54 protein-coding genes (2 of these 54 cut by a window edge) are annotated in these 57671 nt (G+C 69.7%); 21 read left to right on the plus strand and 33 right to left on the minus strand.

Annotated elements, in window-relative coordinates:
- A protein-coding gene (locus MOQ72_RS13735) for an SCO1664 family protein (RefSeq protein ID WP_242183780.1) crosses the window boundary here: on the minus strand, positions 1-223 show its start. 572 nt of this gene lie to the left of the window's left edge; the window shows 223 of its 795 coding nt (coding positions 1-223); the start codon lies at positions 221-223; its stop codon lies off the left edge, out of view.
- 5 nt (positions 224-228) lie between these two features.
- Entirely contained in the window at positions 229-795 is a 567-nt protein-coding gene (locus MOQ72_RS13740) for a DUF3090 domain-containing protein (RefSeq protein WP_242183781.1), read from the minus strand.
- A 231-nt stretch (positions 796-1026) separates the two neighbouring features.
- On the opposite strand from MOQ72_RS13740, the gene MOQ72_RS13745 reads away from it, so the two are divergent.
- On the plus strand, positions 1027-1959 hold the full coding sequence (locus MOQ72_RS13745) for a S66 peptidase family protein (protein ID WP_242183782.1): 933 nt from the start codon (positions 1027-1029) through the stop codon (positions 1957-1959).
- Between the two features lie 266 nt (positions 1960-2225).
- Positions 2226-2864: a nucleoside/nucleotide kinase family protein gene (locus MOQ72_RS13750; RefSeq protein WP_242183783.1), complete on the plus strand. Its 639-nt coding sequence runs from the start codon at positions 2226-2228 to the stop codon at positions 2862-2864.
- Between the two features lie 4 nt (positions 2865-2868).
- On the opposite strand, the gene MOQ72_RS13755 is transcribed toward MOQ72_RS13750, so the two are convergent.
- From MOQ72_RS13755 to MOQ72_RS13785, 7 genes are all read right to left on the minus strand, one after another.
- Positions 2869-3192, minus strand: coding sequence for an antibiotic biosynthesis monooxygenase family protein (locus tag MOQ72_RS13755; RefSeq protein WP_242183784.1), 324 nt, complete (start codon positions 3190-3192; stop codon positions 2869-2871).
- Positions 3193-3298: 106 nt separating this feature from the next.
- On the minus strand, positions 3299-4882 hold the full coding sequence (locus tag MOQ72_RS13760) for a dipeptide ABC transporter ATP-binding protein (protein WP_242183785.1): 1584 nt from the start codon (positions 4880-4882) through the stop codon (positions 3299-3301).
- Positions 4879-5775, minus strand: coding sequence for an ABC transporter permease (locus MOQ72_RS13765; protein ID WP_242183786.1), 897 nt, complete (start codon positions 5773-5775; stop codon positions 4879-4881). Before MOQ72_RS13765 ends, MOQ72_RS13760 begins: the two co-directional genes overlap by 4 nt.
- The gene (locus tag MOQ72_RS13770) at positions 5772-6809 is read right to left on the minus strand and encodes an ABC transporter permease (RefSeq protein ID WP_372495359.1); all 1038 of its coding nucleotides are present in this window, start codon (positions 6807-6809) and stop codon (positions 5772-5774) included. The genes MOQ72_RS13765 and MOQ72_RS13770 overlap by 4 nt, the downstream gene beginning before the upstream one ends.
- 3 nt (positions 6810-6812) lie before the next feature.
- On the minus strand, positions 6813-8549 hold the full coding sequence (locus tag MOQ72_RS13775) for an ABC transporter substrate-binding protein (protein ID WP_277954046.1): 1737 nt from the start codon (positions 8547-8549) through the stop codon (positions 6813-6815).
- Between the two features lie 231 nt (positions 8550-8780).
- Positions 8781-9494: an Imm1 family immunity protein gene (locus tag MOQ72_RS13780; RefSeq protein WP_242183788.1), complete on the minus strand. Its 714-nt coding sequence runs from the start codon at positions 9492-9494 to the stop codon at positions 8781-8783.
- A 112-nt stretch (positions 9495-9606) separates the two neighbouring features.
- A complete protein-coding gene (locus MOQ72_RS13785; protein WP_242183789.1) occupies positions 9607-10233 on the minus strand; it encodes a TetR/AcrR family transcriptional regulator in 627 nt (208 codons plus the stop codon).
- A 153-nt stretch (positions 10234-10386) separates the two neighbouring features.
- Here MOQ72_RS13785 and MOQ72_RS13790 point away from each other — a divergent pair, with 153 nt between their 5' ends.
- Positions 10387-11121, plus strand: a complete 735-nt coding sequence (locus tag MOQ72_RS13790; RefSeq protein ID WP_242183791.1) for an SIS domain-containing protein — start codon at positions 10387-10389, stop codon at positions 11119-11121.
- A gap of 42 nt (positions 11122-11163) precedes the next feature.
- On the opposite strand, the gene MOQ72_RS13795 is transcribed toward MOQ72_RS13790, so the two are convergent.
- The 5 genes from MOQ72_RS13795 to MOQ72_RS13815 form a co-directional block, all read right to left on the minus strand.
- The gene (locus MOQ72_RS13795; RefSeq protein WP_242183793.1) at positions 11164-11973 is read right to left on the minus strand and encodes an enoyl-CoA hydratase/isomerase family protein; all 810 of its coding nucleotides are present in this window, start codon (positions 11971-11973) and stop codon (positions 11164-11166) included.
- Positions 11974-12050: 77 nt separating this feature from the next.
- Positions 12051-12260: a helix-turn-helix domain-containing protein gene (locus tag MOQ72_RS13800; RefSeq protein ID WP_010310662.1), complete on the minus strand. Its 210-nt coding sequence runs from the start codon at positions 12258-12260 to the stop codon at positions 12051-12053.
- 188 nt (positions 12261-12448) lie between these two features.
- Positions 12449-14077 (minus strand): ABC-F family ATP-binding cassette domain-containing protein, encoded by a 1629-nt coding sequence (locus tag MOQ72_RS13805; RefSeq protein ID WP_242183795.1) that lies wholly within the window; start codon positions 14075-14077, stop codon positions 12449-12451.
- Between the two features lie 195 nt (positions 14078-14272).
- A complete protein-coding gene (locus tag MOQ72_RS13810) occupies positions 14273-14953 on the minus strand; it encodes an acVLRF1 family peptidyl-tRNA hydrolase (RefSeq protein WP_242183797.1) in 681 nt (226 codons plus the stop codon).
- A complete protein-coding gene (locus MOQ72_RS13815; protein ID WP_242183798.1) occupies positions 14950-16521 on the minus strand; it encodes a deoxyguanosinetriphosphate triphosphohydrolase family protein in 1572 nt (523 codons plus the stop codon). Before MOQ72_RS13815 ends, MOQ72_RS13810 begins: the two co-directional genes overlap by 4 nt.
- A gap of 58 nt (positions 16522-16579) precedes the next feature.
- Between MOQ72_RS13815 and MOQ72_RS13820 the strand changes: the two genes are divergently transcribed.
- The 3 genes from MOQ72_RS13820 to MOQ72_RS13830 all read left to right on the plus strand — a co-directional run bounded on the left by MOQ72_RS13820 (position 16580) and on the right by MOQ72_RS13830 (position 22398).
- The gene (locus MOQ72_RS13820; protein WP_372495360.1) at positions 16580-17779 is read left to right on the plus strand and encodes a lycopene cyclase family protein; all 1200 of its coding nucleotides are present in this window, start codon (positions 16580-16582) and stop codon (positions 17777-17779) included.
- Positions 17780-18064: 285 nt separating this feature from the next.
- A complete protein-coding gene (locus MOQ72_RS13825) occupies positions 18065-19831 on the plus strand; it encodes a GGDEF domain-containing protein (RefSeq protein WP_242183800.1) in 1767 nt (588 codons plus the stop codon).
- Positions 19832-19995: 164 nt separating this feature from the next.
- Positions 19996-22398, plus strand: coding sequence for a GH92 family glycosyl hydrolase (locus MOQ72_RS13830; RefSeq protein WP_372495361.1), 2403 nt, complete (start codon positions 19996-19998; stop codon positions 22396-22398).
- Positions 22399-22410: 12 nt separating this feature from the next.
- Here the strand turns inward: MOQ72_RS13830 and MOQ72_RS13835 are convergent, their stop codons facing one another.
- From MOQ72_RS13835 to MOQ72_RS13875, 9 genes are all read right to left on the minus strand, one after another.
- Complete coding sequence (locus MOQ72_RS13835; RefSeq protein WP_242183801.1) at positions 22411-22887, minus strand: DUF6644 family protein; 477 nt, start codon at positions 22885-22887, stop codon at positions 22411-22413.
- A gap of 2 nt (positions 22888-22889) precedes the next feature.
- A complete protein-coding gene (locus MOQ72_RS13840) occupies positions 22890-23534 on the minus strand; it encodes a hypothetical protein (RefSeq protein WP_242183802.1) in 645 nt (214 codons plus the stop codon).
- Positions 23535-23822: 288 nt separating this feature from the next.
- Positions 23823-24230 carry a metal-sulfur cluster assembly factor gene (locus MOQ72_RS13845; protein WP_242183803.1) on the minus strand — a complete coding sequence of 136 codons (408 nt, stop codon included), beginning with the start codon at positions 24228-24230 and terminating at the stop codon, positions 23823-23825.
- 159 nt (positions 24231-24389) lie between these two features.
- Positions 24390-24848, minus strand: a complete 459-nt coding sequence (gene sufU, locus MOQ72_RS13850; protein WP_242183804.1) for a Fe-S cluster assembly sulfur transfer protein SufU — start codon at positions 24846-24848, stop codon at positions 24390-24392.
- 23 nt (positions 24849-24871) lie between these two features.
- The gene (locus MOQ72_RS13855) at positions 24872-26176 is read right to left on the minus strand and encodes a cysteine desulfurase (RefSeq protein ID WP_242183805.1); all 1305 of its coding nucleotides are present in this window, start codon (positions 26174-26176) and stop codon (positions 24872-24874) included.
- The gene (sufC, locus tag MOQ72_RS13860) at positions 26173-26949 is read right to left on the minus strand and encodes a Fe-S cluster assembly ATPase SufC (RefSeq protein WP_242183807.1); all 777 of its coding nucleotides are present in this window, start codon (positions 26947-26949) and stop codon (positions 26173-26175) included. The genes MOQ72_RS13855 and sufC overlap by 4 nt, the downstream gene beginning before the upstream one ends.
- 36 nt (positions 26950-26985) lie before the next feature.
- Positions 26986-28170, minus strand: coding sequence for a Fe-S cluster assembly protein SufD (gene sufD, locus MOQ72_RS13865; protein WP_242183809.1), 1185 nt, complete (start codon positions 28168-28170; stop codon positions 26986-26988).
- A gap of 1 nt (position 28171) precedes the next feature.
- On the minus strand, positions 28172-29635 hold the full coding sequence (gene sufB, locus MOQ72_RS13870) for a Fe-S cluster assembly protein SufB (protein ID WP_242183811.1): 1464 nt from the start codon (positions 29633-29635) through the stop codon (positions 28172-28174).
- On the minus strand, positions 29632-30474 hold the full coding sequence (locus MOQ72_RS13875; RefSeq protein ID WP_372495363.1) for a helix-turn-helix transcriptional regulator: 843 nt from the start codon (positions 30472-30474) through the stop codon (positions 29632-29634). Before MOQ72_RS13875 ends, sufB begins: the two co-directional genes overlap by 4 nt.
- Before the next feature lie 85 nt (positions 30475-30559).
- On the opposite strand from MOQ72_RS13875, the gene mptB reads away from it, so the two are divergent.
- From mptB to MOQ72_RS13900, 5 genes are all read left to right on the plus strand, one after another.
- Entirely contained in the window at positions 30560-32122 is a 1563-nt protein-coding gene (mptB, locus tag MOQ72_RS13880) for a polyprenol phosphomannose-dependent alpha 1,6 mannosyltransferase MptB (RefSeq protein ID WP_242183813.1), read from the plus strand.
- An 11-nt stretch (positions 32123-32133) separates the two neighbouring features.
- On the plus strand, positions 32134-33069 hold the full coding sequence (locus tag MOQ72_RS13885) for an ABC transporter ATP-binding protein (RefSeq protein WP_242183814.1): 936 nt from the start codon (positions 32134-32136) through the stop codon (positions 33067-33069).
- Between the two features lie 89 nt (positions 33070-33158).
- Positions 33159-33875 carry an ABC transporter permease gene (locus MOQ72_RS13890; RefSeq protein WP_242183901.1) on the plus strand — a complete coding sequence of 239 codons (717 nt, stop codon included), beginning with the start codon at positions 33159-33161 and terminating at the stop codon, positions 33873-33875.
- 79 nt (positions 33876-33954) lie between these two features.
- Complete coding sequence (locus tag MOQ72_RS13895) at positions 33955-34800, plus strand: SCO6745 family protein (protein ID WP_242183815.1); 846 nt, start codon at positions 33955-33957, stop codon at positions 34798-34800.
- Positions 34801-34869: 69 nt separating this feature from the next.
- Positions 34870-35832, plus strand: a complete 963-nt coding sequence (locus tag MOQ72_RS13900; protein WP_242183816.1) for a COX15/CtaA family protein — start codon at positions 34870-34872, stop codon at positions 35830-35832.
- A 124-nt stretch (positions 35833-35956) separates the two neighbouring features.
- Here the strand turns inward: MOQ72_RS13900 and MOQ72_RS13905 are convergent, their stop codons facing one another.
- The 3 genes from MOQ72_RS13905 to MOQ72_RS13915 form a co-directional block, all read right to left on the minus strand.
- Positions 35957-36451 (minus strand): GbsR/MarR family transcriptional regulator, encoded by a 495-nt coding sequence (locus tag MOQ72_RS13905; RefSeq protein ID WP_242183817.1) that lies wholly within the window; start codon positions 36449-36451, stop codon positions 35957-35959.
- A 322-nt stretch (positions 36452-36773) separates the two neighbouring features.
- On the minus strand, positions 36774-37655 hold the full coding sequence (locus tag MOQ72_RS13910) for an ATP-grasp domain-containing protein (RefSeq protein WP_242183818.1): 882 nt from the start codon (positions 37653-37655) through the stop codon (positions 36774-36776).
- Positions 37652-37969 carry a hypothetical protein gene (locus MOQ72_RS13915; protein WP_242183819.1) on the minus strand — a complete coding sequence of 106 codons (318 nt, stop codon included), beginning with the start codon at positions 37967-37969 and terminating at the stop codon, positions 37652-37654. Before MOQ72_RS13915 ends, MOQ72_RS13910 begins: the two co-directional genes overlap by 4 nt.
- A 356-nt stretch (positions 37970-38325) precedes the next feature.
- Between MOQ72_RS13915 and MOQ72_RS13920 the strand changes: the two genes are divergently transcribed.
- Complete coding sequence (locus MOQ72_RS13920; protein ID WP_242183820.1) at positions 38326-39294, plus strand: quinone oxidoreductase family protein; 969 nt, start codon at positions 38326-38328, stop codon at positions 39292-39294.
- 178 nt (positions 39295-39472) lie between these two features.
- Positions 39473-40807 carry an MFS transporter gene (locus MOQ72_RS13925; RefSeq protein ID WP_242183822.1) on the plus strand — a complete coding sequence of 445 codons (1335 nt, stop codon included), beginning with the start codon at positions 39473-39475 and terminating at the stop codon, positions 40805-40807.
- Here the strand turns inward: MOQ72_RS13925 and MOQ72_RS13930 are convergent.
- Positions 40804-41739 carry a heme o synthase gene (locus tag MOQ72_RS13930; RefSeq protein WP_242183823.1) on the minus strand — a complete coding sequence of 312 codons (936 nt, stop codon included), beginning with the start codon at positions 41737-41739 and terminating at the stop codon, positions 40804-40806. The genes MOQ72_RS13925 and MOQ72_RS13930 overlap by 4 nt on opposite strands.
- A 471-nt stretch (positions 41740-42210) precedes the next feature.
- Here MOQ72_RS13930 and tkt point away from each other — a divergent pair, with 471 nt between their 5' ends.
- The 7 genes from tkt to MOQ72_RS13965 all read left to right on the plus strand — a co-directional run bounded on the left by tkt (position 42211) and on the right by MOQ72_RS13965 (position 50852).
- Positions 42211-44307: a transketolase gene (gene tkt, locus MOQ72_RS13935; RefSeq protein WP_242183824.1), complete on the plus strand. Its 2097-nt coding sequence runs from the start codon at positions 42211-42213 to the stop codon at positions 44305-44307.
- A 14-nt stretch (positions 44308-44321) separates the two neighbouring features.
- Positions 44322-45428, plus strand: a complete 1107-nt coding sequence (gene tal / locus MOQ72_RS13940) for a transaldolase (protein ID WP_242183825.1) — start codon at positions 44322-44324, stop codon at positions 45426-45428.
- 193 nt (positions 45429-45621) lie between these two features.
- Complete coding sequence (locus MOQ72_RS13945) at positions 45622-47265, plus strand: phosphoglucose isomerase-related protein (protein WP_242183826.1); 1644 nt, start codon at positions 45622-45624, stop codon at positions 47263-47265.
- Entirely contained in the window at positions 47262-48797 is a 1536-nt protein-coding gene (zwf, locus tag MOQ72_RS13950; protein ID WP_242183827.1) for a glucose-6-phosphate dehydrogenase, read from the plus strand. Before MOQ72_RS13945 ends, zwf begins: the two co-directional genes overlap by 4 nt.
- Positions 48794-49750 carry a glucose-6-phosphate dehydrogenase assembly protein OpcA gene (opcA, locus tag MOQ72_RS13955; protein ID WP_242183828.1) on the plus strand — a complete coding sequence of 319 codons (957 nt, stop codon included), beginning with the start codon at positions 48794-48796 and terminating at the stop codon, positions 49748-49750. The genes zwf and opcA overlap by 4 nt, the downstream gene beginning before the upstream one ends.
- Positions 49747-50508, plus strand: coding sequence for a 6-phosphogluconolactonase (gene pgl / locus MOQ72_RS13960; protein ID WP_242183829.1), 762 nt, complete (start codon positions 49747-49749; stop codon positions 50506-50508). The genes opcA and pgl overlap by 4 nt, the downstream gene beginning before the upstream one ends.
- Before the next feature lie 128 nt (positions 50509-50636).
- Complete coding sequence (locus MOQ72_RS13965; protein ID WP_242183831.1) at positions 50637-50852, plus strand: hypothetical protein; 216 nt, start codon at positions 50637-50639, stop codon at positions 50850-50852.
- A 52-nt stretch (positions 50853-50904) separates the two neighbouring features.
- On the opposite strand, the gene MOQ72_RS13970 is transcribed toward MOQ72_RS13965, so the two are convergent.
- A complete protein-coding gene (locus tag MOQ72_RS13970; RefSeq protein ID WP_242183833.1) occupies positions 50905-51573 on the minus strand; it encodes a class F sortase in 669 nt (222 codons plus the stop codon).
- Between the two features lie 15 nt (positions 51574-51588).
- Complete coding sequence (locus tag MOQ72_RS13975) at positions 51589-52092, minus strand: GVDTG sorting domain-containing protein (RefSeq protein ID WP_242183835.1); 504 nt, start codon at positions 52090-52092, stop codon at positions 51589-51591.
- A gap of 343 nt (positions 52093-52435) precedes the next feature.
- On the opposite strand from MOQ72_RS13975, the gene MOQ72_RS13980 reads away from it, so the two are divergent.
- Positions 52436-53650 (plus strand): glycoside hydrolase family 10-like protein, encoded by a 1215-nt coding sequence (locus MOQ72_RS13980; RefSeq protein ID WP_242183836.1) that lies wholly within the window; start codon positions 52436-52438, stop codon positions 53648-53650.
- Positions 53651-53745: 95 nt separating this feature from the next.
- Here MOQ72_RS13980 and MOQ72_RS13985 read toward each other — a convergent pair whose 3' ends face one another.
- The 4 genes from MOQ72_RS13985 to MOQ72_RS14000 form a co-directional block, all read right to left on the minus strand.
- On the minus strand, positions 53746-54381 hold the full coding sequence (locus MOQ72_RS13985; RefSeq protein WP_242183837.1) for a GntR family transcriptional regulator: 636 nt from the start codon (positions 54379-54381) through the stop codon (positions 53746-53748).
- A gap of 95 nt (positions 54382-54476) precedes the next feature.
- Positions 54477-55949 carry an FAD-dependent tricarballylate dehydrogenase TcuA gene (tcuA, locus tag MOQ72_RS13990; RefSeq protein ID WP_242183838.1) on the minus strand — a complete coding sequence of 491 codons (1473 nt, stop codon included), beginning with the start codon at positions 55947-55949 and terminating at the stop codon, positions 54477-54479.
- Complete coding sequence (locus tag MOQ72_RS13995; protein ID WP_242183839.1) at positions 55946-56848, minus strand: NAD(P)-dependent oxidoreductase; 903 nt, start codon at positions 56846-56848, stop codon at positions 55946-55948. The genes tcuA and MOQ72_RS13995 overlap by 4 nt, the downstream gene beginning before the upstream one ends.
- 19 nt (positions 56849-56867) lie before the next feature.
- Positions 56868-57671 carry the 3' portion of an aldehyde dehydrogenase gene (locus MOQ72_RS14000; protein ID WP_242183840.1) on the minus strand. 666 nt of this gene lie beyond the right edge of the window, so 804 of the gene's 1470 nt are visible here — the last part of the coding sequence; its start codon lies beyond the right edge, outside the window; it ends in the stop codon at positions 56868-56870.

A 57671-nucleotide genomic window follows, 5' to 3' on the forward strand; every position in this document is an offset into this window, starting at 1 on the left:
CGGACAGCAGGTAGGCACCGACCTCGCGACCGGCCAGCGTGCCGTCCGGGAAGTCCCACAGCGGACGCTCCCCGCGCACCGGCTTGTAGACGCACTCGGCGGAAGCGCCGTTGACCTCGATCCCGCAGAACAGGGTCGCGTTGGACGCCTCCACCAGCCGCCCCTGCACATCCAACCGACCGTGCTGGAGCAGCTCGTGAACCGCGGGGTCACCGGCGCGCACGCCGGTCAGACCTCTTCCGAACGGCGGTAACCGTTCTGGCGCGGGCAGATGTGCCCGGCGGGATCCAGCGGTTCGGCGCACAGCGGGCACGGCTTGCGGCCCGCGTTGATGACGCGCTCGGCGCGCTCGGCGAACGCCCGCGCGTGCGCGGGGGTGAGGAACACCCGCAGCGCGTCGGGGCCTTCCTCGGTGTCGTCGAGCACCACCGACTCGTCGATCTCCTCGTCTGTGACCGCGAGCAGTTCGACGACCACCGCCTCGGTCTCGGCGTCCCAGCCCAGCCCCATGGTGCCGACCCGGAACTCCTCGTCGACCGGCACAGCCAGCGGGTCGGTGTCGACGAGATCGTCTGGCGCCTGACCGGGCAGCTCGGTTTTGAACCGGCGCTGCACTTCCTCCAGCAGCGCGCCAATGCGTTCGGCCAGCACCGACACCTGCTGCTTTTCGAGCTGCACGCTCACCGTGCGGACATCTTCGGACGCCTGCAGGTAGAAAGTTCGGTCGCCGGGTTCCCCGACCGTTCCGGCGACGAACCGGTCGGGTTGACGGAAGACGTGAATGACACGAGCCATGGCACCTCCGACACTAGGCCACCGGGCAACGGGCGTGCGCGGCTGGCCCCCGTTTTGTTCATCACCGTTTCGAACCGGCCCGGTTTCCGCCGGGTCACACGCCGGTTTACTCGCTGAGCAGGCGCCCGACCACCTGTTTCGCCGGTGTTCGCCGACGGCGAACTCCAGCGCGTTGCGCCGAGTGCGGATACCCTCACCGGCGGTGGTCAAGATCGCGGGATGGAGCACGCCATGAGCATGCGCGAACTACGTCGCCCGCACAGGCTGCACAGCGGGGACACCGTGGCGCTGGTCGCCCCCGCCGGGCCGGTGCCCGAAGACCTGCTCGACGCCGGGCTGGCGCAACTGCGCTCCTGGGGCCTGCACGCGCGGGTCGGCAAGCACGTCCGGGACAGCCATCCGCGCCTGGACTACCTCGCGGGCACCGACGCCGACCGCGCCGCCGACCTGCAGGACGCGTGGTGCGATCCGGACGTCGCAGCGGTGTTCTGCGTGCGCGGCGGTTACGGCAGCATGCGCATCCTCGACCACCTGGACTGGACCGAGATGGCCGCCGCAGGGCCGAAGATCTTCGCCGGTTCCAGCGACATCACCGCGCTGCACGACGCCTTCGCCACCCAGCTCGGCCTGGTCACGGTGTTCGGGCCGATGCTGGCCACGAAGGCGTTCGTCGAGGACGAGGCGGCACGCGAGCACCTGCGCCGCACCCTGTTCCAGCCCGAGTCGGTCACCATCCTGACGCGCTCCAACGCGGGCGCGCTGGTGCGCGGGCGGGCGCGGGGCATCACCTACGGCGGCAACCTGAGCATCGTCGCGGGCTCCCTCGGAGCGCCGGACGCGCCGACCCCGCCGGAGCGCGGCATCGCGATGCTCGAAGACGTCACGGAGGACCCGTACCGGCTGGACCGGTTCGTCACGCAGCTGCTGCGCGCGGGCTGGTTCGATCACGCGGCCGGAATCGCGCTCGGCTCCTGGACCGACTGCGGGCCGCTGGAAGCTGTTCACGCAGTGATGTCGGACCTGCTGGGCGGCCTGGGCGTGCCCATCATGTGGGAGCTCGGCTTCGGCCACTGCACGGCCCAGCGCACCATCCCGCTCGGGGTCGCCGCCGAACTCGACACCGACGCACAACGCCTGTCGATCCTCCAACCCGCACTCCTCTAGAGACTGTTTCAGAAGAGGTTTGCGCAGCGGTGCGGGTGGCGGAACCTCAGACGCCGCCTCGACTCCGGGATCCCCGACATCATGTACTTCCAATTCGCAGTTTCACTGCGCTGTCGGGGCTGTCCTCGCGAGGCGACGTCTGAGAACCCGCGGCGGTGCCAGTTGAGTCCCACACCGCAAGCGGCTACGCCGCTTACAGCACACACCCAGCCCCGGCGGCGCGGTTGGTAGCGTCGGCCGCGTACGCGTTCGGCGAGAGGTGTTGCATGCGTGTCCGACCCGTCACCCCCGAGCTGCTGGCGTCGGAGGTGGTCGACCGCATCGACGCGCTCCCTCGGCGCTGGGCGCGGGTGGCGGTGGACGGTGCGCCCGCCGCCGACACCGATGGCTTCGCCGCCAGCCTGGTCGAACCGCTGCGAACCCTCGGGCGCGAGGTGGTCCGGGTGCGGACCGCGGACTACCTGCGCCCGGCGTCACTGCGCCTGGAGCACGGGCACCACGACCCGGACTCGTTCTACGAGAGCTGGTTCGACCTCAAGGGACTGGCCCGCGAAGTGCTGAACCCGTTGTCCGACAGCGGAACCGGCCAGGTGCTACCAGCGCTCTGGGACGCCGCGGCGGATCGCTCGCCCCGCCTGCCGCGCGTCACCCTGCCGGACCGAGGTGTGGCCATTGTGGACGGACCATTGCTGCTCGGCTCGGGCCTGCCGTTCGACTTCGCGGTACACCTGTGGCTGCCCGCAGCCGCGCTCGAACGGCGAACCCCGGAACCTGACCGGTGGATGCTGCCCGCGTTCCACCGCTACGCCGACGAAGTCGGCCCGGAGAACGTCGCGGACGTCGCGGACGTCGTGGTCCGCGTCGACCGCCCAGGCCGCCCAGCCATCATCGACAGCCTGGACTAAACCCTCACGCGTGGTGGCTGGATGCCACGCGGTAGACGACCGGTTCGAACTCGGCCATCGCACCGGCGGCCCGCATGTGCTCCTGCGCGACCGGATCGGCGAGCATCGCCTTGAAGTCCTCCTCGCTGCGCCACTGGGCGTAGTTGGCGACGTGCGTGCCGTCGAGGCTGGCGTGGATGTTCGCCGACACGAACCCGGGGCGGTGCCGCATCACTTCCTCGGTGGCGTTGTCCAGCAAATCAACCAGCTCCTGCTGTCGTTCCGGAGCCACGGTGAAAATGTTGATCAACGTCATGACCGGGGCCCCGGGCTCAATCGTCGTAACCATGCGAAGAATCCTCCCCCACACCCCCGACAACACCGGTCGCGCAACTGGGGTCGTGAGTGCTCAACCGGGTTGGAGCCCGGTTACGCACTCACGACCAACGACAGCCCTACGCGACGCGGCGCTCGACGGATGGGACCGCGGCCAGGAGGGTTTTGGTGTAGTCGTGCCGGGGGTCGAGCAGGACCTGTTCCACCGCACCGACTTCGACCAGTTCTCCTCGGTACATCACCGCCACTCGATCCGCGATGTTCCAGGCCAGGCCGAGGTCGTGGGTGATCACCAGGGTCGACAGGCCGCGCTCGACGCGCAGCCGCAGCAGCAGCGCCAGGATCTCCCCGCGCACCGTGGCGTCCAGCGACGCCACCGGCTCGTCGGCGACCAGCACGCGCGGTTGGAGCACCAGCGCCCCGGCGATCACCACGCGCTGCCGCTGGCCACCCGACAGCTCCTGCGGCAGGCGGCCGAAGAACTTCTCCGCGGGCCGCAGCTCGGCCGCTTCCAGCGCCGCCGCGACTCGCCCCCGCTCGTCGTCGGTGATGCCGTGGATGCGCAAACCCTCAGCCACCGCTTCGTAAACCGTGTGCCGGGGGTTGAGCGCGCCGGTCGGGTCCTGCAGCACCAGCTGCACCTGCTTGCGGTACTCGCGCAGCCCCGCGCTCCTGGTCGGCAGCGGCACACCGTCGAAGCGCACCGCACCACCGGTCGGTTCCTGCAAGCCCAACAGGGTGCGGGCCAAGGTCGTCTTGCCGGAGCCGGACTGGCCCACCAGCGCCACGATCTCGTTCTCGTCGACTTCCAGGTCCACCCCACGCACGGCGCGCACGGTCTGCCCGGAACGGCTGGTGAAATCGACCGACACGTCCTCGGCGGACAGCAGAGCCGCACCGCTCGATGCGCCCTCGGTGAGCCGGAACCGCGCATCGCCGACCGTCGGGAAGGCACTGGCCAGCGCTTGGCTGTGCGCGTGCTGCGGTTCGGTCATCACCTGTCGTGCCGGACCGTGCTCGACCACCTGACCCCGGTACATCACCGCCAGCCGGGCGCAGCTGGCCGACAGCACCGACAGGTCGTGGCTGATCATCATCAGCGCGATGCCGCGCTCGGTGACCAACCGGCCCAGCAATTCCAGGATCTGGGCCTGCACCACCACATCCAGCGCGGTGGTCGGCTCGTCGGCGATCACCAGTCGCGGCTCGCAGGCCAGCGCCATCGCGATCATGACCCGCTGCTTCTGCCCACCGGAGAGCTCGTGCGGATACGCGTCCGCCCGCTGCTCGGGCAGCTCCACCTGCGCCAACAGCTCCGCCACCCGCGCCCGCAGATCGCCGTCCACCCGGCCGTGCAGCTTGATCGGCTCGGCGATCTGATCGCCGATCGTGCGCACCGGGTTCAACGCGTGCATGGCGCCCTGGAACACCACCGACGCGTCCGCCCAACGGGCCGCGCGCAGCTGCCCGAACGACATCTCCCGCACGTTCTTGCCGTCCAGCAGGATTTCCCCGTCGATGCGCGCCGTGCTGGGCAGCAGCCGCAGCACCGACATCGCCAGCGTCGTCTTGCCGCAACCGGATTCCCCAGCCAGGCCGAGGGTTTCACCTTCGGCGAGGCTCAGGCTCACGCCCTGCACGGCGGCTTCGTCGACGCCCCGGTAGGACACCGACACGTCGCGCAGTTGCAGAATCGGACTCACCGTCGCCCCCGCAGCCTCGGATTGAACACCGTCTCCAGCGCCCGCCCGCACAACGTGAAGCTGAGCACCACCACCACGATTCCCACGCCTGGCGGCAGCAGGTACCACCACGCGCCACCGGTGACCGCACCGGTGTCCATCGCGGACTTGAGCATCGAGCCCCACGACACCCGACCGGGGTCGCCAAGCCCCAGGAACGACAGCGTCGATTCGGCGATGATCGCGCTGGCCACCGACAACGTGGTGTTGGCGAACACCAGCGGCAGCACGGCGGGCAGCACGTGGCGGCCGATGACGTGGCCGTGCCCGGCCCCCAGCGCCCGCGCCCGCTCGATGTACGGGCGGGCCTCGATGGTCAGCGTCTGGGCGCGCACCATCCGCGCGGTAGGTGGCCAGGAGGTCACCCCGATGGCCAGCACGATCGTCCACAGCCCGCGGGCGAGCACCGTGGACAGCGCGATGGCCAGCACCAGTGCGGGCAGCACCAGGAAGAAGTCGGTGAAGCGCAACAGGATTCGGGACGTCCAGCCGCCGAAGTGCGCCGCGAGCACGCCGACGACGGTGCCGATCAGCACCGACAGCACCGCCGCAGACAGCCCGACGATCAGCGACACCCGCGCGCCCCACCAGGTCAGCAGCAGCACCGAACGACCGGATTCGTCGGTGCCGAGCAAGAATTCGCCGCTGGGCGCCTGCAACGGCTGGCCGGTCGCCCGCGTGACGTCGAGGCCGGTGGAGTCGCTGAGCAGTGGCGCGAGCAGGGCCAGCACAGCGGTCGCGACCAGCAGCACGAGGCCGACCAGCCCGGCCCGGTCGGCGCGGAAGACGCGCCACGCCTCGCCAGCTCTGGCCTTGCGGCGGGCCCAGGTGATCTGGGCGGCGGTGGCGGTCATGATTCCCGCACCCTGGGGTCGAGCACCCGGTAGAGCACGTCGGCCAGCACGTTCATCACCACCACACTCCCCGCGAGCACGATGAATATGCCTTGCAGCAGCGGCAGATCCGGCACCCGCAACGCTTCGAAGGTCAGCAGCCCCAGACCGGGCCAGGAGAACACCGTCTCCACCGTGATCGCACCCGACACCACCAGTCCGAGCCGCAGGAAGATCAGCGTGACGGTGGGCAGCAGCGCGTTGGGCACCGCGTGCCTGCTCCGCACCAGGTCCTCCCGCAGGCCCTTCGCGCGAGCGGTGGTCAGGTAGTCCTCGCCCATCTCCTCCAGCAGCGACGAGCGCATCACCATCAGGTACTCGGCGTAGATCACCGCGACCATGGTCAGCGCGGGCAGCACCAGGTGGTGGACGACGTCGAGGACCTGCGGCAGCAGTTCCGGCGGGGTGTCCGGGGAGGAGATGCCGCCGACCGGGAACAGGCCCGGAACCGGGCCAAACCCGACGCCGAAGACCATCAGCACGATCAACCCGAGCCAGAACGTCGGCACCGACCACAACGTCAGGGCGATCGAGGTCGAGGTCTTGTCGAAGGCACCGCCGTGCCGCCACGCCGCGCGGGCGCCCATCCACAACCCCAGCAGCACCGCGATGGCGGTCGCGGTGCCCACCAGCAGCACGGTCGGGCCGATGCGTTCGAGGATCAGCTCGCCGACCGGTCGGCTGTAGGTGTAGGACGTGCCGAGGTCACCGCGCAGCAGATTGCCCACGAAGTCCAGCAACTGCTTCCACAGCGGCTGGTCCAGGCCGAACCGCTCGCGCAGCACGGCGATCTGCTGTTCGCTGACCGGCGCGCCGCGGGTCATGGTGCGCACCGGGTCGCCCGGCATCACGCGAAACAGGAAGAAACCCAGCACCGCCACCAGGAACAGGCTCACCAGCCCGCCGCCGATCTTGCCCCCCACGTAGCGGGCCATCCGGCGCCGCCCGCCGGACGGCGGGGCCGGTTCCGCAACAGTGGCCAGTAGTTCGGACACGGCTCACTCCCTGGTATCAGCGGTCGCCCGGCGGCGGACCACCACCAGCGCGACCACCACGCCGACCAGCACCACGACCCCACCGAGCACCCAAGCGACGCCGGTGTAGTCAGTGCCCGACGAGCCGTTCATCGCCGCCTCGGTGGGCTGGGCGCCGTAGTAACCCCAGTAGCCCTGCTGCCCCGTGATCACGCCTTCCGTATTCGGTTGCTGCGTGAAACCGGTGTAGCGGTCGGAGCGGTATGCCTCCAGCGAGTTCTGGTAGAAGAGGATCAGACCGGCCGCCTGGTCGTAGAACCGGGCCTGGGCCTGCTTCACCAGATCGACCCGCTTGGCCGCGTCGAACTCGGCGAGCTGCTGGTTGTAGAAGTCGTCGTACTGCTGGTCGCACAGGAAAGTGTCGTTGGTGCCGCCACCGGCGGGGTCGGGACGTGCGCCGCAGGTCTGCAACCGCAGCACGTAGTCCGGGTCCGGGTTGGCCGACCAGCCGCTGATGACCATGTCGAAGTCACCGGCGGTGGTGCGGTCGTTGAGCTGGTTGTCCGACACCGGCTGCAGTTCGACGTTGATGCCCAGATCGGCCAGCCACCGCTTGACGTACTCACCGACCTGCGCGTCCATCGACTCGTCGCCGTGCAGCACGAAGTCGAAGTTCAGCGGCTCGCCCTGCGGGGTCCGGCGGATGCCGTCCGCCCCGCGCGCGTAGCCCGCCTCGTCGAGCATCCGGTTGGCCGCGGCCGGGTCGAAGGTGCGCGGCTGCGGTGGGGTCCAGTGGAAGTCGGCGAAGATCGGCGGCAGGTATCCGCCACCGATCTGGCCGTAGCTGCCGAGCACCCGGTCCACCAGGACCTGCCGGTCGATCGCCCGGTCGATGGCCTGCCGCACCCGCACGTCCTTCAGCGCCGGGTGCCCGGTGCCGATCGGCGCGTTCTCGCTGTTGGTCGCGCCAGGGTTGAGGATCATCTCGAAGAACCGGCGGCCTTGGCCCTTGACCTGCTTGATGTCGGCCTGCCCGGCCAGCGCGTTGAACTGCGCCGGGGTGAGCTTCTGGACGACGTCCACATCACCCTTGCGCAGCGCCTGCACCGCCGCGTCGCTGTTCTTGAACTGGATGAACTGCACCGCGGAGACCTTCGGCGCGCCGCGCCAGAAGTCCGGGTTGGCGGTCAGCGTGACGTCCTGCTCCGGCCGGTAGCCGGTGAGCGTGAACGGTCCGCTGCCGACCAACGGCATCTGGTCGTTGGCGAAGTTCGCGACGTCGGCGATCTTCGACCAGACGTGCTCGGGCACGATCGGCGCGTCGATGGCCAGCATCGTCGCCTGCGGCGTCTTGGTCTGGATGACCAGCGTCGCGTCGTCCGGGGCAGTGACGTTGGCGAAGTTCTCCACGAAGTTGCCGTTGGCGGTGCTCGCGGCCGGGTCGGTCATCATCCGGTTGTAGGTGTAGGCGGCGTCGCGGGCGGTAACCGGCTGCCCGTCGGTCCACTTGACGCCGGGCCGGATGCGGAAGGTCCAGGTGAGCTTGTCCGGCGAGGGAGCCCAGCTCTCGGCCAGCTCCGGCATCACCGAGAAGTCGTCGGGGCTGTAGGTGGTCAACGTCGGGTAGATGGCCCGGAAGATGTCGGTGGAGGCCAACGTGTAACCCAGGAACGGGTTCAGCGAGTCGATCTGCTGCTGCAGTCCGATCCGCAAGGTCGCACCCGCCGGGCGCGCGCCGTTCTCCTGCGCCAACGCTGGCATCGGCGCCAATAAACCGACCAGCAGAACAGCCCAGAGCACGACGAATCGTCTGCGCACGTTGACCCCTCCTTCGCAACGAGTGAGAAGAAGGAACCACCATCAAACGCTGTTCGTCAATGGTTAACCAGCAGTTGTCGCCGACCCGCGTCACGCACAGGTGCACAACCGTTACCCGATCGGCGGGCCATCCGGCGCGAACCCGCAACATCCAGGGCATCCGCGGCCGATCCGCTACAAATCGCCCCATCGCGCGGGCTGCCAGCGCACCGCTTCCGGGCGTTCACCGGATCGGGTGAATTCATCCAGCGCCGCCCGAAGATCGCGGAACGGCAGCACGGCATTGCGCGGGAACTTCAGGGTGCTGCCCGCGTCGAACGGCAGCGCTGGCGCGTCCGGCGACGGCGCCGGGTTGAGGGTGTGCCAGGACTGCAGCTCGCCGTCCTCGGACTCCTCGGTGAAGTTCAGGACCCCGACCTCGGACTCCACGTCGGTCACGATCCGGATCTGCTGGTAGGGCCCAGCGGCTTCGGGATCTTCGTGCGGCCGGTCCCAGACGTAGAGATGGCAGGCGCCGAGCCGCTGCGGTCGCAGCACCCGGTCCACGAGCGCGGCCTTGTCCTCCTCGGTCTGCGCGTAGTGCCGGTCGCCGTCAGCCACCGCGGTCGTGACGGTCACGCCCAACTCGGTGTTGCGGGCCCCGATCGCCTCGGCGCGCAGCCCTTCCAAGCAGATCCGCGCCTCCTTGAGCGCTTTGATCGCCGCGCCCTGGTGGAACACCAGGTCACCCCAGTACGGGTGACCGAGCACCTTGTTGAGGTCGTCGTAGACGGCGTGCGTCGTCTCGATCAGCTTGTCCAGGGCGTCGACCGGAACATCGGCGAGGCGAGCGAACACGACCGCAGGTGGTTCGAGCGGGCCGGTCTCCTCGTGCGCTGGATTCGACATGCCTTCCCCGCATCCACTTCGATCATGGACGACCCCCAGGACGCCCAGCCCAGATCTCGATTCCCCAGAGGCTACCGCGCGTCAACCCGCGGCCCCGCAGCGCCATCGGCGGTCAGCTGGCGCAGTCCCGCAGCACACCGATCGCTGGCTCGTCGCGAACCGAGCCGAGCGACAATAACGCCCGCGCCAACCCGTCGGCGTCGTCGAATCCGAGTTCCTCGACCAGGTCGTCGGGCAGGCTGAGCATCGACAGCGCCACCCCGAGCATGCCCGCGTCCAGCAGCCCAGCGCCGCGACGGCTCATCCGGCGGCCCACCGCGGCGTGCAACTCGACCGCAGTGTCCACATTGGCCCCGGTGATGTCCCCGAGGGCGGCCCGCACATCGGAATTGCGCACCGCTTCGAGGTGCAGTTCGAACAGCGCCAGGAACTGCGATCGCGCGTTGGTGGACATCCGCCGCAGCATCGCCGCGTACAGCGCCGCGACGTCCTCGCCGGTGACATCGGCGGGAATCTGGCTGCGCAGCACGTCCAGCGCAGCGGTGTGCTGCGCGGCGAGATACCGTGCCACGGCCAGGAACAGCGCGCTGCGCGTCGGGTAGTAGTTCTTGGTGGTGCCTTCGGGAACCTCGGCTTCGCGGTCGATGGCGCGGTGGGTGAGCCCCCGACCACCTTCCCTGGCCAGCACTTCGATGGCGGCCTCGGCGAGCAGTTCCCGGCGGTTGCCTCGTTGCGGCATGCATCCCCTGGCGGTTCGATCTTGGTTGCTGATCAACAGCGTAGCCCGTGCACCACAGCAGTGGTGGGCAGGGGCGCGCGGACACCTTGACCGACATCCGACAGATTGGTATAGACCTCATGTTCCCCGATCGCCTCGCCACAGGAGCGCAACATGTCGGAAAACGGCCCGGTCCACGCCGAGCACACCCTGGAGCACTTGCGAAAGATCGGCGCGCACAACGCCGACAACCTGCGTACCGCCGCCGACCGGCTGTTCGCCGCCGTCCGGGCGGACGGCCTGGTGTTCACCGCCGGTGCGGGCCACTCGCTGGCGGGTGTGATGGAGTCCTTCTACCGGGCCGGGGGCCTGGCCGCGGTCCGGCCGCTGTACCACCCCGACCTGCTACCGCTGCACGGCGCGGTGGCCAGCACCAAGACCGAACGCCGCAGCGGGCTGGCCGAAGAGGTGCTCACCGCGGCCGGATTCCGGGGTGGCGCGGATGCGCTCGTGGTCTTCTCCAACTCCGGGGTGAACCCGTACCCGGTGGAACTGGCCAAACTAGCGCGCGCGGCCGGATCAGCGGTCGTCGCGATCACCTCGCCCGCCGCGAGCGCCGAAGCCCCGAAGCGCGCCGGGACAACGCTGGCCGAGCAAGCCGAAATCGTGCTGGACACCAAGGTGCCCGGCGGTGACGCCAGCTACCCGACGGCCGCCCCGGTGACCGCGCCGCTGTCCTCGTTGGCCAACGCGTTCCTGTGGAACATGCTGCTGGTGCAGATGTACAACCAAGCCGCCGCCGCGGGCATCGAGCTGCCGGTCTGGCGCAGCTCGAACACCATCGGCGGCGACGAGGCCAACGCGGCCAACCTCGCGCACTACGGCGAACGGGTGCCGGGCCTGCGCTGATTCAGGGAGTGCGCGGATTGGCACACCAATCCGCGCGCCCTCTTACTCCGAGCCGAACTTCTCGGCCAACTCCACGATGCGACGCAGCTGCGCGGCCCGCTCGGCCGCGAGCTGCTGCTCGGGATCAACCGCCTCGTCGGCCTGCACCAGCAGCGCCAGCGTCTCGCGGACAGCGCCGACCGGCGGTTGGCAGACCACTTCGGCGAGCTGATCCACCGCCGCGTCGAGCTGATCGGGCTCGACGACGGAGTTCGCCAAACCGAGCCGCAGAGCCTCCTCGGCCTGAATTTCCCGGCCGGTCAGGCAGATCTCCACCGCTCTCGCATAACCCACAGTCCTGACCAGCGGCAACGTGCCGCCAAGATCCGGCACGAGACCCCACGACGCCTCGGCCATGCGCAACCGGGCGTCGGTGGCCAGCACGCGCAGATCGCATGCCAAGGCGAGCTGGAACCCCGCACCGACGGCATGCCCCTGCACTGCCGCGATGCTGACCCTGTCGGGCTCGCGAAGCCAGCTGAACCCCTGCTGGAACCCGGCGATCTCGGCATCGGCCTGTTCGGTCGGACGCCGGGCGAGTCCCCCCAGCCCAGGCGCCCCGTCCACGTCGGCGAACCCGAGGAGTCGACGATCCAACCCGGCCGAGAACGACCGACCGGCGCCGCGCAGCACCACCACCCGGACCTCCGCGCCGAGGCATCGACCGACCTCCCGCAACGCCTGCCAGGTGTGCGGTGTCTGCGCGTTGAGCTTGTCCGGGCGGTTCAAGGTGATCGTGGCCCGCCGCCCGTGGATCGTGAGCCCCACACCGCCACGATCCAACAGGTCGGCGTCCACTATCGACTCCGCCAAGCGGACCTCCGTTGCAGATCTGAGCAGATCGCTGGAGTCATGTTATGTCGAATGGAGGCGGCCGGTGGCCGCCGTGCTCACTTCTTCTTCGAACGCGTCGCGCCCCCACGGCCACGCAGCTGAACGCCTGATTCGCTCAGGACGCGGTGCACGAACCCGTAGGATCGGCCGGTTGCCTCCGCCAGAGCGCGGATGCTCGCCCCCTTCTCGTACTTCTTTCTCAGGTCACTGGCAAGCTTGTCCCGCGCACTACCTGTGATGCGCGCGCCTTTCTTCAGCTCAGCCACGGTGTCCCCGCCTTCCCTCTGAGCAGGTCGGGCCTCGCGACCCCTGTCAGCGCAATGATCGAACAGGAAAGGCAGGAACGCCAGGCGATCATGGAAAAAAGATCGGCCAACGGTCGAGATGACCACGCGGCGATCACCGGAATGCACTAATCCATCCGTAGTAGCGCGCGCTGCGAGCGCAACCACGGCTAGGCCAGTTGGACGAGCTCCAGGTAGTCATCCGACCAGTGGTCTTCGGTACCGTCCGGCAATAGGATGACCCGTTCCGGCTCAAGCGCCTGCACCGCGCCCGGATCGTGCGTGACCAGCACGACTGCCCCGGTGAAGTTGCGCAGCGCGTCGAGCACCTGCGCGCGGCTGGCCGGGTCGAGGTTGTTGGTCGGCTCGTCCAGCAGCAGCACGTTCGCCGCGCTGGAGACCAGGCCAGCCAGCGCGAGCCGGGTTTTTTCACCACCGGAGAGGGTGCCCGCGGGCTGCTGCAACTGCTCGCCCTGGAACAGGAACGCGCCGAGCAGCGTGCGCAGCTGCTGCTCACCGGTGTCCGGGGCCGCGCTGCGCACGTTCTCCCACACCGTCGCGTCGTGGTCCAGGGTCTCGTGCTCCTGCGCGAAGTACCCGATGCGCAGCCCGTGACCAGGTACGACCTCGCCCGAGTCGGGGTGCTCCATGCCGCCCAGCAGCCGCAGCAGGGTGGTCTTGCCAGCGCCGTTGAGACCGAGCACCACGACCTTCGAGCCGCGGTCCACGGCGAGGTCCACACCGCTGAAGATCTCCAGCGAGCCGTAGGACTTCGACAGCCCGTCCGCGGTCAGCGGAGTGCGCCCGCACGGGGCAGGTTCCGGGAAGCGGATCTTGGCGACCTTCTCCTGTGCCTGTTCGGTCTCCGCCTCGGCCAGCAGTTTCTCCGCCCGGCGGGCCATGTTCTGCGCGGCGACCGCCTTGGTGGCCTTGGCCCGCATCTTGTCCGCCTGCGCCAGCAGCGCTGACGCCTTCTTCTCGGCGTTGGCGCGCTCGCGGCGGCGGCGCTTCTCGTCGGCCGCGCGCGCGTCCTGGTAGCGCGTCCAGTCCATGTTGTACACGTCGGCTTCGCCGCGGATGGCGTCCAGGAACCACACCTTGTTGACCACGGCGGCCAGCAGATCGACGTCGTGGCTGATGACCACCAGACCGCCGTCGTGGTTCTTGAGGAAGTCGCGCAGCCAGTTGATCGAGTCGGCGTCGAGGTGGTTGGTCGGCTCGTCGAGCAGCAGCGTGCTCGCCGACCGGCCGCCGGGTCCGGCTTCGGAGGCGGCGAACAGGATCCGGGCCAGCTCGACGCGGCGGCGCTGACCGCCGGAGAGCGTGCTCAACGGCTGGTTGAGCACCCGGTCGGGCAGGCCGAGGTTGCCGCAGATCCGTCCGGCCTCGCTTTCGGCCGCGTAGCCGCCGCGGGCGGCGAAGCGCTCCTCCAGTCGGCCGTAGCGGGCGATCGCCTTGTCCCGCGCCCGCTCGTCGACCAGTTCGGCCATCGCGGTCTGGGTCTTCTCCATGTCGCGGATCAGCTGGTCCAGGCCGCGGGCGGAGAGCACCCGGTCCTTGGCGGTCACGGTGAGGTCGCCTTCGCGCGGGTCCTGCGGGAGGTAGCCGAGTTCGCCGCTGCGGACCACATCACCGCCGTACGCTTGGCCTTCGCCAGCCAGCACGCGCAGCGTGGTGGTCTTTCCCGCGCCGTTTCGACCCACCAGGCCGACCCGGTCGCCGGGCTGAACGCGCAAAGTCGCGTCGGAGAGCAGGATGCGGGACCCGGCGCGCAGTTCCAGGCCGGTGGCAGCAATCAAAGGAAACTCCGGGATCTAGTGGTCGAGCAGTTCCACGAACACGCCCACCGGCCGGGACCGAGTGGGCGTAGAGCACCGCGGGTTAACTGGCGGTTGGAGTGGCGCGGGGAACCCGGACCACGAAACGCTTGCTGACCACGAATTCAGTGTAACGGGCGATGTCGAGCGAATTGATCGCGGATCTCATCGCCTCGGTCACACCTGATCGGCGCCGCGCACCTCGATCTCGACCGCGATCGCCCGCCGGGCGGCGTCGTCGAGCACCGCACGACGCGGTTCGGGCACGTCAAGCACCCGGTCCTCGGCACGGGCGAGCAGTTCCGCCAGCCTGGTGTCCGCCCGCAGCGACTCCAACGCATGCTTGTCACCGCCGAGCACCACGGCGTCCAACCGATCACGCAACGGCAGCAGCAGGCGGACGACGGCGTCGGCCGCCGCATCCAGGGAGCGCCGCGACTGACCCTCGCGACGCCGCGCGAAACGCTGCTGCGACCAGCCGCCCGCCTTGTTCCGACCGTGCACCAGGTGCCGGTCGGTTGCGGACTGCTCGACCTTGCCGTCGTAGGAGATGCCCACGCTGTGCGCGCCCAAGCGCACCAGCACCAGGCCGATCCGCCGCGGCCGGTTCAGGTGCTCGACCAACGTCCGCACCGCCAGCCCCGGTTGCTCGCCGTGCGGCGGTGGCAGTGGCCCGAACGGCACGTCGACCGACGCCGACGCACCGTCTGCGGCATGCACCTCGACCCGGCGGGCTTGCACGGCGGTGCGCGCCGCGCCGCCGTGGGACGCGGCGAACCGGTCGAACCAGCCCGCCACCCGTTCCGGGGCCACTTCGACCGCGCGCCCGCCGCCCGCGAGCTGGCGAACCCGGCTCACAGCACGAACGTGTCGTTCCACAGCTGGGTGGTCCGGCCCGAGAGGGCCTCCAGCAGTGCGGCGGCCTGATCATCGGTGAGCGAGGCGACGAAGTCGATCACCGCCCGGCCGCGGGCCATCCGCTCCAGGTGCTCGGCATCGATCTCGTCCGGCTCGCCCGGCGCGACCAGCAGCTCCGGGTCGTCGCTGCGCAGTTGCGAGAACTCGGCGCGGGCCCGCTCGAACAGATCCCGCAACCGGTGCGGCAGCCGGGCGGCCTCGCTGCGGTCGATCAACCAGTTGTCCAGCGCCTCGACGAGCTTGCTCAGCAGCCGGTCCTGGCCGCGCTGGTGCAGCGCGAGGTCGGGGCGTTGCAGCACGAACCGGCGGTGCACGAACTTCAGCACCTGCACCTCGTGCCACTGCTCGACGGCCAGCGCCACGTGCCCGGACCGGGTGCTCGGGTGCTCGACGACCTGGATGCCCTCCACCAGGCGCTGGGTCCACTCCCCGGAGAAGGCTGCGACCGCCTGTTCGGCCTGCTGGGACCGGTCGAAGGGCACTTCCAGCAGCTTGGTCACCAGGTTGGCGACGACCTTCTTGACCGCGCTGACGAACGCTTCGTCGTCGGCGATCCAGCCGTCCTTGGCGTGCAGGCGGCGGCGCAGCCGCTCCAGCGAACCGCCGGAGCGCGACTCGTCGTCGGCGAGGTCGGCGTCGCCGCGGTTGGCGAACTCGACGGCGTGCCCGAGCCACTCGGTCAGCTCGTGCGAGACGCTGGTGTGCTGCAGGATGCCGACGCGGTGGAAGTCCTCCAGGTCGTGGATCGCGTAGGCGATGTCGTCGGCGGTGTCCATGATCGACGCCTCGACGGTCTGCTGCCAGTCGTCGAGGCGGCCCCGGCACGCCGCGCGGGCGTCGATCATGTCGTCGAGTTCGGTGCTGTAGCAGGAGAACTTCGCCGAGCCGCTGCCCGGCTGGTCCACCGGTTCGGACGCGCCGCGCGGCGGCGTCGGCAGGTGCCGGGGGTGCGGTTGCGGGCGGGAAAGCCGCGTCCACGGGTACTTCAGCAGCGCGGCCCGCACCGCCGCGGTCAGGTCCAAGCCGTCGCCGTCGATGCCGCGCACGTCGATGCGGGTGACCACCCGGTAGGTCTGGGCGTTGCCCTCGAAGCCGTCGGGCAGCGCGAACCGCTGCCGGGCCAGCCGGTCCAGCACGCTCTCGCCGAGGTGCCCGAACGGCGGGTGACCGAGGTCGTGGCCGAGCCCGGCGGCCTCGACCACGTCCAGGTCGCAGCCGCCGAGCCGGTGCAACCGGGCCAGGTCGTCGGGATTGGCCATCAGCCGCTCGGCGATCGCCCGCGCGACCTGCGCGACCTTGAGGCTGTGCGTCAGCCGGTTGTGCAGCAGCAGACCCGAACCGCTGGCGCTGACGACCTGCGTCACGCCGCCGAGGCGGGCGAAGAACGCCGAGCTGGCCACCCGGTCGCGGTCCGCCCGGAACGGGCTGGCGGCGAGATCACCAGGGATTTTGCGCGGACCGGAGCGGCCACTGCGCCGACTCGTCCGAGAAGGCTGCACATCCTGCATGGCCACACGCTAGCCGCCCGCACGGCGATTTCCGCGGTGGCCGTGATCTGATTCGGTGGTGGATGTCGTTGTGGTGGGTGGCGGCCCGGCGGGTCGTGCGGCGGCAGCGGCGTGCAGCGACACCGGTCTGCGGGTCACGCTCGTCGATCCGGCGCCGCGCCGCGTCTGGCCGCACACCTACGGCACCTGGCGCGACGAACTACCCGCGTCGGTGCCATCGACGGCACTGGCGTCGGTCCAGCAGCGGATGCTGGTGCACGGCACTGACCCGCACGAATGGCGGAGGCCGTACGCGGTGCTGGACAACACGGCGCTCTGGAAGCACTTCTGGCGCGCTGACGTCGTCGAGGTGACCGGCCGCGCGATGGCCGCCGAGCACGGACCGACCGGGTCGACGGTGGTGCTCAAGGACGGTCGGCGGATCGCCGCGGCGGTGGTGGTCGACGCCACCGGCCCGGCCAAGGCACTCTCCGGTGGCCGACCAGCGCACACCTCGGCGCAGCAGACCGCGGTCGGCTGGGTGGTGAACGCGGCAGCTGCGGAACCGTTCTGCGGCCCGGACACCGGGGTTTTCATGGACTGGCGCCCGGCTCCGCAAACCCGCGGCGGCTGGCCGACCTTCCTCTACGCCGTCCACCTCGGCCCGGATCGGGTGCTGTTGGAGGAGACGTCGCTGGCCCGCCGCCCGGCGCTGCCGTTGGCGTTGCTGCGCAGGCGGCTGGCCGGGCGGCTCGCCGCAGCCGGGCTGGACGAGGCGGAGCGGATCGACGAGGAGCGGGTGCGGTTCCCGGTGGACGACCAGCTGCCCCGGCCGGGACGGGTGATCCCCTTCGGCGCGGCGGCGGGCTTCGTGCACCCGGCGACCGGTTTCAGCGTGGCGACGTCGCTGCGCCGCGCGCCGTGGCTGGCGGCGGCGATCAGCGCCGGGCTCCCGTCCGGCCCGGCCGTCGCGGCCCGTGCCAGCTGGTCGATCCTGTGGCCGCCGAACGCGGTGGCCGCGCACGTGCTGCGGCATCGGGCGCTGCGCGCCCTGCTGTCGCTGCCGCCGGATCTGGTGCCGGTCTTCTTCGAGGCGTTCTTCCGGCTGGACGAGCCGCACCGGAGGGAATTCCTGGCCGCCGAGGCCAGCCCGGCCGGGACCGCGGCGGCGATGTCGGCGCTGTTCCGCGGTTCGCCGTGGAAGATCCGCCGACGCCTGGTGCTGGGCGGCCTGTCGGTGGGGCACCCACCGGCCCGCCACGGCCTCGGCGGCGGTTGACGAATCATGTCCGGCAAATTACGCGAATGTAATTGCGGTTACCGTATTCACACCAAGTGCACCAATCGTGCAAGGTGAAGTCGCTTTTTGGGCGCCAAATCCCTACAGATCGTAAGGAAACCGCTCCGTATCGTTGTGTTGATGGCCACAGGATTACCGACCGGCTGATGTTCCCCCCTGGTCAGGCAAGCTAGGTTGGTCTGCGGGGAGAGAGAGGTCCTCCGCCCAGGAGGAGGAACACTGAGATGTCGGTGAACAGGTCGTGAACAACGTCGATGGAGCGGCATGAGTCCGGGCAACATCGACTCCGTGCTTGCGCTGGTTGACGAAGTGCGCTTCGCGTTCCAGCCGTTGATCAACATCAAGACCGGCGCCATCGTCGCGGTCGAGGCGTTGGCCCGGCCTGCGGGAGCGCATGTCCAGGACCTGTTCCGGGAAGCGGCCCGGCGGCGACGGCTGACCGAGCTGGACGTGGAACTCGCCATAGCCGCGTTGAATTCGACCTCGGAGCACGAATCGCTGCTGCCCCTGCACCTGAACATCTTCGGCGGCACGGTGACCCACGACCTCGCCCGGCTCGATCTGGTGCGCAAGAAGCTGCGCGAGATCGGCCGCCGCGAGCAGGAGGTGACGCTGGAGATCGGTCCGCCCTTCGCCAAGCTGAACCGCGACCAACTGCTCAGCGGGGTGGAGAAGCTGCGCGCCGACGGCTTCCAGATCGCCCTGGACGGCGTGGGCGAAGGCGACGTCCCGCTGACCTTGGTCGCCGACATCGGCCCCGCGATGGTGAAGCTCGACCGAGGCGTGGTCCAGGGCCTGCCGGACAGCTCGGCGCGGGCGGCCGTCGTGGAGTCGGTCCGCCACCTCTGCGAGTCGACCGAGAGCCAACTGGTGGCCGAAGGGGTGGAGAACGAGCGCCAGCTGACGGCCCTGCGGCACCACGGAGTTCGTTTGGTGCAAGGGAATCTGCTCGCACCGGCGGCCCGGCGGCCACCGACGGCGACCAACGTCCCCGGCGTGGCGGCGGAAGTGACCGACCCGCACGTGCCGTCGATCAGCACCCTGGCGAGCGGGCCGCGGGTGACGGAGTTCCTGTCCCCGGCGACGATGCTGCCGATCGACGTGACCGCGGACAAGGTGCGCAGCGTGTTGGCCGACCGCCCGGAGATCAGCGGCGTGGTGCTGGTCGACGAGCAGAACCGGCCGAAGTGGACCATCGACCGCAACCGGTTCCTGCTGGCGGTGACCGGCCCGTACGGGCACGCCCTGCACGCCAAGCGCCCGGCGTCGCGGCTGGCCGACGAGCCGCGGGTGGTCAACACGGCGACGACGGCGATCGAAGCGCTGAACATGGTGACCCGCTCCGACCAGTACCGGATGTACGACGACGCGATCGTCGTGGACGAATCCGGCCGTTGCCTGGGCGCGGTCCGGGCTGGCGACCTGATCCGCGGCATGGCGGAGTTGAAGGTGGAGGAGGCCGCCGCGCTGAACCCGCTGACCCGGCTGCCGGGCAGCGAGGCGATCGCGCGCGACGTGGCCCGCCGGATCGCCTCCGGTGAGATCTTCGCGGTGAGCTGGCTGGACATCGACGGCTTCAAGACGGTCAACGACACGGCGGGCTTCTCCGCGGGCGACGACCTGATCCGCGCGATCGGCCGCAGCCTCACCGATGCGGCGACGTCGTTGAGCTCGGTGCAGGTGGGACACGTCGGCGGCGACGACTTCCTGCTGGTGGCCGACCTGGACGACCTGGTGGCGCTGGCCGAAATGGTGCTCGACCCGCCGCGTTCGGCGGGCGAACTCGACGTGAGCATGTCGTTGGCCACCCTGGTGTGCACGCACAACACGGTCGACAGCTACGACGAGGTGTCCCGCAAGTTGGCGCCGCTGAAGCAGCACGCCAAGTCGCTGCACGGCTCCAGCTGGGTCATGTCGCGACCGGGCTCGGATCGCATCGAGGTGCTTCGCGGGGCTCAAGCTGGGACACCACCGCCACCGCCAGGTTTCCCGACGCACGACCCGGAACAGCTGCCCAGCCGCGGTTGGTAAATCCGGCAACAACAACGCACCTGCGCGCCAACAGCGGAAACACCGCGCGGAATGCCGTTTTCCGCACCAATCACCCTTTTCGACGATTGCCCCGCCAACCCGAGATCCCCCTAGGCTGGTAACCGGACACCGGTTGACAACGATGTCAAGTCGTGGGAGGGCAAGTGCGACCACACCGACGCCGGATCGCCGCCAGTGCCGCGCTGCTGCTCACCGCGCTGATCGCGGCCCAGTTACCCGCCGCCGCGCAACCCGCCGACCCGGTCCAGGCGGTGAACACCTTCATCGGCACCAAGGACGAGGGCAACACCTTCCCGGGCGCAGCCGCACCGTTCGGCATGGCGCAGGTCAGCCCGATCGGTTCGCACTACGCGGGCTGGCAGTACGACGACGCCCGGATCAAGGGCTTCGGGCACTTCTTCCTCTCCGGCGCGGGGTGTTGGGAACAGGGCGGGTTGATCTCGACCCTGCCGACCACCGGCAGCATCGGCGCGGGAACTGGCCACGACTTCGACATCGGCACCCCGTCCACTTTCGACCAGGAGAACTACGCGGCGGCCGCCACGCACGACGGCGAGGTCGGCGACGCGGGCTACTACCGCACCCGGCTGACCGACTACGGCGGCATCGATGTCGAGGCGACCGCGGACACCAGGATCGGCGTCGAGCGCTACACCTTCGACAGCGGCAACCCGAAGCACGTGTTCCTCAACGTCGGCCAGGCGAACGCGCGCAACCCGGTCAAGGCCAGCGGTCTGGAGGTCGTCGACGACCAGACGGTGCGGGGTTGGGTGCGCAGCAAGGGTTTCTGCGGCGGCCGGGACTACACGCTGTGGTTCACCACGCGCTTCGACAAGCCGCTGAGCTCGTTCGGCACCTGGCAGCCCGACGGCGGGCAGTTCGACCGCAGGTCGGTATCCGGCGCCGAGGGCCTGCGCGGCGCGTGGCTGACCTTCTCCGACCCCCAGGTCACCGCGACGACGGCAATATCCTATGTGGACGCCAGCGGCGCGGATGCCAATCTGGCGGCGGAAGGTTCCGACGGCTCACGACTGCGCGGGTTCGACCAGGTGCGGCAGCGCACCCAGGAGCGCTGGAGCCGGGAGCTCGACCGGATCGAGGTCTCCGGCGGAAGTCCGGACGACAACGCGGTGTTCTACACCTCGCTCTACCACGTCTTGTTGCAACCGCTGACCGCGACGGATGCCGATGGCCGCTACCGGGGTTTCGACGAGCTGATCCACCGCGCCGACGGCTGGACCTACTACCAGTACTTCTCGCTGTGGGACACCTATCGGACGCAGAACCAGTTGTTGGCACTGCTGGTTCCGGACCGCGCCCGCGACATCGCCCGCAGCGTACTGACCATCCACGAGCAGGGCGGCTGGCTGCCGAGGTGGGCCTACGCGAACTTCGAGACGAACACCATGACCGGCGACCCGGTCGCGCCGTTCCTCGTGGACCTGTGGCGCTTCGGCGCGCTGGACGGCAGCGAGGCGCAGGCGTACCAAGCGCTGTGGCAGAACGCCACCGAAGTCCCGCCAGCGGAGTCGCCGTTCGAGGGCCGCGCTGGCAATCCTTCTTACCTGGCACGGGGTTTCGTGCAGTACGACCCGAACTTCCCGAAGAAGGGCCAGGACGTCGACCCGGCGCACGGCGGCTCGGCGACGATGGAGTACGCGCTGGCGGACTGCTCGCTGTCGTTGCTGGCCGGGGCGCTGGGCCGGGCCGATGACGCCGCCGCGCTGGCCGAACGCGGCCGGTCGTGGCGCAACTCCTGGGATCCGCAGGTAGCCGATCCGGAGCGGGGCTTCACCGGATTCCCGCGGCCCCGCAATGCGGACGGCTCCTGGTTCCAGCCGTACGAACCCATCTCGGACAAGGGTTTCCACGAGGGCACCGCGTGGCAGTACCAGTGGTTGACCCAGCAGGACGTGCCCGGACTGCTCGATGCGGTCGGCGGCGCGGACCAGGCCGGTAAGCGCCTGGACACCTTCTTCGCCTACGACCTGCTGGTGCGGGATCCCGCCCGCACCGCGCGGGAGGAGTGGGTGATCGACCCGTACGACTACTACGGGCAGTTCAGGTACAACCCGAACAACGAGCCCGACCTGCACTCGCCGTGGATGTACGCGCTGATCGGCCAACCGGCGAAGACCGCCGCGGTGGTGCGCGCCCAGCAAACCCTGTTCACCAACGCACCGGACGGGGTGACCGGCAACGACGACCTCGGCACCATGTCGGCCTGGTACGTCTTCAGCGCTCTGGGCCTGTACCCGACAACTCCCGGAACCGGCCAATTCGTGCTGAACGCACCACGATTCACCAGCGCCGTCGTGGAACTGCCCGGCGGACCGCCGCTGACGATCAACGCGCCCGGTGCGGACGGCTCGAAGTTGCAGTACATCGACGAAGTGCGGGTATCCGGGGCTCCGCAGGAGCAGGTGTGGGTGGACCTGGAGCGGTTGCGGGCGGGCGCCGTGCTCGAACACCGCCTCGCCGAGCAACCCACCGACTGGGCCACCAGCCCCGACGCCGCGCCCGTTTCCCCCTGCGCGGCAACGTGATCGTCAACACGACTACGCGTACGCGATCCACCGCCCGCAGGCGATGACCCCGATCCACACCACCAGAGACACCGCCCCGGCAGCCACCGCGGGCAGGGGCGTGTCGCCGACCTCCCACTCCCCGACCCGTCGGTAGACGCCGAAGTGGAACACCGCGATATTGGCCCCGGCAACGGCGAGCAGCGCGACCTTGAGCTGGAAGGCGGGATTGGCGGCCAGGCTCACCGCGCTGCTGCTGAAAAGCAACAGCCCGCTGCAAACGGCCACGGCGAACCCGATCCGCGAGGCGGGCAGCAGGAGCCCGGCGACCTTGCGCACCGGAAGCGAACTGGCCACCCCGAGCAACCGCAGGTCGAACCCGGCCGCGGCACCGACCAGCACGGCGAGTCCGACCAGGTGCACGACTTCCAGCACCGGGTACGCGAAACCGCCCCCGACGAACTGGGCGATCGGGCTGCCCTGGAGCAGCGTCAACAGGTCGTCGAACAAGATCAACCACCGGTCGAGCGGCGGCGCACCAGGACGACACCGCCGACGATCCCCGCCACCACCACGACACCCGCGATGCTCGCGATCGCGACGGTGGCACCGGACCCGCCGTCGGCGGGAGCGGCCGCGGCGTCACCTGCCGGGCACGCGTCCGGCATGTCGGAGATGTCGTCGTCGTTGATCACCCACTGGCCGTCGGGTCGGGCCATCGCCATGATGCGGAACTCGCCGTCGTACTCGCTGCCCTGCGCGCAGCGCGGGTACGCCACGGCCCGCATCTGGTGGCCCTGCTCGGGCCGCGCGGCATCGTCGATGAAACCCGAGGTGACGGTCCCGTCGAGCAGGAACGTGTGCTGTCCACCCGGCGAGGACTGCAGGAGATCGGAAACCTTGCGCCCGGCGCCTTCGTCCAGCGGCGCCAGGCCGCTGCGGTCCTCCGGCAGGGCGGCGTCCGGTGGCACGTCGACGACCAGGCTGCCGTGCGGCATGCGCCAGTCGCTGGAGACCACCGTCCCGGCGATGTAGACCGGCTGACCCACCGCGTACTCCCCGGTCAGGCCGTGGTGCGCGTACGCAGCACCGGGGACGGCCAGTAGCGCGGCCGCGACCACCGCGCAGACACCCGACCAACGACCTCGACCGATCACGCCGACCTCCAGTCAAAACACCCAAAGGGAACAGATGATCGGAAATCTAGCGCCACCGGCCCCATCACGTCAGCAGTTCGCGAGTAAAAGCTCGCGAAATTCTGGTGACGCCCACCCGGCCGTGGTGTCAGACCGGTCCTGGTCGCGGAGTGCTGCGCTGCGCCAGCCGCGACTTCGGGTGAGGACCGCTGTGCAGGAATAGGATTTCACGGCAGTGGCCCCCGTGTTGAGCCGACACAGCGACTCGCACGGGGGCCACTGCCCCAGAACCGAATGAAAAGCGGGAAATCAGACCGTGAAGCCGAGGGCGCGCAGTTGTTCGCGGCCCTCTTCGGTGATCTTCTCCGGGCCCCACGGCGGCATCCACACCCAGTTGATGCGGAAGTCGTTGACCAGCCCGCCACCCGGCCCGCTGGTCAGCGCGGCGCGCGCCTGGTCCTCGATGACGTCGGTCAGCGGGCAGGCCGCCGAGGTCAACGTCATGTCGACGGTAGCGGTGTTGTCCTGCTCGACGCGGATGTCGTACACCAGACCGAGATCGACGACGTTGATCCCCAACTCCGGGTCCACCACGTCGCGCAACGCTTCCTCGACGTCCTCCAGCGCGGCGACCTCAGCGGACGGCGCAGCCTGCTCGGGCAACGCCTCGGCGCTGCGCACCACGTCGGTTTCCTGCACCAGGGCTTCGTCGCTCATGACAGTTCCGCCTCTCCGCGTTTCACTGTTCCGCCTCTCCGCGATTCACAGTGGTGGTTGCGTCCAACCGAATCTCCCGTTTCGTGGTTTCTTGTGGCTGGCTTGCGTCACGGTCCCCTGGGGTGCGGTTGAGGAGGACTGAGGTTGACACAGGGCTACTCATGACGCCTCCTCAACCACGACACGCGACACCGCGTCCTTGAAAGCCATCCAACCCAGCAATGCGCACTTCACGCGCATCGGGTACTTCGCCACACCCGCGAACGCGATGCCGTCCTCCAGCACATCCTCGTCCGGCTCGACCTTGCCGCGGCCGTGCATCAGCTCGCTGAACGCCGCCTCGGTGCTCATCGCGTGCCGCAGCGGCTTGCCGACGACCAGGTCGGTGAGCACCGACACGGAAGCCTGGCTGATCGAACAGCCCTGCCCCGCGTAGGACACGTCGTCGACGATCGCGTCCGCGTCCGTCCCGGTCAACCGCACCCGGAGGGTGACCTCGTCACCGCAGGTCGGGTTGATCTGGAACGACTCGGCATCGAAGGGTTCCCGCAGGCCGTGGCGGTGCGGTTTGCGGTAGTGGTCCAGGATGATTTCCTGGTACATCTGCTCCAGCTGCATCAAGAATTCTCCGGCAGTCCCGATCAAGCCACCCCGAAGAAGCGCTGCGCCTCGCGCACCGCATCCACCAACGCCTTGACCTCGTCGAGTTCGTTGTACAGGTAGAACGACGCCCGCACGGTCGCCGGAATTCCCATCCGGCGGTGCAACGGCCATGCGCAGTGGTGTCCGACGCGAACCTCGACGCCCTGATCGTCCAGCACCTGACCGGCGTCGTGCGGGTGCACGCCGTCGATCACGAACGACACCGCGCCACCGCGGTGCTCGGTGTTGGTCGGGCCGATGATGCGCACCCCGTCGATCGCCGACAGTTCCCGCAGCGCCAGCTCGGTGAGCTGCCGCTCGTGGTCGGCGATGCGGTCCATGCCGATCACGCTCAGGTAGTCCACGGCCGCGCCCAACCCCACGGCCTGCGAGGTCATCGGCACGCCCGCCTCGAACCGCTGCGGCGGCGCGGCGAAGGTGGATCGATCGATGTGCACCAGCTCGATCATCGAACCGCCGGTGATGAACGGCGGCATCGCGGCCAGCAGCTCGCGGCGCCCGTAGAGCACGCCGACCCCGGACGGGCCGAGCATCTTGTGCCCGGAGAACGCCGCGAAGTCCACGTCCAGCGCCTTGAAGTCCACCGGCGAGTGCGGCACCGACTGGCAGGCGTCCAGCACCACCAACGCGCCGACCTGGCGCGCCCGCGACACGATCTGCTCGGTCGGGTTCACCGTGCCAACCACGTTGGACTGGTGCACGAAGGCCACCACCTTGGCCCGCTCGGTGATCACACTGTCCACATCGGACAGATCCAGGCGGCCCTCGTCGGTGATCCCGAACCAGCGCAGCGTGGCGCCGGTGCGCTCGCACAACTGCTGCCACGGCACCAGGTTCGCGTGGTGCTCCATCTCGGTCACCACGACCTCGTCGCCCGGCCCGAGGCGGAAGCGCTCGGCCTCCGCCCCGGACGTGGCGGCGTTGCTCATGGCGTAAGCGACCAGGTTGATGCCCTCGGTGGCGTTCTTGGTGAACACCACCTCGTCGGCCTCGACACCGACGAAGTCGGCGATCCGCGCGCGGGCATCCTCGTACGCGTCCGTCGCCTCCTCGGCGAGCTGGTGGGCGCCGCGGTGCACGGCGGCGTTGGAGGTCTCCAGGAAGGAGCGCTCCGCGTCGAGCACCTGGCGCGGCCGTTGCGAAGTCGCCCCGGAGTCCAGGTACACCAGGCGACGTCCGTCGCGGATGGTGCGTCCCAGGATCGGGAAGTCCGCGCGGATCGCCGCCACATCCAGCGGCGTTGCGGTGCTCGCACCCGAGGTGCGAGGAGGCTGAACGGTCATGACTGGACGGCTGCCTCCTTCTTGCCGGTGAAGCGCACGTAGCCCTTCTCCTCCAGCTCGTCGGCGAGCTCGGCGCCACCGGACTCGACGACCTTGCCGTCGGCGAAGACGTGCACGAAGTCGGGGGTGATGTGCTTGAGGATCCGGGTGTAGTGCGTGATCAGCAGAACGCCCTTGCCGCCCTTGGCGTGGTAGGCGTTCACGCCCTCGGAGACGACCCGCAGCGCGTCGACGTCCAGACCGGAGTCGGTCTCGTCGAGGATCGCGAACTTCGGGTCCAGCAGGTCCAGCTGCAGGATCTCGTGCCGCTTCTTCTCACCACCGGAGAAGCCCTCGTTGACGCTGCGCTCGGCGAACGACGGGTCGATGTCCAGGCTCGACATGGCCTGCTTGACTTCCTTGACCCAGTGCCGGATCTGCGGCGCCTCGCCGCGGACCGCGGTCGCCGCGGACCGCAGGAAGTTCGACATCGACACGCCCGGCACCTCGACCGGGTACTGCATGGCGAGGAACAGACCGGCGCGGGCCCGCTCGTCGACGGTCATCTGCAGCACGTCCTCGCCGTCCAGCAGCACCGAACCCGAGTCGATCCGGTACTTCGGGTGCCCCGCGATGGCGTAGGCCAGCGTCGACTTGCCGGAGCCGTTCGGGCCCATGATCGCGTGGATCTCGCCCGAGCGGACGGTCAGGTTGACGCCGTTGAGGATCGGCTTGGCGCCTTCCTCAGCGGTGAGGACCGAGCCGTGCAGGTCCTTGATCTCCAGGGTGGCCATATCTTCTTCGTTCTCCTGGGTGTGTGAAAGCTTTGGTCAGGCGCCGACGACGGCGAGTTCTGCCTCGATCGCGGCTTCCAGCCGCTCCCGGACCGCGGGCACGGTGATCTTCTGCAGCAGTTCGCCGAAGAACCCGCGCACCACCAAGCGCCGGGCCTGGTCCTGCGGGATGCCGCGGGCCATCAGGTAGAACAGCTGCTCGTCGTCGAAGCGGCCGGTGGCGCTGGCGTGCCCGGCGCCTTCGATCTCGCCGGTCTCGATCTCCAGGTTCGGCACCGAGTCGGCCCGCGCGCCCTCGGTGAGCACCAGGTTGCGGTTGAGCTCGTAGGTGTCGGTGCCCTCGGCCGCGGCGCGGATCAGCACGTCGCCGATCCACACCGAGTGCGCCGAGTCGCCCTGCAGCGCGCCCTTGTAGAGCACGTTGCTGCGGCAGTTCGGCACCGCGTGGTCCACCAGCATCCGGTGTTCCAGGTGCTGCCCGGCGTCGGCGAAGTACAGGCCGAGCAGTTCGGCGTCACCGCCCCTGCCGCCGTAGGTGACGGTCGTGTTGACCCGCACCAGGTCGCCGCCGAGGGTGACGGCGAGGTGCCGGAACACCGCGTCACGGCCCAGGTTGGCGTGCTCGGAGCTGACCTGGGTGGCGTCGTCGGCCCAGTCGTGCACGGACACGACCCGCAGCTGCGCGCCGTCGCCGATGACGAACTCGACGTTGTCGCCCAGCGTGCCGGAGCCGCGGTAGTCGATCACCACGACGGCCTCGGCGAACTGCTCGGCGCGCACCTGCAGGTGCCCGAAGGCGACCTCGCCCTCGCCGGGGCCGTGCACCGTGATGGTGATCGGCTCCGCGGGCTTGGTGTCCTTGGGCACCGTGACCACGGTGGCCTCGGTGAAGGAGCTCCACGCCTGCGCGGCGATCCGGTCGGAGGGGACCCCGCCGTTGCCGATCCGCGCGTCGTCGCGGTCCACGGTCTCCACCGTCGCATCCGCGCCGATGACCTCGACCTTGATGTTGCCGGTGGCAGTGGCGGAGCCATCGTGCAGGCCCTTGAGCCGCCGCATCGGCGTGAAGCGCCAATCCTCCTCGCGGCCGCCGGGCACCTCGAACGCCTCGACGTCGTAGGAGGTGAAACGGGCCCCGCGGGAGGACTGCGGGATACCCGTGCCACCGCCGTGCGAGTGCTCGCCGAGGCCGTGCTGGGCGTCGGTCTTGGTGGTGCTCATCTCAGCCGACGGCCCCTTCCATCTGCAGTTCGATCAGTCGGTTCAGTTCCAGCGCGTATTCCATCGGCAACTCGCGGGCGATCGGCTCGACGAAGCCGCGCACGATCATCGCCATCGCCTCGTCCTCGGTCAGGCCGCGCTGCATCAGGTAGAACAGCTGGTCCTCGCTGACCTTGGACACCGTCGCCTCGTGCCCCATCGACACGTCGTCGACCCGGACGTCCACGTACGGGTAGGTGTCCGAGCGGCTGATGGTGTCCACCAGCAGCGCGTCGCACTTGACGTTGGACGACGAGTGGTGCGCCCGCTTGGCGACCTTGACCAGGCCGCGGTACGAGGTGCGCCCGCCGCCCCGCGCGATCGACTTGGACACGATCGTCGAGGAGGTGTGCGGCGCCAGGTGCTCCATCTTCGCGCCCGCGTCCTGGTGCTGGCCCTCACCGGCGAAGGCCACCGAGAGCACCTCGCCCTTGGCGTGCTCGCCCATCAGGAACACCGACGGGTACTTCATGGTCACCTTGGAGCCGAGGTTGCCGTCCACCCACTCCATGGTGGCGCCCTCTTCGGCCTTGGCCCGCTTGGTGACCAGGTTGTAGACGTTGGTCGACCAGTTCTGGATGGTCGTGTACCGGCAGCGGCCGCCCTTCTTGACGATGATCTCCACGACCGCCGAGTGCAGCGAGTCGCTGGAGTAGATCGGCGCCGTGCAGCCCTCGACGTAGTGCACGTAGGCGCCCTCGTCGACGATGATCAGGGTCCGCTCGAACTGGCCCATGTTCTCGGTGTTGATCCGGAAGTACGCCTGCAGCGGGATGTCCACGTGCACGCCCGGCGGCACGTAGATGAACGAACCACCCGACCACACCGAGGTGTTCAGCGCGGAGAACTTGTTGTCCCCGGCCGGGATGACCGAGCCGAAGTACTCCTTGAAGATCTCCGGGTGCTCCTTGAGGCCGGTGTCGGTGTCCAGGAAGATGACGCCCTGGGCCTCCAGGTCCTCGCGGATCTTGTGGTAGACGACCTCCGACTCGTACTGGGCGGCGACCCCCGCGACCAAGCGCTGCTTCTCCGCCTCCGGGATGCCGAGCTTGTCGTAGGTGTTCTTGATGTCCTCGGGCAGGTCTTCCCAGGTCTGGGCCTGCTGCTCGGTGGAGCGGACGAAGTACTTGATGTTGTCGAAGTCGATCCCGGACAGGTCGGCGCCCCAGTTCGGCATCGGCTTGCGGTCGAACAACCGCAGCGCCTTCAACCGGGCTTCGAGCATCCACTCGGGCTCGTCCTTCTTGCCCGAGATGTCGCGGACGACGTCCTCGTCGAGGCCACGGCGGGCACTGGCGCCCGCGACGTCCGAGTCGGCCCAGCCGTACTCGTAGCCCCCCAACGTCGCGAGGGTCTCTTCCTGGCTGAGCTGGCCAGAGGCGTTGGGCGCCGTGGTGGGATTGCGCTGCTCGGCAGCGGCAGTCATACGGACTCCCCTCCATCAGGAATCGGGGCGGTGTTCTGCTGATCCTTCGGGACTGGAGCAGCAGAGGTTTCGGCGGGCTCCGGGCGATCGCCGCCCGAATCCGCGAACCGCGCGGTTGGTACGTGCGTGGTGCAGGCCGCATCACCGTTCGCGATGGTGGCCAGCCGCTGCACATGGGTACCGAGCACTTCGGCGAACGCCGCCGTCTCGGCCTCGCACAGCTGCGGGAAGTCCGCAGCGACGTGCGCCACCGGGCAGTGGTGTTGGCAGAGCTGTTCGCCACTTCCAACGCTACGCGTCGAGGCAGCGTAACCCTCCCTGGTGAGCGCGTCGGCGAGGACCTCCGCGCGCTCGGCCGGGCTGGCCGCGGCCGCTAGCACCTCCCGGTGGTTGGCCACCAACGCGGCCATCCGCCGGTCGGCGAACTCGCGGACCGCCTGCTCTCCCTCGTGCTCGGCGATGAATCGCAGCGCCGCCACCGCCAGGTCGTCGTAGGCGTGTCCGAACCGCGCCCGGCCCACCTCGGTGAGCAGGTACAGCTTCGCGGGTCGGCCTCGACCACGACGGCCTCGCGGAGAGGATTCCCGGGTGTACGCCTCGCCTTCGGCGACCAGCACGTCGAGGTGCCGACGCACCGCAGTGGGGCTCACCCCGAGTTCACCGGCCACCGCCGCAGCGGTGATCGGCCCCCGTTCCAGCAGCAACCGCGCAACCGTGTGCCGGGTGCGCCCGTCGCCGTGCGCGGCCATGCCGGGCTGGGCCGCAGAGCCCAGCTCGGTGGCCACGTCGGCCGCTGCGCCGACCTCGGCGGCAGCAGGAGGCGTCCCGACTTTTTTCACAACACGAATGTTACCTATTTCGCGTCGAGGCACCAGAGTGCGGGGCAGGCTCGTGATCTGACTCACGCGATTACGCTTCGTCGTCGTGGCGGCAGGCGAAACGGAAGACACAGCGGCAGCCGGTCCGGCGTTGCCCCCCGGTACCCACCTGGACCGCACGGAACGGCGTCAGCTCGACGTCGTCCGCCGGTTCGGCACCACCGGGTCGCTGGTGCTGGCCGTCGGTGCCATCGGCGCCGGTGCCGCCCCGGTGGACAACCCGCTGTCCGGGGCCCGCCTGATCGGCCTGCCCACCCGCATCCCGACCGTGGCGATGGCCTGCTGCTGGCTGGGCATGCTGATGATCGTCATCGCCTGGCTGTGGCTGGGCAAGCTCTGCTGGCCGGGCCGGGAGCGGATGCTGTCGGTCACCCAACTGGCCCGCACGGTCGCCATGTGGGCGTTGCCGCTGGTCCTGGCCCCGCCGCTGTTCAGCACCGACATGTACAGCTACCTGGCGCAGAGCGAGGTGGCCGCGCGCGGCTTCAACCCGTACGTGCTGGGCCCGGCCGCCGCGCTGGGCGTCGACCACCCGTTCACCGCCAACGTGCCCAACATCTGGCGGGACACACCGTCGCCGTACGGGCCGCTGTTCCTGATGTTCGGCCAGGTGATCTCGCGGATCGTCGGCGACAACGTGGTGTTCGGCGTGCTGGTGTGGCGCGCGGTGATGCTGTGCGGACTGGCGATGGCGATCTGGGCGATCCCCCGGCTGGCCCGCCGCTGCGGCGTGCACCCGGCCGCCGCGCTGTGGCTCGGCGCGGCCAACCCGATCGTGCTGTTCCACGTGGTCAGCGGCATGCACAACGAGGCGCTGATGGTCGGCATCATGCTGGCCGCCATCGAACTGGGGCTGCGCTACCAGACCGTGCCGGGCACCATCGCCGCCGGTGTGCTGCTGACCATCGCCGGGGCGATCAAACCGCCGGGCTGGATCGCGCTCGGCTTCTTCGGGATCTACCTGGTGCTGCGCCGCGGCGGCCGGTTCCGCGACCTGGTGCGGATCGCCGCGCTGCTGAGCGCGGTGTTCCTGGCCACCATGACGGTGATCACGGTGGCCAGCGGATGGGGCCTCGGCTGGATCGACACCTTCGACGTGCCCAACCGGGTCAAGACGTTCATGGCCCCGCTGACCGCGTTCGGCATGACCGGCGGCGGCCTGAGCGCACTGCTCGGGCTGGGCAACCAGACCGACGCGATGCTGGTCATCACCAAGATCATCGGTTATCTGATCGTCGCCGTGGTGTGCCTGCGGATGCTGTGGGTGTCCTTCCGAGGCCGCATCGAACCGCTGGCCGCCATGGGCATCACCTTCCTCACCCTCGCGCTGGCGGTGCCGGTGCTGTGGCCCTGGTACCTGCTGTGGTCGGTGGTCCCGCTGGCGCTGTCCACCAACAGCAACCGGTTTCGGACCACCGCGGCGGTGATCTGCGCCGCGGTCGCCCTGCTGGTGCCGCCGACCGGGGCGGGCTTCCCGCTGCGCGCCTACCAGATCCCGCTGGCCGTGATCGCAGCGGTGATCGTCTTCGCGATCACGCTCTGGTTGGTGCGCGGCAAGGTGCCCGGCCTGCTACCGACCCGCAGCAGTGTTCGGCCCGCCACGCAATAGGCTTGGGTGTCGTGAGCAACGCCGATAGTCCGGCCGTCCGATTGCGGGGGCTGAAGAAGCGCTTCGGCGACACCGTCGCCCTCGCCGGGCTCGACCTGTGCTTGCCGCGCGGCAGCGTCCTGGCGCTGCTCGGCCCCAACGGCGCGGGCAAGACCACCACCGTCGAGATCTGCGAGGGCTTCCAGCACCCGGACGGCGGTGAGGTCTGCGTGCTCGGTCTGGATCCGGGCACCCAGGCCGAGGCGTTGCGGCCGCGGATCGGCGTGATGCCGCAGGGCGGCGGGGCCTACCCCGGAGTGCGAGCCGACGAGATGCTGCACCTGGTCGCCTCCTGCGCCGCCAGCCCGTTGGACCCAGCGTGGCTGCTGGACGTGCTCGGGTTGACCTCAGCGCGCCGCACCCCCTACAAACGACTGTCCGGCGGGCAGCAGCAACGGCTTTCGCTCGCCTGCGCCCTGGTCTGCCGACCGGAGCTGGTTTTCCTCGACGAGCCCACCGCGGGTCTGGATCCGCAGGCGCGGCGGCTGGTCTGGGAGCTGGTCGGCGCGCTCCGCCGGGACGGCGTGAGCGTGCTGCTGACGACCCACCTGATGGAGGAGGCCGAAGCGCTCGCCGACCGCGTGGTGATCGTGGATCGCGGCCGCGCGGTCGCCGACGGCACCGCCGAGGAGCTCACCGAACCCGAAGACGGCAGGCAGGAACTGCGGTTCCGCTCCCAACCCGGACTGGACCTGAACCTGCTGCTGGCCGCGCTGCCGGAGGGCTGCCAGGCCACCGAACTGCGGCCCGGCGACTACGTGGTGCGCGGCGTGGTCGACCCGCAGGTGGTGTCGACGGTGACCGCCTGGTGCGCGCAGCACGGGGTGCTCGCCCAGGAACTCCGGGTCAGCCGCCGCAGCCTGGAGGACGTCTTCCTGGAACTGACCGGACGGGAGCTTCGATCGTGAACACCGAGACCAACGCCCCCGCCCAGCTCGGCGCCCAGTTCCCACCGGGCACGTTCGCGCCCGCGCCCGGCCGGGGTCGCGCGGCGCGGATGCTGGCCGCGCAGACCAAGATCGAGGCCCTGCTGATCATCCGGCACGGCGAGCAGGCGTTGTTGACGCTGATCATCCCGCTGGCGCTGCTGATCGGGTTGAGCACGCTGCACATCGGCACCGTGCCGGAACCGCGGGTGGACTCGGTGATGCCGCGCATCCTGGCCTTGGCGGTGATGTCCACGGCGTTCACCGGCCAGGCCATCGCGCTCGGCTTCGACCGCCGCTACGGCGTGCTCAAACGGCTTTCCGCGACCGCGCTGCCGCGCTGGACGCTCATTTCCGGTCGGATCCTGGCGACGCTGCTGGTCGTTGCCCTGCAAGCGGTCGTGCTGGGCATCGCCGCAGCGCTGCTGGGCTGGTCACCGGCGCTTGTCGGGCTGCTGCCCGCGATCCCGCTGCTGGTGCTGGGCACGCTCGCCTTCGGCGCGGCCGGAGTGCTGGTCGGTGGCGCCTTGCGGGCCGAGATCGTGCTCGCGGTGGCCAACGCCATCTGGTTCGTGCTGCTGCTCGCCGGTGGCTTGGCGCTGCCCGCCAGCGACCTGCCCGGCGCGGTCGGACTGCTCGCCGGGTACCTGCCCTCCGGAGCGCTCGCGGAGGCGCTCGACGCGGTCCTGGTGCAAGGCGCGCTACCGGGTTTGCAGCCGATCGCGGTCCTCGCGGCGTGGGGCGCGGTGTGCGGCGCGGTGGCGATCCGGACCACCCGGCTGACCTGATCGGCAGCCGCGGACGATTTGCGGTCGCGGCCACTTCGAACCAACGACAATTCTGAAACGCCGTTCTAGGGTGTGGCGCATGACGATGATCGCGCGCCAGGTGAAGCAATCCCTGGAACTCATCCACGCCATGAGCTACTTCGCACCCGAGACCGCCGACGGCTTCGCCGCACTCGGCCTCGACCGGGGCCGGATGTCGTACTACGCCGGGCGATCCGCTGCGATGGGCCCGGTCGGCGCCGGGGTCGTCGCGGCGACCTTCTACAACTTCAACCCCGAATCCGTCGCCCGCTCGATCCCGAAGGCTTGGTCGATCGCCGCCCCGGAGACCGTGCTCGCCGCCCGGCTGCGGGCTGCTGACGCGGCGCTGCGCCGACTGCTCGGCGAGGGCACCGTCACCTCGGATGTCGTCGCCGAATCCGCCGAACTGGCCCGAGAAGCCGCGCTGGCCTGCACCCCGGAAGGCAAGCCGCTGTACGCCGCGCACGCCGACCTGGAATGGCCGGACGAACCGCACCTGAAGCTCTGGCACGCGATCACGCTGCTGCGCGAGTTCCGCGGTGACGCGCACATCGCCGCGCTGCAGCAGGGCGGGCTGAGCGGCATCCAGGCGCTGGCGCTGCATTCCACCGTCCCAGGCGGTTTCCAGCCGGACGTGGCGAAGAAGCTCCGCGAATGGACCGACGAGCAGTGGGAGCAGGCGTTCCAGGAACTGCGCGAGCGCGGTCTGGTCGACGCCGAAGGCGAGATCACCGATGCCGGTACCGCACTGCGGGAGGAGATCGAAACCGCGACCGACGCGATGTCGATGGCGCCCTGGTCGGCGCTCGGCGACACCAGGACAGAGGTGCTGGTGCGCAACGGCAGCCAGCTCAGCAGGACACTGGCGAAGGCGGGCGCGATGCCGCGCGGACTCCGCCGGTAGCAGTGAACGCCCACGGGCAGCCTCCGCCCTGCGCACTGGCGTTTTCGGCGGCGTCCTACCATCGAGGTCGTGCCCACGGCCTCGATGGTTTCTCGGATTTCCCGCCCGTCACCGCGCGTTGTGCGGGGGCTGGCCCTCGCGGTGCTGGTGACCCAGGCGTTGATCGCGGTGACCGGCGTGATCGTCCGCGTCACCGGCTCCGGGCTGGGCTGCCCGACCTGGCCGCAGTGCTTCCCGGACAGCATGGTGCCGGTGCAGCACCCCGAGGTCGCGACCCTGCACCAGGTGATCGAGTTCGGCAACCGGCTGCTGACCGGCGTGATCGGGTTCATCGCGCTGGCCTGCTTCCTGGCCGCCTGGGGGGTGCGGCCCTACCGGCGCCGACTCGTGGGACTGGCCCTGGTGATGCCGCTGGGGGTGATCGCGCAGGCGGTCATCGGCGGGATGACCGTGCTGGTGAACCTGGCCTGGTGGAGCGTGTCGGTGCACTTCATGGCCTCGGCGGTGCTGATCTGGCTGGCCACCGTCCTGGTCAAGGCGACGACCGAGGGCGACCGCGAGCCGATCGGCGTGGTTCCGCCGAGGATGCGCAAGCTGCTGGCCGCCCTCGTGTTGGTCACCGCGGCGGTGCTGGTCCTCGGCACCCTGGTCACCGCCGCCGGTCCGCACGCGGGCGACCCGGACACCCCACGGCTCGGACTTCCGGTGCCGACCCTGGTCCAGGCGCACGGGCTGCTGGTGATGGCCTACGTGCTGCTGCTCGCGGTGTTCGGGGTGTGGCTGCGTGGCGCGCGGCCGACCAAGGCGCTGCTGAAGGTCTACGGCGCTGCCTGCGTACTGGTGCTGGTGCAGGGCGCGATCGGGTCCATCCAGTACTACCTCGGAGTTCCCGAAGCGATGGTGGTGGCACACGTCCTGTGCGCCACGCTGGTGATCATCGTCACCGCGCTGCTGTGGGGCGAGTCCCGCTACCGCGGCCCGCTGCCGGAACCAATACCCGAAGCCGCGGCCAAACAATCCGTCGCCGCCTGATCCGAACCGGTGCCCCACAAGGGTGACAAGGATGAGGTGAGGGGCACCCTTCACCAAGTTACTTGGTAAAGGGTGCCCTTCACTCCTCACCTGAACGAGGTAGCCGAGTTCCGCTCGCGAGACTTCAGAAGCGCAGGCGGGGTTTGCCTTCTCGTTCCCAGCGGCGCCAGAGTTCCGGCATCTCGCCGGACAGCCACTGGTAGAACTCGTTCACCGTGCGCAGCCGCCGGGCTCGTTCGCTCTGGCCGCTGAACATCCGCAGGCCCTGCGCGGTGAGCTCTTCGAGCCCGGTCACCCGTTGCATCCGCTGGCGCACCAGCTCCGGCCACCGGTCCTCCTCCACCCGGTACAGCGCCGCCTCGCGGCCCTGCCGGGTGGTCTTGGAGATCACCCCGAGCCGCAGCAGCAGCCGCACGTTGGTGCTGATCGACCCGGTGCTGGCGGCCAGCCCGTGGGACAACTCCGCCGCGGTGCGCTCCGGTGGGTCGCAGACCAGCAGGAACGCCAGGATCCGGCCAGCGATCAGCGGCATGCCCTCGCTGGCCTCGAAGTGCGCCGCCATCTGCTCGATCCACTCCGACATGGCGGGCCGATCGGTGCGCTGCAAGTAGTCGGACACGACAACTCCAGGTGATCGACTTTAGCCTTCGCTGAAAAGGTAAACCACAGCGAAGGAATCGGCCAAGCGCCGTTCGCTGGCGTGTCGGCGAAGAACTCGCGTGGATTGGACGTGCGGAGGCTGGTCGTCAGGCAAGCGGCGAGACCCGCTTGCCTTCCGCTCTCGCAACTTGCACCGCCGCGGGTTCTCAGACGTCGTCTCGGGAGGACAGCCTCGACGTGGTGTCGGACATACATGATGTCGGGGATCCCGGAGTCGAGACGGCGTCTGAGGTTCCGCCGCCCGCACCGCCTCGCAAACCAACCCCGCACCCTCTTACAGCTCAGCGCTGGAGGAGCGCGGCGCGTACAGCCGAAGCGAACCGCAACCGGGCACCGCCGTCGGTCTGCCGGAAGCCCAGCGACGGCTCCGCGAGCTCCAACTCCAGCAGCAGCGGTCGACCGTCCGGTCCGCGAACCAGGTCGACCCGCGCGTAGAGCAGCTCCCGGCGATCCACGCCCAGGACGGTCCCGGCCGCATCCATCGCGTCCTCGGCCGCGCGGCGCAGCGCCGGTTCGGGATCGGCTGGCCACAGCTGTTCGTCGACGTAGAGCCCGGAACCGTCCAGCTCGGCCGAGTCCGACAGCATCGCGCCCTTGACGAACGCGTGCGAGTAGGTGCCGCCGACGAAGACCAGCGCGGTCTCCCCCTCCCGATCCACCGTCTCCTGGTACGGCTGCAACACCGCGACGTGCGAGTCGGCGTGCAGGCCGTCGAGGTGTTCCCGTGCGACATCGAGCGAGCCCGGACCGAAGCGCGCAGCACCCACCGAACCGGCGCCGACCGAAGGCTTCAGCACGAACCCGGCGTCCGGCCAGTCCGGCTGCGCGCCGGGCGCGACCAGCTGGGTCGGCACCACGTCCAGCCCGCACGCGGCGAGGTCGACGAGGTAGCGCTTGTCGGTGTTCCAACGCACCACCTCGGCTGGGTTGGCCAGGTTCGGCACCGACTCGCACCACTTCAGGAACTCCGCGCGCCGCGCCGGGTAGTCCCAGGTCGCTCTCAGCACGACCAGATCGGCCCCGGCGAAGTCGGCCGCCGGGTCGTCCCAGGGCGCCCACCCCGCGGACACGCCGAGCTCGCCCAGCGCCGCGGGCAACGAGGTGTCGTCGCCGTCCGATTCGGGCAGTTCAGCGCAACTGGCAAGCAGGACCCGCGGCGTCACCTAGCTCGCTGCCCGGCCATCTTGCGGCGGTGCGCCGCACCGATCTTCAGGGCCGCGACCGTCGCGCCGTCCCACTCGTGCGGCGACAGCCCGTCGACCGCCTCGACCAGGGCCTCACCCGTGGCCACGTCGGGCACCAGCAGGTCGCCGAACCGGCCGTCCTCGCCGATCAGCACGATCCGGGCACCGGCCCGGCCGAGGTTCTCCACCACGGCCCGCGCCGACCCGCCGTGCTCGGCGACGAATGCCTTGGCGGTGGCGATGGCCTTGGGCGAAGGCGCGGTCTGCTCGGGGTCCTTCTCGACTGCCGTCATATCCCGGATCCTAAAACGCCTGTCTTCCAAGCTCGTTTTGCGTGGCGGTGCGGGTGGCGGAACCTCAGAAGCCTTCTCGGTCCGGGATCCCCGACGACGCCTGAGAACCCGCGGCGGTGCAGGTTGCAAGGGTGGGCCAAGCGGCTTCGCCGCTTCAAAAAGCAAGAACAAAGACAGACACTACGAGTTGTCCGGCCTCGTTCCGCAGTGCCTGTCCTCGCTGCGGGTCGCCAGCACGATTCCGGGTGCGCTGGTCCGGCGGGGCACCGCGGGGCGGGCATGATGCACCTGTCGCGGGAAGATCGGGGCGACATGACGAGTTGCACCCAACCACCAAGACACGCGGAGGAGAGAGCATGCGCGCGATTCGGGTAGCGGCCACCGGCGGCCCGGAGGTCCTGGAGCACACCGAAGTCGAAGCGCCCGACCCGCAGCCCGGTCAGCTGCTGGTCCAGGTCGCCGCGGCCGGGGTGAACTTCATCGACACCTACCAGCGCAGCGGGATCTACCCGATGCCGCTGCCGCACACGCCCGGCTCGGAGGGCGCGGGCAAGGTCGTCGCGGTGGGCGCCGACGTGACCGGCTTCAGCGTCGGCGACCGCGTCGGCTGGGCGATGGCGCCGGGCAGCTACGCCGAGCAGGCGCTGGTCCCGGCCGACAAGGCGGTGCGGGTGCCCGACGGCGTGGACGACCCGACCGCGGCCGCCGCGCTGCTGCAAGGTCTGACAGCGCACTACCTGATCACCTCGACGCACCCGGTGCGCACCGGCGAAACCGCCCTGGTGCACGCGGCGGCTGGCGGCATGGGCCTGCTGCTCACCCAGTTGATCAAGTCGCGCGGCGGCAACGTGATCGGCACGGTGTCCACGCCGGAGAAGGAGAAGCTGGCGCGGGAGGCGGGTGCCGACGAGATCATCCGCTACACCGAGGAGGACGTGGCCAAGGAGGTCGAGGACCTCACCGACGGCCGCGGCGTGGACGTCGTCTACGACGGGGTCGGCAAGACGACCTTCGACGCGAGCCTGGCCAGCCTGCGCCCGCGCGGCCTGCTCGCGCTCTTCGGTGCCTCCAGCGGCCCGGTGCCGCCGGTGGACCCGCAGCGGCTGAACGCGGCCGGTTCGGTGTTCCTGACCCGACCCAGCCTGGCGCACCACATCCTGACCCGCGAAGAGCTGGACTGGCGCGCGGCCGAACTGTTCGCGTGGATCACGCAGGGCACCGTCAAGATCCGCATCGGCGCCACCTACCCGCTCGCGGACGCCCGCCGAGCGCACGAGGACCTGGAAGGCCGCCGCACCACCGGAAAACTCCTGCTCCTCCCATGACACCGCCATTCGGGTGATGGGTGCGGGGCACCCGTGACCAAGTAACTGGGTCACGGGTGCCCCGCACCACGTTCGGGACCGTTTCGACACGGTGGCCCGGCGGGCTGACACTGCTCGGATGGGGGCGAAGCCGGTGTCGGTTTGGAGCACGCTCGACCGGCGCCAGAGACACGTGTTGATGTGCACCTTGGCCGTCAACGCCCTGCTGTTCTTCGACCAGACCTCGGTGACGGTGGCGCTGCCGGCCATGCACCGCGAGTTCGGTGCGCCGACCGTCGCGTTGCAGTGGACGATCACCGCCTACCTGCTCGCGCTCGCGGTGTTCATGGTCGTGGCGGGGCGGCTCGCGGACCGCTTCGGACGGCGGCGGATGCTGCTTGCGGGCATCGGCCTGTTCGGGCTGGCCTCCGCCGCCTGCGCGGCCGCACCCTCCTTCGGTTTCCTGATCGCCACCCGGTTCGTGCAGGGCATCGGCGGCGCGATCATGCAGCCGCTGGCCCTGGGCAACACCTCGCGCGCGATCGGTGAGCAGCGCCGCGGTTGGGCGGTCGGGCTGCTGTCCACCGGTGGCACCACGTTCCTCACCGTCGGCCCGGTGCTCTCGGGCGTGATCGTCGACGTGGCCAGTTGGCGGTGGCTGTTCGTGATCAACCTGCCGGTCGTCGTGTTCGCGCTCTACCAGGGACGCCGTTGGATCACGCCGTCGCGGGAGGCGCAGCCGACCAGGATCGAGGGCGCCGGTCTGCTCCTGCTGATCACGGGCCTGGCGTCGGTGGTCATCGGGGTCAGCCAGCTGTCCGTCTGGCGGTCGGTGGCACCGGTATTGATCCTCGTCGGTGCGCTGCTGCTCGGTCTGCTCGTCCGCCACGAACTGCGCTCGAACCACCCGCTGGTCCCGGTGGCGCTGCTGGGCCGCAACCGGTACCTGCTGGCCGCGCTCACCGCCCTGTTCGCGATCCAGTTCGCGGTGCTGGGCACCTCGGTCTACCTGGTGATCTTCCTGCAGCACGGGATGGGCGAGCGGGCCCTGACCGCCGGATTGGTGCTGGCGCTCTCCGGCATGTTCACCCCGCTGCTGTCGTTGTCGACCGGGCGGTTCACCGACCGCCACGGCCCGCGGGGCCTGGTGCTGGGCGGGCTCGCCCTCGCCACTGCGGGGCTGATCTGGGTCGGGCTGGCAGCACCCCACCGCGAGTTGTGGTTGCTGATCCCCGGTCTGCTGGCGTTCAGCCTGTCCCGGCCCGCGGTGTTCACCCCGGCCAGCGCGGGCGCGTTCACCACGATCTCCCCGAACCGCAGCGGCCTGGCCAGCGGCCTGGTCACCGAGGCCCGACAACTGGGGTCGGTGTTCGGCGTCGCCGTGCTCGGCGCGGTGATCGCGGGAACGCACGGCGACCTGCCAGGCGCCGAGGGCTTCTCAGCCGCGATGCTGGTCGCCGCGGCCGTGACGGCGATCGCGGGGATCATCACCGCCTTCGTGCTCCCCCGCAAGCACCAGTCCACCCCGCGCTAGAAGGGCCAGCTGAGCACCGGGAGGCCGAGCGCCGAATCCACGGCCAGCGCCACGAACACGATCATCAGGTACGTGTTGGACATGTGGAACAGCTTCATCGGCTTGGTCTGCTCGCCGCGCTTGGTCGCCGCGTGCAGCCGGTGCGCCAGGAAGGCGAACCAGCCGCCCGCGAGGACCGCGAACGCCGTGTAGAGCCAACCGGTCGCCGGGGCCAGCAGCAGCGTCCAGGCCACCATCAGCCAGGTGAACACCACGATCTGCCGGGACACGTACGTCGGTTTGGCCACCACCGGCAGCATCGGGACCCCAGCGCGCTGGTAGTCGTCCTTGTACTTCATCGCCAGCGACCAGGTGTGCGGCGGGGTCCAGAAGAAGATCACCCCGAACATCACCAGCGCTGGCCAGTCCACCCGGCCGGTCACCCCGGCCCAGCCGATCACCACCGGCATGCAGCCCGCCGCACCGCCCCAGACGATGTTCTGCGCGGTGCGCCGCTTGAGCACCAGGGTGTAGACGAAGACGTAGAACAGGATCGTGCCGACCGCCAGCGACGCGGCCAGCAGGTTCGTCGTCGCCCACAGCCAGCCGAAGGACGCCACGCCGAGCGCGATGCCGAAGATCAGCGCATGCCGGTTCGACACGGTGTGCCGCACCAGCGGGCGGGCTCGGGTGCGCTTCATCACCTGATCGATATCGGCGTCGGCGACGCAGTTCAGCGCGTTCGCGCTGCCCGCCGCCATCGTGCCGCCGACCAGCGTGGCGAGTACCAGCCACGGCGACGGGATGCCCCGCTCCGCCAGCAGCATCGCCGGGATGGTGGTCACCAGCAGCAGCTCGATGACCCGCGGCTTGATCAGCCCGGCATAGGCTTTCAGCAGCTCAGCGGGTCGCCGAGCGGGCCGTGTCCGGGGGGCGTCGACGACGGTGCTCACGACGCTGCGCTCACCGGCGGCATGGCACTCCTAATGGCATTTCGGACGACCTGGACCAACTCCGAAGTGCCCGTGGCACGCGGAATTGGACCGCCGATGAATAGTAGGCGCGCTACTGAAGACGTCCTCGGGCGGGTGCCTGGTGGCCCTGGTCACGCGCCTTTCCCGCTATCCTGGACAGCGATTCCGATCAGTCGGGATCATGGCCGCCCTCAAGCGCGAAGTCGCAGGGCACGGGCAGGCATCGGCCGGGTCTCCGGGATCGGCCGGACGGCGCGACCGTGAGCCCCGAGGCAGCGGGACGAACCCCGCGCCGGGGCATCCCGAATGGGCGGGGAGACATCAATTCAGACGGGTCGGCACGTGGCTGATCGGACACGACTAGGCTGCCCGTCGGACGAGGGATAACCGCGGTTCGAATCGGTCCAGCGACCGCATTCACCGCCGAGGGAAAAAACTGGAGCTGCGTCCGTGTCCGTCACCGACGACCTTGCCCGCTTGACCACCAAGCGACTGCCCGAAGACTGGACCGAACTGGATCAGCGCGCCGTGGACACCGCTCGGGTGCTGGCCGCCGACGCGGTGGAGCACTGCGGCAGCGGCCACCCGGGCACCGCGATGAGCTTGGCCCCCGCGGCCTACGCCCTGTTCCAGCGCGTCATGCGACACGACCCCAGCGACCCGAACTGGATCGGCCGCGACCGGTTCGTGCTGTCGGCTGGACATTCAAGCTTGACCTTGTACGTGCAGCTGTTCCTGTCCGGCTACGGCCTGGAACTGGACGACCTGAAGGCGCTGCGCAAGTGGGGCTCGAAGACCCCGGGTCACCCGGAGTACGGGCACACCGCCGGGGTGGAGACCACCACCGGCCCGCTGGGCCAGGGCTTGGCCAACGCGGTGGGCATGGCGATGGCCGCCCGCCGCGAACGCGGCCTGTACGACCCGGAGACCGCGCCGGGTGACAGCCCCTTCGACCACCACATCTACGTGATCGCCTCGGACGGCGACATCGAAGAGGGCGTCACCTCGGAGGCGTCGTCGCTGGCCGGTACCCAGCAGCTGGGCAACCTCACGGTGATCTACGACTCCAACGAGATCTCCATCGAGGACGACACCCGCATCGCGCTGTCCGAGGACACCGCCAAGCGGTACGAAGCCTACGGCTGGCACGTCATCACGGTGCACGGCGGCGAGGACGTCCAGAGCCTGCTCGCGGCCATCGAGGAAGCCAAGGCCGAGACCACCCGGCCGACCCTGATCGTGCTGCGCACGGTGATCGGCTACCCGGCGCCGACCAAGATGAACACCGGCAAGGCGCACGGCGCCGCGCTGGGTGCCGACGAGGTCGCCGGGGTCAAGGAAGCGCTGGGCTTCGACCCGGCGCAGTCGTTCCAGGTCGACGCCGAGGTGCTGGCGCACGCCCGTGAGGTCGTCGCGCGAGGGAAAGCCGCGCACGCCGAGTGGCAGGTCGCCTTCGACAAGTGGGCGGCGGCCAACCCGGAGCGCAAGGCGCTGCTGGACCGGCTGAGCACCCGCCAGCTGCCCGCCGGTTGGCAGCAGAAGCTGCCGACCTGGGAGGCCGACGGCAAGGGAATCGCCACCCGCAAGGCGTCCAGCGAGGTGCTGGCCGCGCTGGCCGACGTGCTGCCCGAGCTGTGGGGCGGTTCGGCCGACCTGGCGGAGAGCAACAACACCACCATGAAGGGCGCCGACTCCTTCGGCCCGGAGTCGATCTCCACCGGCATGTGGAACGCAAACCCGTACGGCCGGACGCTGCACTTCGGCGTCCGCGAGCACGCGATGGGCGCGATCCTCAACGGCATCCTGCTGCACGGCGGCACCCGCCCCTACGGCGGCACCTTCCTCATGTTCAGCGACTACATGCGCCCGGCCGTCCGGCTGGCCGCGCTGATGGAGATCCCGGCCATCTACGTGTGGACGCACGACTCGATCGGCCTGGGCGAGGACGGTCCGACGCACCAGCCGGTCGAGCACTTCGCGTCGCTGCGCGCGATCCCCGGCTTCTCGCTGGTGCGCCCGGCGGACGCCAACGAGACCGCGGCTGCCTGGAAGGCGGTCCTGGAGGACACCCGCGCCCCGGCCGGTCTGGCGCTGACCCGCCAGGGCGTGCCGACGCTGGAGGGCGTGGACACCGACGGCGTCGCCAAGGGTGGCTACGTGCTGGCCGAAGCGGGCAGCGGCACGCCCGAGCTGCTGCTGATCGCCACCGGTTCCGAGGTCCAGCTGGCGGTCGAAGCCCGGAAGATCCTGGAGTCGGAGGGCGTTGCAACTCGTGTGGTGTCGATGCCGTGCATCGAGTGGTTCGACGCGCAGGACGAGACCTACCGCGAGCAGGTGCTGCCGAATTCGGTCCAGGCCCGCGTCTCGGTCGAGGCGGGCATCGCGATGCCGTGGTACCGGTTCGTCAAGGACGCCGGGGAGTCGGTGTCGCTTGAGCACTTCGGCGCTTCGGCCGACTACAAGACCCTGTTCAACGAGTTCGGCATCACCGTGGACGCCGTGGTCGCGGCGGCGCGGCGCAGCCTGAGCAACGCCAAGCAGTCGTGAGCGGAGGAATTCCTGTGACGACCAACCCGAACCTCAAGGCACTCAGCGAGGCCGGGGTTTCGATCTGGCTGGACGACCTGTCCCGCCAGCGCATCTCCTCGGGCAACCTCGCCGAGCTGATCACCGACAAGGCCGTCGTCGGGGTGACCAGCAACCCGACGATCTTCGCCAACGCGCTGTCCAACGCCGCGGACTACAACGGCAAGGTGCGCGAGCTGGCGGCCCGCGGCGCGAGCGTGGACGACACGGTGCGCGAGCTGACCACCGCCGACGTCCGGGACGCCGCGGACATCTTCCGCAACGTCTACGAGTCGACCGGTGGTGTCGACGGCCGGGTCTCCTTGGAGGTCGACCCGCGGCTGGCGCACGACACCGAGCGGACCGTGGCCGAGGCCGTGGACCTGTGGAAGGCCGTGGACCGGCCGAACCTGATGGTCAAGATCCCGGCCACCCTGGAGGGGCTGCCTGCGATCACGCGGACGCTGGCCGAGGGCGTCAGCGTCAACGTCACGCTGATCTTCTCGGTGCAGCGCTACCGCCAGGTGATGGACGCGTTCCTGGCCGGGCTGGAGCAGGCCAAGGACAACGGCCACGACATCAGCCAGATCGGCTCGGTCGCGTCGTTCTTCGTGTCCCGGGTGGACACCGAGATCGACAAGCGGCTGGCGAAGATCTCCGGCGGTGAGCAGCTGCGCGGCAAGGCCGCGATCGCCAACGCGCGGCTGGCCTACGCCTCCTACGAGGAGGTGTTCAGCTCCGAGCGCTGGAAGCCTCTGGAGGCTGCTGGTGCCAAGCCGCAGCGTCCGCTGTGGGCGTCCACCGGCGTGAAGGACCCGGCCTACTCGGACACGCGTTATGTGGACGAGCTGGTCGCGCCGAACACGGTGAACACCATGCCGGAGGCGACCCTGAAGGCCACCGCAGACCACGCCGAACTGCGCGGCGACACGGTCCGCGGCACGGCCGCCGCTTCGCAGCAGGTCTTCGACGAGCTCGCCGCGATCGGCATCGACCTCGACGACGTGTTCGCGGTCCTGGAGCGCGAGGGCGTCGAGAAGTTCGAGAAGTCCTGGGTGGAATTGCTGCAAACCGTCAGCGAACAGCTGGCGCAGGCGGAGTAGCGATCCGCCGAAGTCCCCGCGATCCGGGCCGGTGCGTACCTGCCGCACCGGCCCGGATCGGCGACACTGTGGTCGCACGAAGTTGGCTATCGCCGCCGTCTTGACCGCGCAACGGCGAAGACCGGCACCAAGATCGAATCCGATGCTCCTACTCAGGTTCGAGCCCAACTGAATCGAGCGCTGAAGGATTTACATGGCAACCGAAACCTCTGTCGACATTTCCGATGTGGCGCTAGCGGCCGAGGCCCGACCGCTGGTCGAGCGACTGGCCGCCGACGCGGTTGCCAGCAAGCTCGCCGCCCAGGACGCCACGCTGTGGGGACCGGACGCCGAGGCCGAGTCGTCCATCCGGCTGTCCTGGACCACGCTGCACGAAAGCTCCCGCCCGCTGCTCGCCGAAATCGACGCGTTGCGCGCCGAGCTGCACGCCGACGGGCTGGACCGCATCGTGCTGGCCGGAATGGGTGGCTCCTCGCTGGCCCCGGAGGTGATCACCGCGACCGCCGGAGTGCCGCTGGTCGTGCTGGACACCACCGACCCCGGACAGGTCGCCGACGCGCTGTCCGGTGATCTCGACCGAACTGTGCTGGTGGTGTCCTCGAAGTCGGGCACGACCGTCGAGACCGACAGCCACCGGCGAATCTTCGAGCACGCATTTTCGCAAAACGGAATCGATCCTGTGACCCGCATCATCGTGGTCACCGATCCCGGTTCGCCGATGGAGTCGGCGGCGCGCGAGGCTGGCTACCGCAAGGTGTTCACCGCCGACCCGCACGTGGGCGGCCGCTATTCGGCGCTGACGGCCTTCGGCCTGGTGCCCGCCGGGCTGGCTGGTGCTGACGTCGCCGCGCTGCTCGACGACGCGGCAGCGGTGTTCCCGCGGCTGAGCTCCGACGACGAGAACAACCCGGCGCTGCGGCTCGGCGCGGCGCTGGGCGCGGCGCACGCCGGGGGCGCCGAGAAGGTCGTGTTCGCCGACACCGGTTCCGGCATCAAGGGCTTCGGCGACTGGGCCGAGCAGCTGATCGCCGAGTCCACCGGCAAGAACGGCACCGGGCTGCTGCCGGTCGTCGTGGAGAACGCCGACGCTCCTGGGTTCGCCGACGCCGGTGCCGATGCGACGACCGTCGCGGTCGGGCCGCACGTCCAGGGTGCGCAGCTGAGCACCACTGGCCCGCTGGGTGGCATGTTCCTGCTGTGGGAGTTCGCCACCGCCGTGGCGGGTCGACTGCTGGGCATCAACCCGTTCGACCAGCCGGACGTGGAGGCCGCCAAGCAGGCCGCACGGGCGCTGCTGGACGGTGCGGCCGGTGGCCCGGCCGCGACCCCGGCGGTGGTCGACGGCGCCATCGAGGTGCACGCCTCCGGCGAGTGGCTGTCCGCGGGGGTGGGCAACGTGACCGAGGCGCTGCGCGCGTTCCTGGCCACCGCGCCGCGGCACGGCTACCTGGCGATCCAGGCGTACCTGGACCGCCTCGACGACGCCTCGACCGCGGTGCTGCGCCCCGAGCTGGCCCGCCGCACCGGGTTGCAGACGACGTTCGGGTGGGGACCGCGCTTCCTGCACTCCACCGGCCAGTACCACAAGGGCGGCCACCAGAACGGCGTGTTCCTGCAGATCACCGGTGCTGCCGAACACGACCTGGCGGTGCCGGATCGGCCGTACACTCTGGCCGGGTTGCAGCGCGCCCAGGCGTTGGGCGACGGCCAGGTGCTGGCCGACCGGAACCGGCCGGTGCTGCGGCTGCACCTCACCGACCGGGCGGCCGGACTGGTCGAGCTGGTCAAGGCCGTGCAGGACCTGCACGGCCAGGCAGGGCAGGAGGGTCAGTCGTGACGCAAAGCGACCAGTGGCACAACCCGCTGCGCGATCCACGGGACAAGCGGCTGCCGCGGATCGCGGGCCCGTGCGGGCTGACGATCTTCGGCGTGACCGGTGACCTCTCCCGCAAGAAGCTGATGCCAGCGATCTACGACCTGGCCAACCGGGGCCTGCTGCCGCCGGGCTTCGCGCTGACCGGATTCGCCCGCCGGGACTGGGCCGACCAGGACTTCGGCCAGGTCGTCTACGACGCGGTCAAGGAGCACGCGCGGACGCCGTTCCACCAGAACGTCTGGGACCGGCTGGCGGAGGGCATCCGGTTCGTGCCGGGCGCGTTCGACGACGACGCCGCCTTCGATCGGCTCTCCGACACGGTCAAGCAACTCGACGCCGACCGCGGCACGGGCGGCAACCACGCGTTCTACCTGTCGGTGCCGCCGTCGGCGTTCCCGACGGTGCTCAAGCAGCTGTCCCGCTCAGGGTTGACCAGTCCGGCCGAGGACAGCTGGCGGCGGGTGGTCATCGAGAAGCCGTTCGGCCACGACCTGCACAGCGCGCAGCAGCTCAACCAGATCGTCAACGACGTGTTCCCCGAGGAGTCGGTGTTCCGCATCGACCACTACCTCGGCAAGGAGACGGTGCAGAACATCCTGGCGCTGCGCTTCGCGAACCAGCTGTTCGAGCCGATCTGGAACGCCAACTACGTGGACCACGTGCAGATCACCATGGCCGAGGACATCGGTCTGGGCGGGCGCGCGGGCTACTACGACGGCATCGGCGCGGCGCGCGACGTGATCCAGAACCACCTGTTGCAACTGCTGGCCTTCACCGCGATGGAGGAGCCGGTCTCGTTCTCCCCGCAGGACCTGCGCGCGGAGAAGGTCAAGGTGCTCTCGGCGACCAAGCCGGTCGGCCCGTTCGACGAGACCACCGCGCGCGGCCAGTACACCGGCGGTTGGCAGGGCGGTTCGCTGGTGCCGGGTCTGCACGAGGAGGGCGGCTTCGCCTCCGACTCGATCACCGAGACCTACGCGGCGATCACCCTGGAAGTGGCGACCCGACGTTGGGCCGGAGTGCCGTTCTACCTGCGCACCGGCAAGCGGCTGGGCCGCCGGGTGACCGAGATCGCGGTGGTGTTCAAGCGCGCCCCGCACCTGCCCTTCGACAGCACGATGACCGAGGAACTCGGGCAGAACGCCCTGGTGATCCGGGTGCAGCCGGACGAGGGCATCACGATGCGCTTCGGTGCGAAGGTGCCGGGCACCTCCATGGAGGTGCGCGACGTGACCATGGACTTCGGCTACGGGCACGCGTTCACCGAGTCCTCGCCGGAGGCGTACGAGCGGCTGATCCTGGACGTGCTGCTGGGTGAGCCGTCGCTGTTCCCGGTCAACGAAGAAGTCGAACTGTCCTGGAAGATCCTCGACCCGGTGCTGGACCACTGGGTCGACCGCGGCAAGCCCCAGCCGTACAAGGCCGGGACGTGGGGTCCGCCGTCGGCGGACGCGATGCTGGCCCGAACCGGACGCGTCTGGAGGCGACCGTGATCATCGATCTGCCGTCCACCACCACTTCGCAGGTCAACAAGAAGCTGGTCGAACTGCGCGAGACCGGTGGTGCGGTCGCGCTGGGCCGGGTGCTGACCCTGGTGATCGTCACCGGGGACGGCACCGAGGTCGAGAAGGCCATCCAGGCCGCCAACGACGCCAGCCGGGAGCACCCGTGCCGGGTGATCGTGGTGGCCAGTGGTGCGCGGCAGGCCGCGCCCCGGCTGGACGCCCAGATCCGCATCGGCGGGGACGCCGGGGCATCGGAGGTCGTCGTGCTGCGGCTGTACGGGCCGCTGGCCGACGAGGGAGCGGGCTCGGTGGTGCCGCTGCTGCTGCCGGACGCGCCGGTGGTGGCGTGGTGGCCGACCGACGCGCCGGAAAGCCCCGGCAAGGACCCGATCGGCGCGCTGTCGCACCGGCGGATCACCGACGCGGCGGCCGAAGCGGACCCGATCGCGGCCCTGCAGAAGCGTGTCCGGTCCTATGTGGACGGCGACACGGATCTGGCCTGGACCCGGCTGACTTCCTGGCGCGCGGTGCTGGCGGCGGCGTTGGACCTGCCGCCGCACGACCCCGTTACGGCCGCAACGGTCACCGGTGCCGCCGACTCGCCGTCGACTGATCTGCTGGCCGCGTGGCTGGCCAGCTACCTGGAGATCCCGGTGCGCCGGTTGGACCACCCGCGCGGGCCGGGCATCGTCTCGGCGGTGCTGGAGCGCGCATCCGGCAACGTGGAGATCGTCCGCCCGGACGGCAAGGTGGGGTACCTGACCCAGCCGGGCCAACCGGACCGGCGGGTGGCGCTGCAACGCCGCGAGGTGCGCGACTGCCTCGCCGAGGAGCTGCGCCGCCTGGACGCCGATGAGATCTACGAGATCACCCTGCGCGGGTTGGCCAACATCGTGCGCGGTGCGGAAGAACCGGCGGAAGACGCTGGGGCGCAAGCATGACCCGACCCGATGTCGTCGTGCACGCCACCGGTGAACTGCTGGCGGCGGCCGCGGCGGCGCGATTGATCACCAAGCTGGTCGACGCGCAGGCCGCGCACGGTGTCGCGTCGGTGGTGCTCACCGGTGGTCGCACCGGTATCGGCTTGCTCGAACAGGTGAACCGCGCCCCAGCGCGGGAGGCGGTGGACTGGGCCAACGTCGACATCTACTGGGGTGACGAGCGGTTCCTGCCGGACGGCGACCCGGAGCGAAACGTCACCCAGGCCCGCCAAGCGCTGCTGGACCACGTCGCCGTGGACCCGGCGCGGGTGCATCCGATGGCCCCGTCGGACGGCAAGTTCGGCGCGGACGCCGACGCGGCGGCAGCGCATTACGCGGAGGTGCTGGCGACCACGGCCTCGCGGGCGACCGACATCGCGGTGCCGCACTTCGACGTGCTGCTGCTCGGCGTCGGCGAGGAAGGACACACGGCGTCGCTGTTCCCGGACACGCCGTACGTGCAGGAGACCGAGCGGACGGTGGTGGGTGTGCACGACTGCCCGAAGCCACCGCCAACCCGGATTTCCCTGACCCTACCGGCGATCCAAGCGGCATCCGAGGTGTGGCTGATGACCACGGGGACGGCCAAGGCCGAACCGGTGGCGGCGGCGCTGGGCGGCGCGAAGCCGGTGGACATCCCGGCGGCGGGAGCCCACGGCCGCAACCGAACCCTCTGGCTGCTCGACCGCCAAGCGGCATCAGCCATCCCCACCGGCTAACCCGCGCTTTTTCCGGAGTGAAGGGCACCTTTGACCGGCTTACTCGGTCGAAGGTGCCCTTCACCCACCACTGGATACGGTGAAGATGGTTGCGTAGCACGTCGGCACGTCACGTCATGCAATAGCGGTTGGCGCGGCTCCTTTCTCCGCTGGGCGAATGCGATGAGCTGATCCGGACGCCACGGGTCATTCGGGGCACCAGGTGGTTCAAGTGCTCCCGAAGCAGCGGCAGCCGCGTCGAAGCCCAGGGCCCCGGCCAGGGCGTCCGGGACCGGGAGCCCGAGGTTCCCGGCGAAGGCATGCTGATCTTCGAACCCACCACATTGAACTCCTTCCGCACCTGAACACGGGTGGCGAAATCACCTGCGCAGGGTGCTAACCCGGCCCGCGCCGGTGTCAGGAAACGGGTTTGGCGTAGACGATGATGTTGTCGAGGTAACGCCTGGCCTTGCGGTCGAACTCGCCTCCGCAGGTGATCAGCCGCAGCTCCGGATCCGGTGTGGAGCGGTAGACCGCTTGGGTTGGGAATGCGTTCTTGTCGTGGCGTTCGATCCGCGATACCGCGAAACTCGCCGAGCTTCCGTCCGCACGGTCCACGTGGATCCGCTGCCCCGGTTGCATTTCGCGGAGCCGGTAGAACACCGCAGGCCCCTGGTAGGAGTCGACGTGACCAGCGATCACCGCCGGACCGCGTTCTCCCGGCTCGGGACCAGCCCGCCACCAGCCGGTGCCTTCGTTGGTGTTCGGTGGCGGCAGCACGTTGTTCGGGTCGACGTCGAGCGGACCGATCGGAGCATTGACCCCGATCGCCGGAATCCGGATCCGCACGGGTACGGCGACCTGCTCGTCGACCTCCGCCACCGCTGGCGGCTCGGGTGGTGCGGGCGGCTCGGGTGGCGGCGGCGGAAGACGCGGTTCGGACTCCCCTACCACCACGTCACGAGGCGGTGCATGCGCGGTGCTGCAGGCGGCCAAAGTCGGCACGAGTGCGGCGCACAGGGCGAGAACGGTCGCGGACCGCATAGGCCCGCGACCGCCGCCGGTGCGCAAATGGGAAAGCGACACCGGAAACTCCTCGCCTTAACCGCGTTCGCCGATCAGCCGCTTGCGGGCGAGAAGCGCACCGCCGGTCGCCAGGGCAATGCCACCGGCAACGCCGATCGGCAACAGGACGCTGTCCTCAGCCGTACCGCCCATGCCGGTTTCGACGCCACCGCTGGGAGCCCCGCCGTTGTCGTCATCATCGTCGAACGCGGTGGCGCCCAAACCGGTCTCCACACCGCCGCGCGGCGCCGCACCACCGTCGTCATCATCGTCGAACGTGGTAGCACCCATTCCCGTTTCGACGCCACCGCTGGGGGCCCCGCCGTTGTCGTCGTCGTCATCGAATGCGGTGGCGCCCAAACCGGTCTCCACACCGCCGCGCGGCGCCGCGCCGCCGTCGTCGTCATCGTCGTCGGCCAGTGCGATCGCGGCCGGGGCACCGGTCGAGGCGGGCGCGGCCATTGCCGGAGCGGCGGCTCCGAGCGCGACTCCGCTCGCGAGCAGGACGGCTGCGAGCAGCCGTGGGTTCAGGGTCGACATCTCCGAATTCCTTCCAGGTGGAGTTCCGTGGAACTGCGCCAGAATTCGCGGTGCGTCGGGTGGCACACCACGAGTCGAAATGCGTTTTTTAGTTGCTATGTCCGCTTTTTCGACCTGGCACAGCATCGCAGCCGCACGATGGGCAGCAGATGAAGCAAATGTGAGGGAACCTTCATCCGCGTTGATCCGAAATCACCACCGCCGAATTCGACGACGCCCCCTCGCAACGGCTGATCCCGACCTAATCGAGTGACGCCGCCATTCCTCGCCATTCCAGCGCGCAGCCGGGCGTTGGTCGTACCCTGTGGCGCGCAGCGCAGATCAACGTCGAAGGCGAGCTGGGATGACCCGCATTCAAGGATTGCGTCTGATTCGGGCCGACGTGCTGGGATTGGCACTGGCGTCGGTGGCCATCCTGCTCGGGGTCTTCGGGACCACCGGCGCTGCCGCGAAGGAATCGAGCACCGCGATGCGCGGGGTGTGGATCGCGAGCGTGGACAACACCGACTGGCCGAGCGAGCCGGGGCTTTCCGCCGCGCAGCAACAGGACGAGTACCGCAGGCTGCTCGACCAGGCCGTCGCGAACAAGCTCAACGCCGTGTTCGTCCAGGTGCGACCGACCGCTGACGCGTTCTGGCCGTCGCCGTACGAACCGTGGTCGCACTGGTTGACCGGGCAGCAGGGCCGCGATCCCGGCTACGACCCGCTGCGGTTCCTGGTCGACGAGGCGCACAAGCGCGGCCTGCAGTTCCACGCCTGGTTCAACCCGTACCGGATCAGCATGCACGACGATCCGCAGGCGCTCGTGCCGGAGCACCCCGCGCGGCAGCATCCGGAGTGGACTTTCTCCTACGGCGGCAAGCTGTACTACAACCCAGGCGTGCCGCAGGCTCGCGAGTTCGTTGTCAAAGCGATCATGCACGCGGTCGAGAACTACCCCGTCGACGGTGTGCACCTGGACGACTACTTCTACCCGTATCCGGTCGAGGGCCAGCAGATCCCGGACCAGCGGACCTTCGCCGAGCACGGCAAGGAGTTCAGCAACATCGACGACTGGCGACGGGACAACGTGAACCGACTGGTGTCCGAACTGGACACCCGCGTGCACCAGGCGAGGCCGGGCGCGCAGTTCGGCGTCAGTCCGTTCGGCATCTGGCGCAACGCCGCCAGCGACCCGGCGGGCTCGGACACCAGTGGACTGGAGTCGTACTCGGCGATCTACGCCGACACCCGCAAGTGGGTGCGCCAGGGCTGGGTCGACTACATCGCCCCGCAGGTCTACTGGCAGCTCGGCCACCCGGCCGCCGACTACGCGGCGCTGGTCCCGTGGTGGTCCGAGACGGTGGCTGGCACCGGCGTGGACCTCTACATCGGCCAGGGCGCCTACCGGGTCGGCGGCGAGGGCTGGACGGACCCCGGCGAACTCTCCGCGCACCTGACCTTCAACGGCAAGCACCGCGGCGTCAAGGGCGACATCTACTTCAGCGCCAAGTCCCTGACCACGAACGCAGCGGAAGCCATGACCCGCGTGGTCCAGGAGCACTACGCGGACTACTGACCCAGCACCGATGCGCCCGACGGGCTCCGTTCGGGTGAAGCGTGAGGGGCACCCTTCACCAAGTAACTTGGTGAAGGGTGCCCCTCACCTCGGTCTCAGCTCGTGGGGGCGTCGCGGTAGATCTGGAGGCGCAGTTCTCGGGCCTTGGTCATGTGGTCGCGGGCTAGGTCTTGGGCGCGGTCCACGTCGCGTTGTTCGATCGCGTCGATGAGGGCGTGGTGTTCGCCAAGGGCTTCTGACCAGCGGCCGGGGATCTTCAGGGTGGTGGCCGGGTAGCGGGTCAGGTGGTTGTTCAGGCGGGTCAGCAGGTCGACGATGGTGCCGTTGTGGCTGGCCAGCCAGATCGCCTCGTGCACCGCTCGGTTGGCCGCCGCCATCGCTGGCGGGTCATCGGTGGGGGTGGCGTCCATGGCCGCCTGCGCGCGGCGGATGCGGATCAGGTCGAAGTCGGTGTACCGCTGGGCAGCGGCGGCCGCCGCGGTGGCTTCCAGGGAGATCCGGACCTCGTAGATCTCCAGGATCTCCTCCGGGCTGCGGGTGCGGACGCGCATGCCCCGGTCGCCGCGCTCCACCAGCCCGTCCTGCTCCAGGCGGCGCAGCGCCTCGCGCACCGGCGTGCGGCTGGTGCCGTACCTGTCGGCCAGGACCAGCTCCACCAGTTGCGCCCCGGTCTCGAACGTTCCGTCGACGATCTCACCGCGCAGCCGTTCGTACACTTCGGACAGCGCCACTCTCCCCCAATCCGGACTAACCAACGCCCGGCCAAGCATACCTCGGTATGCACTGCGCCCGGCTCGCTGGAAACCGTTGCGGTACCTGGAATTCCTCAGCTGCCGCGGACCGGCGCGCCCGCACTCGCACCGGCCAACCGGCCGAACACGGCACCCGAGGTCAACCCGCTGCCACCGGGGTAGTTCCCGGAGAACAGCCCGCCGACCAGCTCACCTGCGGCGTACAGCCCGTCGATCGGCTTGCCGTCGGTGTCCAGGACCTGGGCGGATTCGTCCACCCGCAGGCCGCCGAAGGTGAACGTGATCCCGCAGCCCACCGCGTATCCGTAGTACGGCGCGGTGTCCAACGCCTGCGCCCAGTTCGACTTCGGCGGGCTGACCCGAGCAGCGCGGCCGTCCTTGACCGCCGGGTCGAACGGATTGTCCACAATAGACTCGTTGAACTCGGACACGGTGCGCCGCAGACCCTCGACGTCGATGCCGAGCCGCTCGGCGAGCTCGGGCAGCGAATCGGCCCGCGCACCGGCGATCGGCCGCGAGTCGTACTCCTCCTTGCGCAGCAGCGGGCGGGTCTTGGCGTCGAACAGCTGGAACGCACGTCCGCCCGGCTGGCGCAGGATGTCCTGCCCGTACTTGGCGTAGGTGTAGTTGCGGAAGTCCGCGCCCTCGTCGACGAATCGCTCGCCGTCCGCGTTGACCACGATGCCGATCGGGTAGCTCTGCCGGGTCAGCTGGTTGGTCAGCTCCCGGTTGCCGCCGGTCGGGCTCGCCTCGGCATCCCAGGCCACGCTGTGGCAGGAACCCCAGTCGCCGTGCGGGGCGGCACCAGCGGCCAGCGCCAGGTCGAGCACGTCTCCGGTGTTGGTGGGCGTGCCGCGGACCAGCGCCCGGTCCCAGCCCTCGCCGAGGTGCTTCGCGCGGCGCTTCGGATCGGCCTCGAAACCACCGGCCGAAAGCACCACCGCACCAGCCTGGATCCGATGCTCAGCACCCGCAGCGTCGCGGTAGGTGACGCCGCGATCGGAAAGGTGCAGCTCGGTGACCTCCGCGCCGTAGCGGATCTCCACTCCTTCGCGCAGCGCGGCCTCGGTGTGCCGGGCGATGAGGCCCTTGCCTCCGTCGACGGTGCCGACGAACAAGCCGCCGGAGAACACCCACTTGCCGCCCGAGAGGTACGCCTGGCGCTCGTACAGCAGCCGCCACCTGATGCCCTTGCCCGCCAGCCACCGGACGGTGTCGGTGGACCGGGAGACCAGCACCTTGGTCAGCGCCGGGTCGCACCTGCCGCCGGTGATCCGCCGCATGTCGTCCTCGAAGGCGCTCTCCGGGTACGCGGGCACCACGGAGTCCGCGTAGCGCTCATCGGGTTCGAGCAGATCGGCGACGTCGTCGATGCTGTCGAAGGCGAACCGGAACGCTCCTGCGGTGTAGAACGAGTTGCCACCGGCGGCCTCGGCAGACGCCTTCTCCAGCAGCAGCACCCTCGCGCCCTGCTCGACGGCCGAGTGCGCGGCGGAGAACCCGGCGTTGCCGCCACCGACCACCACCACGTCGAACTGCTCGGTCATCCTGTTCCTCCCTGGGGTTCTGCCATCGGTCGACCGGTCCAGCGCTCCCAGAGCGTGGCGATCGAGGCGTAGTCGAGTCGGCCGAGGCCTTCGGCGACGCCGATTTCGTAGACGGTGTGCGCGCCCTGGGTCGCGAACAGCGGCACGCCGGTTTCCTGGGCCAAGGCCAGCGCCAGGGTGGAGTCCTTGCGGGCGGCCTCGGTGGGCATGCCACCGTCGTACTCGCCGCGCAGGATCCGCTCCGCGAAGCGGTGCGTCAGCGGGCGGGTCAGCCCGGCCTCCGGGCCGGACAGCAGCGCCGCCAGCGCGGAACCGGAGACCGCGGAGGCCGCGGCGAGCGCCCCGGCCTCGGCGAGCACCACCATCACCGCGTGCGCCACCGCGTTGTTGATCACCTTGGCCGCCATGCCGCTACCGACCGGACCGAAGCGCGTGGTGGTGGCGCTGATCGCCGTGAGCACCGTGGACACCTTGTCCACATCGGACTCCGCGCCGCCGACCAGCAACGTCGCCGTACCACCGGCCATCCGCGCGACACCGGAGAGGATCGCGGCGTCCACCACGCCGACGCCGTGCGCCGCGCAGATCTGCTGCTCCTCGGCCATGTCGGACGGGTTGACGGTGCTGGTCTCCACGATCACGCTGCCCGCCCGCAGTCGGGGCGCGAGCTCGCCGATCACCTGCCGCGAAATCTTCGGAGCGGGCAGCGAAAGCACCACGATCTCGGATTCCGCCAGCTCGCCCACTTCCCCGGCGGCGGTGACCTGCGCAGTCCTGGTAGCTCGCGCGACCCGTTCAGGATCGACGTCGAAGACGCGCAGCGGGCCGCGCGCGGCGAGGCGGTCGGCTATCGCGCCACCCATGTTCCCCAGGCCGCACAGCGAAACAGTGCCGCTCACCGGCGTTCTCCTTTCCGGTTCAGAGGCGGATCGAGAAGGGGTCAGGGGTCTGTCCGGTCAGGTCGACCATCACGTTCTTGGTGTTCAGGTACTCGTGCAGCGCTTCTTCGCCGCGCTCGCGGCCGTACCCGGATTTGCGGGTGCCGCCGAAGGGTGCCTGCGCGGCACTGGCCCGGTAGGTGTTCACCCAGACCGTGCCCGCGACCAGGCACTTGGCGACGCGGTGCGCGCGGGTGAGGTCGTTGGTCCAGATCCCAGAAGCCAGGCCGAAGTCGCTGTCGTTGGCGATCTGGACTGCTTCGTCGTCGGTGGCGAACGGGATCGCGCTGAGCACCGGGCCGAAGATCTCTTCGCGGGCCAGCGTCGAGGTGTTGGCGACATCGGCGAACACGGTGGGTCGCACGAAAAGGCCCTCGCCCAGCGCCGGATCGACCGGTTCGGCGCCGACCACGGCGCGCGCGCCGGACTCGATTCCCGCGTCGATGGCGCGCTGGATGCGGTCGCGCTGCGGCTGGTTGGCGACCGGGCCCAGCTGGGTCTGCGGCTGCATCGGGTCGCCGAGGCGGATCTCCGCGGCCCGTGCCGCCACTGCCTGGACCACCTGCTCGTACACCGATTCCTGCACCAGCAGCCGACTACCGGCGATGCAGGTCTGGCCTCCTGCGGCGAAGATCCCGGCGACAGCGCCGGTGACCGCTCGGTCCAGGTCGGCGTCGGCGAAGACGATGTTCGGCGACTTGCCACCGAGCTCCAGCGTGACCGGCACCAGGTTCTGCGCGGCGGAGGTGGCGATCGCCTTGCCGGTCGGCACGCTGCCGGTGAA

This window comes from Saccharopolyspora soli, from assembly GCF_022678645.1.
Taxonomy (GTDB): Bacteria; Actinomycetota; Actinomycetes; order Mycobacteriales; family Pseudonocardiaceae; genus Saccharopolyspora; species Saccharopolyspora soli.

Coding starts and splice junctions, on each gene's coding strand:
- MOQ72_RS13740 (WP_242183781.1), bottom strand. CDS start 795: ATGGCTCGTGTCATTCACGTCTTCCGTCAACCCGACCGGTTCGTCGCC.
- MOQ72_RS13745 (WP_242183782.1), top strand. CDS start 1,027: ATGAGCATGCGCGAACTACGTCGCCCGCACAGGCTGCACAGCGGGGAC.
- MOQ72_RS13750 (WP_242183783.1), top strand. CDS start 2,226: ATGCGTGTCCGACCCGTCACCCCCGAGCTGCTGGCGTCGGAGGTGGTC.
- MOQ72_RS13755 (WP_242183784.1), bottom strand. CDS start 3,192: ATGGTTACGACGATTGAGCCCGGGGCCCCGGTCATGACGTTGATCAAC.
- MOQ72_RS13765 (WP_242183786.1), bottom strand. CDS start 5,775: ATGACCGCCACCGCCGCCCAGATCACCTGGGCCCGCCGCAAGGCCAGA.
- MOQ72_RS13775 (WP_277954046.1), bottom strand. CDS start 8,549: ATGCCAGCGTTGGCGCAGGAGAACGGCGCGCGCCCGGCGGGTGCGACC.
- MOQ72_RS13780 (WP_242183788.1), bottom strand. CDS start 9,494: ATGTCGAATCCAGCGCACGAGGAGACCGGCCCGCTCGAACCACCTGCG.
- MOQ72_RS13785 (WP_242183789.1), bottom strand. CDS start 10,233: ATGCCGCAACGAGGCAACCGCCGGGAACTGCTCGCCGAGGCCGCCATC.
- MOQ72_RS13790 (WP_242183791.1), top strand. CDS start 10,387: ATGTCGGAAAACGGCCCGGTCCACGCCGAGCACACCCTGGAGCACTTG.
- MOQ72_RS13815 (WP_242183798.1), bottom strand. CDS start 16,521: ATGCAGGATGTGCAGCCTTCTCGGACGAGTCGGCGCAGTGGCCGCTCC.
- MOQ72_RS13825 (WP_242183800.1), top strand. CDS start 18,065: ATGAGTCCGGGCAACATCGACTCCGTGCTTGCGCTGGTTGACGAAGTG.
- MOQ72_RS13845 (WP_242183803.1), bottom strand. CDS start 24,230: ATGAGCGACGAAGCCCTGGTGCAGGAAACCGACGTGGTGCGCAGCGCC.
- sufU (WP_242183804.1), bottom strand. CDS start 24,848: ATGCAGCTGGAGCAGATGTACCAGGAAATCATCCTGGACCACTACCGC.
- MOQ72_RS13855 (WP_242183805.1), bottom strand. CDS start 26,176: ATGACCGTTCAGCCTCCTCGCACCTCGGGTGCGAGCACCGCAACGCCG.
- sufC (WP_242183807.1), bottom strand. CDS start 26,949: ATGGCCACCCTGGAGATCAAGGACCTGCACGGCTCGGTCCTCACCGCT.
- sufD (WP_242183809.1), bottom strand. CDS start 28,170: ATGAGCACCACCAAGACCGACGCCCAGCACGGCCTCGGCGAGCACTCG.
- sufB (WP_242183811.1), bottom strand. CDS start 29,635: ATGACTGCCGCTGCCGAGCAGCGCAATCCCACCACGGCGCCCAACGCC.
- MOQ72_RS13890 (WP_242183901.1), top strand. CDS start 33,159: ATGCTGGCCGCGCAGACCAAGATCGAGGCCCTGCTGATCATCCGGCAC.
- MOQ72_RS13895 (WP_242183815.1), top strand. CDS start 33,955: ATGACGATGATCGCGCGCCAGGTGAAGCAATCCCTGGAACTCATCCAC.
- MOQ72_RS13915 (WP_242183819.1), bottom strand. CDS start 37,969: ATGACGGCAGTCGAGAAGGACCCCGAGCAGACCGCGCCTTCGCCCAAG.
- MOQ72_RS13920 (WP_242183820.1), top strand. CDS start 38,326: ATGCGCGCGATTCGGGTAGCGGCCACCGGCGGCCCGGAGGTCCTGGAG.
- MOQ72_RS13925 (WP_242183822.1), top strand. CDS start 39,473: ATGTGCACCTTGGCCGTCAACGCCCTGCTGTTCTTCGACCAGACCTCG.
- MOQ72_RS13945 (WP_242183826.1), top strand. CDS start 45,622: ATGGCAACCGAAACCTCTGTCGACATTTCCGATGTGGCGCTAGCGGCC.
- pgl (WP_242183829.1), top strand. CDS start 49,747: ATGACCCGACCCGATGTCGTCGTGCACGCCACCGGTGAACTGCTGGCG.
- MOQ72_RS13975 (WP_242183835.1), bottom strand. CDS start 52,092: ATGTCGACCCTGAACCCACGGCTGCTCGCAGCCGTCCTGCTCGCGAGC.
- MOQ72_RS13980 (WP_242183836.1), top strand. CDS start 52,436: ATGACCCGCATTCAAGGATTGCGTCTGATTCGGGCCGACGTGCTGGGA.
- tcuA (WP_242183838.1), bottom strand. CDS start 55,949: ATGACCGAGCAGTTCGACGTGGTGGTGGTCGGTGGCGGCAACGCCGGG.